Source organism: Leisingera sp. SA32, assembly GCF_056033425.1.
The window spans coordinates 109969-151180 of sequence record NZ_JBVYHB010000002.1; the positions used below are offsets into that span (position 1 = coordinate 109969).

At 63.8% G+C, this 41212-nt stretch carries 34 protein-coding genes (1 of these 34 cut by a window edge); 13 read left to right on the top strand and 21 right to left on the bottom strand.

Annotation, left to right across the window (positions count from 1 at the left end):
• The 9 genes from AC0IPL_RS03175 to AC0IPL_RS03215 form a co-directional block, all read right to left on the bottom strand.
• On the bottom strand, positions 1 to 46 hold the 5' portion of the coding sequence (locus tag AC0IPL_RS03175) for a hypothetical protein (RefSeq protein ID WP_474272159.1). The gene continues 434 nt to the left of window position 1, outside the view; only the first 46 of its 480 coding nucleotides appear in the window; its start codon is at positions 44 to 46; its stop codon lies beyond the left edge, outside the window.
• Positions 47 to 49: 3 nt separating this feature from the next.
• The gene (locus tag AC0IPL_RS03180; RefSeq protein ID WP_474272160.1) at positions 50 to 865 is read right to left on the bottom strand and encodes a DUF3100 domain-containing protein; all 816 of its coding nucleotides are present in this window, start codon (positions 863 to 865) and stop codon (positions 50 to 52) included.
• A 100-nt stretch (positions 866 to 965) separates the two neighbouring features.
• Entirely contained in the window at positions 966 to 2501 is a 1536-nt protein-coding gene (locus tag AC0IPL_RS03185) for an aldehyde dehydrogenase family protein (protein ID WP_474272161.1), read from the bottom strand.
• Complete coding sequence (locus tag AC0IPL_RS03190) at positions 2501 to 3454, bottom strand: NAD(P)-dependent oxidoreductase (RefSeq protein WP_474272578.1); 954 nt, start codon at positions 3452 to 3454, stop codon at positions 2501 to 2503. Before AC0IPL_RS03190 ends, AC0IPL_RS03185 begins: the two co-directional genes overlap by 1 nt.
• 87 nt (positions 3455 to 3541) lie before the next feature.
• Entirely contained in the window at positions 3542 to 4450 is a 909-nt protein-coding gene (locus AC0IPL_RS03195) for a LysR family transcriptional regulator (protein WP_474272162.1), read from the bottom strand.
• Positions 4451 to 4457: 7 nt separating this feature from the next.
• A complete protein-coding gene (locus AC0IPL_RS03200) occupies positions 4458 to 5597 on the bottom strand; it encodes a M20 aminoacylase family protein (protein ID WP_474272164.1) in 1140 nt (379 codons plus the stop codon).
• Between the two features lie 37 nt (positions 5598 to 5634).
• Positions 5635 to 6531, bottom strand: a complete 897-nt coding sequence (locus AC0IPL_RS03205; RefSeq protein ID WP_474272165.1) for a VOC family protein — start codon at positions 6529 to 6531, stop codon at positions 5635 to 5637.
• The gene (locus tag AC0IPL_RS03210) at positions 6528 to 7286 is read right to left on the bottom strand and encodes a serine O-acetyltransferase (protein ID WP_474272167.1); all 759 of its coding nucleotides are present in this window, start codon (positions 7284 to 7286) and stop codon (positions 6528 to 6530) included. Before AC0IPL_RS03210 ends, AC0IPL_RS03205 begins: the two co-directional genes overlap by 4 nt.
• 415 nt (positions 7287 to 7701) lie before the next feature.
• Entirely contained in the window at positions 7702 to 8142 is a 441-nt protein-coding gene (locus AC0IPL_RS03215; protein WP_474272168.1) for an HIT family protein, read from the bottom strand.
• Positions 8143 to 8835: 693 nt separating this feature from the next.
• Between AC0IPL_RS03215 and AC0IPL_RS03220 the strand changes: the two genes are divergently transcribed.
• The 4 genes from AC0IPL_RS03220 to AC0IPL_RS03235 all read left to right on the top strand — a co-directional run bounded on the left by AC0IPL_RS03220 (position 8836) and on the right by AC0IPL_RS03235 (position 17821).
• Positions 8836 to 12543 (top strand): hypothetical protein, encoded by a 3708-nt coding sequence (locus AC0IPL_RS03220; protein WP_474272169.1) that lies wholly within the window; start codon positions 8836 to 8838, stop codon positions 12541 to 12543.
• A 129-nt stretch (positions 12544 to 12672) separates the two neighbouring features.
• Entirely contained in the window at positions 12673 to 14334 is a 1662-nt protein-coding gene (locus tag AC0IPL_RS03225; RefSeq protein ID WP_474272170.1) for an ATP-binding cassette domain-containing protein, read from the top strand.
• On the top strand, positions 14331 to 16469 hold the full coding sequence (locus AC0IPL_RS03230) for a peptidase domain-containing ABC transporter (protein ID WP_474272172.1): 2139 nt from the start codon (positions 14331 to 14333) through the stop codon (positions 16467 to 16469). Before AC0IPL_RS03225 ends, AC0IPL_RS03230 begins: the two co-directional genes overlap by 4 nt.
• Complete coding sequence (locus AC0IPL_RS03235; RefSeq protein WP_474272173.1) at positions 16466 to 17821, top strand: HlyD family type I secretion periplasmic adaptor subunit; 1356 nt, start codon at positions 16466 to 16468, stop codon at positions 17819 to 17821. Before AC0IPL_RS03230 ends, AC0IPL_RS03235 begins: the two co-directional genes overlap by 4 nt.
• A 79-nt stretch (positions 17822 to 17900) precedes the next feature.
• On the opposite strand, the gene AC0IPL_RS03240 is transcribed toward AC0IPL_RS03235, so the two are convergent.
• From AC0IPL_RS03240 to AC0IPL_RS03255, 4 genes are all read right to left on the bottom strand, one after another.
• A complete protein-coding gene (locus AC0IPL_RS03240; RefSeq protein ID WP_474272175.1) occupies positions 17901 to 18614 on the bottom strand; it encodes a FadR/GntR family transcriptional regulator in 714 nt (237 codons plus the stop codon).
• Between the two features lie 250 nt (positions 18615 to 18864).
• Positions 18865 to 20268 (bottom strand): TRAP transporter large permease, encoded by a 1404-nt coding sequence (locus AC0IPL_RS03245; RefSeq protein WP_474272176.1) that lies wholly within the window; start codon positions 20266 to 20268, stop codon positions 18865 to 18867.
• Positions 20269 to 20273: 5 nt separating this feature from the next.
• Positions 20274 to 20936, bottom strand: a complete 663-nt coding sequence (locus tag AC0IPL_RS03250; protein ID WP_474272177.1) for a TRAP transporter small permease subunit — start codon at positions 20934 to 20936, stop codon at positions 20274 to 20276.
• An 85-nt stretch (positions 20937 to 21021) separates the two neighbouring features.
• Complete coding sequence (locus AC0IPL_RS03255) at positions 21022 to 22038, bottom strand: C4-dicarboxylate TRAP transporter substrate-binding protein (protein ID WP_474272178.1); 1017 nt, start codon at positions 22036 to 22038, stop codon at positions 21022 to 21024.
• A gap of 467 nt (positions 22039 to 22505) precedes the next feature.
• On the opposite strand from AC0IPL_RS03255, the gene acs reads away from it, so the two are divergent.
• From acs to AC0IPL_RS03295, 8 genes are all read left to right on the top strand, one after another.
• Positions 22506 to 24467, top strand: a complete 1962-nt coding sequence (gene acs, locus AC0IPL_RS03260; protein WP_474272179.1) for an acetate--CoA ligase — start codon at positions 22506 to 22508, stop codon at positions 24465 to 24467.
• 7 nt (positions 24468 to 24474) lie between these two features.
• Positions 24475 to 25158 carry an adenylate kinase gene (locus tag AC0IPL_RS03265; protein ID WP_474272180.1) on the top strand — a complete coding sequence of 228 codons (684 nt, stop codon included), beginning with the start codon at positions 24475 to 24477 and terminating at the stop codon, positions 25156 to 25158.
• 201 nt (positions 25159 to 25359) lie between these two features.
• Entirely contained in the window at positions 25360 to 25644 is a 285-nt protein-coding gene (locus AC0IPL_RS03270) for a DUF4212 domain-containing protein (protein ID WP_474272181.1), read from the top strand.
• A 1-nt stretch (position 25645) separates the two neighbouring features.
• Complete coding sequence (locus tag AC0IPL_RS03275) at positions 25646 to 27430, top strand: sodium:solute symporter family protein (RefSeq protein ID WP_474272182.1); 1785 nt, start codon at positions 25646 to 25648, stop codon at positions 27428 to 27430.
• 107 nt (positions 27431 to 27537) lie between these two features.
• Complete coding sequence (locus tag AC0IPL_RS03280) at positions 27538 to 29361, top strand: DUF294 nucleotidyltransferase-like domain-containing protein (protein WP_474272183.1); 1824 nt, start codon at positions 27538 to 27540, stop codon at positions 29359 to 29361.
• A gap of 87 nt (positions 29362 to 29448) precedes the next feature.
• Positions 29449 to 29964, top strand: coding sequence for a hypothetical protein (locus tag AC0IPL_RS03285; RefSeq protein ID WP_474272184.1), 516 nt, complete (start codon positions 29449 to 29451; stop codon positions 29962 to 29964).
• 2 nt (positions 29965 to 29966) lie between these two features.
• A complete protein-coding gene (locus tag AC0IPL_RS03290) occupies positions 29967 to 31376 on the top strand; it encodes a 3'-5' exonuclease (protein ID WP_474272185.1) in 1410 nt (469 codons plus the stop codon).
• 60 nt (positions 31377 to 31436) lie between these two features.
• Positions 31437 to 31937 carry a flavin reductase family protein gene (locus tag AC0IPL_RS03295; RefSeq protein WP_474272186.1) on the top strand — a complete coding sequence of 167 codons (501 nt, stop codon included), beginning with the start codon at positions 31437 to 31439 and terminating at the stop codon, positions 31935 to 31937.
• Between the two features lie 30 nt (positions 31938 to 31967).
• Here the strand turns inward: AC0IPL_RS03295 and AC0IPL_RS03300 are convergent, their stop codons facing one another.
• The 8 genes from AC0IPL_RS03300 to AC0IPL_RS03335 form a co-directional block, all read right to left on the bottom strand.
• Entirely contained in the window at positions 31968 to 32699 is a 732-nt protein-coding gene (locus tag AC0IPL_RS03300; protein WP_474272187.1) for a 4Fe-4S dicluster domain-containing protein, read from the bottom strand.
• Positions 32700 to 33063: 364 nt separating this feature from the next.
• A complete protein-coding gene (locus tag AC0IPL_RS03305; protein WP_474272188.1) occupies positions 33064 to 34050 on the bottom strand; it encodes an ABC transporter substrate-binding protein in 987 nt (328 codons plus the stop codon).
• A gap of 61 nt (positions 34051 to 34111) precedes the next feature.
• The gene (locus AC0IPL_RS03310) at positions 34112 to 34957 is read right to left on the bottom strand and encodes an ABC transporter permease (protein WP_474272189.1); all 846 of its coding nucleotides are present in this window, start codon (positions 34955 to 34957) and stop codon (positions 34112 to 34114) included.
• A gap of 85 nt (positions 34958 to 35042) precedes the next feature.
• On the bottom strand, positions 35043 to 35960 hold the full coding sequence (locus tag AC0IPL_RS03315) for an ABC transporter permease (RefSeq protein ID WP_474272190.1): 918 nt from the start codon (positions 35958 to 35960) through the stop codon (positions 35043 to 35045).
• Entirely contained in the window at positions 35957 to 36400 is a 444-nt protein-coding gene (locus AC0IPL_RS03320; protein WP_474272191.1) for an N-acetyltransferase family protein, read from the bottom strand. The genes AC0IPL_RS03315 and AC0IPL_RS03320 overlap by 4 nt, the downstream gene beginning before the upstream one ends.
• Positions 36387 to 37226 (bottom strand): ABC transporter ATP-binding protein, encoded by an 840-nt coding sequence (locus AC0IPL_RS03325; protein ID WP_474272192.1) that lies wholly within the window; start codon positions 37224 to 37226, stop codon positions 36387 to 36389. Before AC0IPL_RS03325 ends, AC0IPL_RS03320 begins: the two co-directional genes overlap by 14 nt.
• A 60-nt stretch (positions 37227 to 37286) precedes the next feature.
• Positions 37287 to 38741: a dihydropyrimidinase gene (gene hydA / locus AC0IPL_RS03330; RefSeq protein WP_474272193.1), complete on the bottom strand. Its 1455-nt coding sequence runs from the start codon at positions 38739 to 38741 to the stop codon at positions 37287 to 37289.
• A 132-nt stretch (positions 38742 to 38873) separates the two neighbouring features.
• The gene (locus tag AC0IPL_RS03335; RefSeq protein WP_474272194.1) at positions 38874 to 40124 is read right to left on the bottom strand and encodes a Zn-dependent hydrolase; all 1251 of its coding nucleotides are present in this window, start codon (positions 40122 to 40124) and stop codon (positions 38874 to 38876) included.
• A gap of 286 nt (positions 40125 to 40410) precedes the next feature.
• Here AC0IPL_RS03335 and AC0IPL_RS03340 point away from each other — a divergent pair, with 286 nt between their 5' ends.
• Positions 40411 to 41025, top strand: coding sequence for a TetR family transcriptional regulator C-terminal domain-containing protein (locus AC0IPL_RS03340; RefSeq protein ID WP_474272579.1), 615 nt, complete (start codon positions 40411 to 40413; stop codon positions 41023 to 41025).
• Positions 41026 to 41212 lie beyond the last annotated feature (187 nt).

Sequence of the window (41212 nt, forward strand, 5' to 3'; positions counted from 1 at the left end):
TGGGGTCTTCAGAGAGGTCGAGGTCTTGGGTTTGAATGTCGCTCATGGATCAGGCTCCGGCTTTGGTGGGCTCTTTGCGGCCCAGCAGGTCATAGAGTTTCTCGGTCACCGGCAGCGCCACGAAGACGCAGAGGTAGAGACCCGTCGCATAGGTCAGCACGTTCGATGCGCCGGCGAGCGCAAGGATCTGCTCCTCCATCTCAGGCACCGCATGCACCAGCGCGCCCGAGCAGGCCGCCATCATGCTGCCCGAACCGATGCCGCAGGCCATGGCCAGCGCCTCGATCGAAAAGGCCCCGGTGGTGGCAAGGATCGACGCGAGGATGGCGAAGATGAAGGTGCCGAAGAGCGTGCCGATCACATAGACGCCCATGACGCCGGCGCCTTCCTGGCTCTTCAGGCCGTATTTGTCGGCGATGACCGCGATATTGGGCTCACGCGCGACGGAAAAGCAGGCACCGATCGCCTCGCGACCCATGCCGAGCACCAGAACCGCAATGGGGAAGGCCAGGACAATGGTGCCGAGATTGCCCAGCTCTTGCAGGATGAGCGCGGGACCGGCATCGATGATCTGCTGCATCGACGGACCGATGATGGTGCCGAACTTGGCGATGAAGGGCATGATCGCGATGACAATCATCGGCGACGCCGCGTTCACCTGGCGGTCGCGGATCAGGGCGCGCGCGCCGGAGATCACGTTGGGGTTGATCAGCAGCCCCATGACAAAAGCATAGAGCAGCGGCAGCAGGAGAATGGAACCGATGCCGATGGGCACGGCGATGACGCCGACCAGCTCGGCGATCACGGTGATGACCAGCATGCTCAGATGGAGCCGCCAGTCGAGGAGGATGTCTTTAATTGGCATGAGGGGACCTCTCTGTTGGCGTCCCCTTCGGGGGACGCATTGGCCGGGACCGGGCCCATACCCGGTCCGCAGCAAATTGTGAAGTGTAATTACTTTTTGCTCAGCCCGGCGCGTAACCAAAGCCCTGCACGGGATTTTCCGCGGTTTCGACCCAGACGGATTTGGTCTGCGTGTAGGCAGCCAGCGCCTCGCGCCCGGACGAGCGGCCATAGCCCGAGCGGCCGAAACCGCCAAAGGGCGACATGACGTTGATCGTCTTGTAGCTGTTGACCCAGAAGGTGCCCGCGCAAACCTGCGCCGCCATGCGGTGGGCCCGAGCGACGTCCTGCGTCCAGACCGCGCCCGCCAGCCCGTAAGGGGTGGCATTGGCCAGTGCGATGGCCTCTTCTTCGGTGTCGAAGGGCAACACCGAAACCACGGGGCCAAAGACCTCCTCGTTGGCGATGGTCATCTGTGGCGTCACCCGATCGACCACCGTGGGGGCAAAGAAGAAGCCGCCACTTAGTGCCAGCGCGGCGGGCTTGGCCCCGCCGCTGGTGATCTCTGCGCCCTGCGCCTGCGCTTCACGCACCATCTGGTCGATCTTCGACCATTGCCGTGCGTTGTTCACCGGTCCGATCTGCGTCGCCGGATCCATCGGCGCGCCGACCGGGATACTGCCCGCCGCGACGCTCAGCTTGTCGACCATCTCGGCATGGATCGAACGATGTACCAAAAGGCGCGAACCGGCCACGCAGCTTTGCCCACAGGACGCAAAGATCGCCGCCTGCGCGCCCACCACGGCCCGGTCGAGATCGGCATCGCCAAAGACGATATTGGCCGATTTTCCGCCCAGCTCCAGCACCGAGGGGACAAGCCGTTTCGCCGCAGCGCCCGCGATCTTCGTACCTGCCTCGGCGGAGCCGACAAAGACAACCAGTGCCGTTACCGGGTGCTCGATCATGGCCTGGCCCGACACCGGACCGTCGCCCGCGATGACGTTGACAAGCCCCTTCGGCACCCCCGCCTTTTCGCACAGGATGCCGACCACGATGGACGACAGCGGCGTCAGCTCCGAAGGTTTTATCATCACGCCGTTGCCAGCGCAGATCGCCGGAGCGACCTGCCAGCAGCAGGTGAACAGCGGGGCGTTCCACGGGGTGATCTGGCTAACCACGCCAAGCGGCTCGTGGCGGGTATAGTTCAGGTGCGAGGAGGGCACCGGGATCACATCGCCAGTGATCTTGTCGCACCAGCCCGCGTAATACTCGAACATCTCGGCCATGCGTGCGGGTTCACCGGTGGTGTCGCGGATCGGACGCCCCGAGGAGAGCGCCTCCAGCTCCGACAGTGCCGCCGCATTCTCGCGCAGCTGGCGACCGATCTCGAACATGATGCGCCCACGCTCGGACGCGGTCTTGGCATACCACTCCTTTTGCGCGCGGCGCGCGGCTTCTGCGGCCTGGGCCACCACGTCGGCCCCGGCGTCCTTGTACCGCGCAAAGACCTCGCCCGTGGCGGGGTCGGTCAGGTCCAGACCCTTGCCGGTGCCCGGCACCAGCGCGCCGCCGACCCAGGACTGGACCTCCGACGACCCGGTCAGGTCCTTCATCAATTCGGCCACGCGCGCTGCGGTATCGACTATGTCCTTGGCCATCACATCTTCTCCTTTTTGCTGAGCCGATCCACCCGAGGGTCGCCCATGTGCATGAAATCGTCGGCGTCCTTCAGACCCGAGTTTTCCTCGGCCCAAAGCTCGGCCACCAGGTCGGCCACCGGCATGGCGCAGCCGGAGCGCTCGGCCAGCTCGCGGGCGAGGCGCACGTCCTTGCGCATCAACCCGGTGCTGAAGCCCGAATCAAAGCTGCGCGGCAGCACCCAGTTGGGGTAGTGGATTTCCGAAATCGCGCTGCGCCCGGTGGCCGCGTTGATAACCCGCAACGCGTCTTCCGCACTGACGCCTGCTGCCTCGGCCAGCCGCAGCGCCTCCAGCGTGGTGACCATATGGCTGGCGACCAGCATATTGTTGACCAGCTTGGCGACATTGCCCGCGCCGCTGGGGCCGACGTGAAGGATCTTCGTCGCCATCGCCTCTAGGGCGGGCATCGCCCGGCTGACCCAGGCCTCATCACCGCCGAGCATTACCGAAAGCTGCCCTGCCGCTGCGCCCGATGGCCCGCCGCTGACCGGCGCATCGAGAAAGCCATGCCCTGCCCCGGCGAGCTCTCCCGCCAGCTTTCGGCTGACCTCAGCCTCCGACGTGGACGTGTCGATGACAACCTTGCGCGCGGCATCGGGCGCAAGCAGCCCCGCGCCTTGCGCCGCCGCAACCGCCGCCTCCACATGCGCCGCTGTAGGCAGCGACAGCACGATGAACTCCGCCCCGGCAAAAACCGCCTCGGGGCTTTCCTTGGGCGCGATCCCCGCTTCTTTTGCGCGCGCCTGTGCTGTCGGTGCGGGGTCAAAGCCCAAAACCTCAAAGCCCGCTCGCGCAAGGCTCGACGCCATGCCCAAGCCCATCGCCCCCAGCCCGATCACCCCGGCCCGCTTGCCCATTTCCTCTGCCATGTGATCTCCTGTCCTTGTCTGTTGCCGACCGTGTTGGATCAGCGTTGCGGCAAGCTAAGCGGACAAAGGGTGTTCACAGATAGGGGGTATAATTCGCACATCGCGTTGCCTGACGAGCAACACCGATGATTAGGTGCGGAAGGCAACCATGCGATTGGACAGGAAGCTCGCGACCAGCTCCACCGATTTCGGCAGACGGCGGCGGGCGCGCACCATCAGATGCGAGCTGACCCGGTGCAGCGCAGGCTCATCCAGGTCAACCACCGAAAGATCGCCGCGATCTGCCTGAATCGACGCGGAAAACCGCGGCAGGAAGGTGACACCCATGCCCGCGCTCACGTAGCGCAGAAGCAGGGCAATGGAGGCCGTCTCCACCTGCACCCGCAGCGCCAGACCGCGTTCGGCGGCGACCTGACCGACAAGGTGGCGAATGGCGTGACGGGTATCAAGCATGGCCACGGGATGGGTGAGAACCTCGGCAAGGCCCACGCTCTGCCGTCCTGACAGTGGTGATCCCGCGGGCACCACCGCGCAGAGCGGCTGCCGCCCCACCGCCAGCGAGCGGGTCGCTTCGGTCACCAGCGGGTTGTAAGCGATTCCGATGTCCGCCTCGCCGTCGATCACCCGGCGTTGTAGCTCATCGGTGCCTGCATGGTCGATGGAGAAGCGCAGGTCGGGCTGCTGGCGGCACAGCTCCGCCAGCCCGTTTTCCATCACATCCACCGTAAACCCCTCGCCAAGCGCGATGCGCACTGTCTGGATGCGACCCGACCGGTATCGGCTGATCTGATCGAGCAGGAAGGTCTGCTCGTCCCGTAGGTGCAGGGCGTGCTCGCGCAGCAACTCGCCAGCGTCGGTCACCGTCACCCCCCGGGAGCTGCGATCAAAAAGCGTGACCCCCAGACGCGCCTCGGCCTCCGTGATCTTGCGAGAGATCGCGGAGGGCACGACATTCAGCCGCTCCGCGGCGCGGCGGATCGAGCCCTCTTGCGCGACTGCGAGGAACTCGCGCAGGAAGCGGCTGTCAAGCGCGTCCATCGCGGCCTCAGCCCTGGGTCGCGCGGCGGGCAAGCCGTACCCAGAACTCCGCCCCGGCTGGCAGCACCGCGTCGTTGAAGTCGAACCTCGGCGAATGCAGCCCAGGATTTTCGTCCTCGCGGGCCGCGCCAATCCAGAGGTAGGCGCCGGGGACCTCGTTCAACATGAAGGCGAAATCTTCCGATGCCATGCTCGGGCCTGTCATTGCTGTATCAAGACCCATGTCCGCCGCGACCTCGCGCGCGAGCGCGGCCTCGGCGGCGGTGTTGATCGTCGCCGGATAGCGGCGCTGGTAGTCGATACTGGCGGTGCAGCCCTGCGCCGCGGCCTCGGCAGTGGCGACACGGTGCAGCCGCTCTTCGATGATGTCCCCCGCCTCGGCGCCAAACCAGCGGCAGGTGCCGCTCAGAACGGCGCGATCGGGGCACACGTTGTAGGCAGAACCGCTGTGGATCTGCGTGACGGAGACGACGCCCGGCTCCAGCGGCGACAGCGCGCGGGCGGGGATTTCCTGCAACGCCGCCGCCGTGCGCCCTGCAGCGGCGATCACCCCGTCGGACTGCTCAGGCATGGCGCCGTGGCCACCATTGCCGCGGATCTCAATGTCGAAAACAGAGAAGGCCGCCATCATCTTGTCGTCGCGCGCCACAAAGCGCCCCGGTGCGAGACCCGGCCAATTGTGGATACCAAAAACCTTGTCGATCGGGAATTGCGTGAACAGCCCCTGCTCAACCATCACCCGCGCGCCGCCTTCGCTTTCCTCGGCGGGTTGGAAAATCAGGGTGACGGTGCCGGCCTTGCCCCCCTCCTCGGCGATCTTGCGCGCTGCGAGCAGCAGCATCGCCGTGTGCCCGTCGTGGCCGCAGGCATGCATCTTGCCGGGGATGGTCGAGGCGTGGTCCAAACCGGTCGCCTCAACGATCGGCAGCGCGTCGATGTCGGCGCGCAGGCCGATCACCGGAGCGCCCTGCCCCATCTGCGCCACCACGCCGGTGCCCGCAAGCCCGCGATGCACCCGCCAGCCCCATCCGGTGAGCAGCCCTGCGATCATCTCCGAGGTCCGATGTTCCTCGAAACCCAACTCAGGGTGACGGTGCAGGTCGTGGCGCCAGTTGATGGCTTCTGCGATATGGTCTTGGTCGAACATGGGGTCTCCTTGGGGCGCGGATGCAGCCCGGGTTGGGTCAGGGCGCCTCTGGCGCCTCCTGAAATGTCAAAAGAATGCCGCCCAGACGGGCGGGTTCGGTGAGGACCAGCGCATCGGCGGTCTCGCGGGTGGCAAAGCCGCCCGCCGCCACGAAGGGGCGGATCTGGTCCAGCGCGCGGCAGGCAATATCGAGTGAGATCACCGAGGGCGCACCATCGGGGGCGAGCTCCTCGGGCAGCGGGCCAAAGACTGTGGATGCGGCGTCGCGGCCCAACACCCGCCAATGCCCCTTGCCGGTGGCAACGGTAAACCCCAGGTCAGTCTCGGTGACGGCCTCGGACCCGTGCAGCGTGGCCAACCAATCCTTCACCGCGGGCTGGTCGGCAGGCTCCGCCAGTATCGTGGCCGAGACGAACCCGTGCGCGCCGTTCGGGTGGTTCATCCAGCTGGGAAATTCGATGAGGTCGCGCCGGTGCTGCTGGCAGGCGAACATCGACAGGCGCGGAAGGCCGGGCCTGGTGAAAATCTTCAGCGTGGTCGCGGTGCGGTCGGGTGTGCCGTCGTCACGGGTCACGTCTCGGCCGAACTCAACGGTGCCCTCGCAGCGCCCGCCGCGGGCGACCACCGCCGCCTCATCTGCCGCCGCATCGGTCGAATTCAATGCAGAGAGCGACACCCCTTCGCGCTGTGCCAGCCAGCGTTGGATGTGGAGACCGAAACAAAAATCCCCCGCCGCATAGCCACTAAGCAGCGCCTCATCACCGATGCCTACCAGCTCCAGCAACTGGTTCTTGAAGATGACCAGCGCAGTCGAGGTCCCCCATGGGTGCATCCCCGGCGGCTTCATCAGAAAGCCGAGCGACAGATAGGTCTCGCGGGTGGCCGCGAGGTTGCGCACGCAGACGAGCGGGTGATCGATACCGAGCGCAGTCACGTCTCGCGCCCCTTCAGTTCCACGAGCGCAGGGAACCCCGCGAACCGGCCCGCACCCCGGTCGGTGGCGCGCGGTCCAGTAACCACGTGACCGGCTGGTACATCCCTGGTGACGATCGCCCCGGCGGCCACGGTCGCTCCTGCCCCCACCTCAACCGGCCCAAGGATTAGCGCCCCCGCCCCGATGACCGCACCGCGGCGCACCCTCGGGTGGCGCCCCGCGCCCATGTCGACGAAATTCGATCCCAGCGTGACACCATGCCAAAGGCTGACATCCTCCTCGATGACAGTGGTCTGACCGATCACCAGTCCCAGCCCGTGGTCGAGCCAGACACCGCGCCCGATCTGCGCTTGCGGCCAGATCTCAACCGAGAGGGCACGGGTGAATTGCGCCTTTATGGCAAGCGCCAGCGTCTCACGTCCCGCCAACCAGAGCGCATGGCTGAGCCGGTAGGACAAAAGCGCGTGGTAACCGTTTGCAAACAGCAGCACCTGCGGCGCTCCACCGGGTTGATCGTCGCGCGCGCTGGTGACCAGCAAATCGTCAAGCGAAGTCTCCAGCAGATCGGCATCGTGGCGAAACAGCTCGACCGCCAACGCGCGCAGCCAGGACCGCGCCGTTCCCTCGGGCAGGCAGGCTGCCAGCGCCGCGCCCAGCAGGTCGGGCAGATCCGCCAGCTCACCCGCGTCGATCCCGAGCAATGCCGACAGCCCCGGCTCCGCGGTGAGCAGGTCACAGGTGTCTGGCAGAAGCATCTGCTTTAGGTGATTGGCGCGCATCGGGCCTCGGCTGGGGTCACAGGTCTGCGCAAATCTGCCCCGAGGACGGTGCTGCACACAAGAGCAGAAATGCCCTCGCCGTGTTGCCTTGAGGAGAACACCAGGACTCGGCGAATGCACGCCCAGCGGGCGGCGCCACATGTCAGCACGGACAGTCGGCCCGAGGCCCCGGTTTACCTTGTGGAAAGCGATGCGGACCGACGCTACGGGACTGAGACCGACCAAGACATTTGCGACTTCGTTCGCAGCAGTCCCGTGGCACAGAACCCCGAACCTCCGATCCTGCCCTTTACCGGACCCGCGTTGCTGACGCTCCCTTGCGGATAGGCTGCTCTACTTGCGACGCTGCCAGTGGTCCGACGGCAGCTAAGCACCGCTAGGTGGCCCACGGTCAGGTAGGTTCTGTCAATCGCATACACAGGCGCTTGGCCGTTTGCGCCAGTGCTGCGTCGCCGGGACACGGGGGCATGGCAAATGCGTCAATCCCCTGTTCGATATAGCGCGCGGACGTGACATCGTGCCGGTGGAACATCGGCACCACGTGCGCGTGCGCATGTTGCACGTGGATGCCGGTAAAAAAGAACGACACGCGTTCGACAGCCCATTCCCGTTTCATAGCGCGCGCCAGCTGCTGCCCCACGGCCATGATCCGCCCGGCGGTTTCCGTCGGCAGGTCTTCGAACCAGGGGTGATGGTGCTTGGGGATCACCAATGCGTGTCCTTCGCGGATCGGGTGCAGATCCAGAAACGCAAGAACGAGATCATCTTCGAACAGCTTGTGGGCGGCAAGCTGACCCTCCGCAATCCGGCAAAAAATACAGTCGTCAGCCACCCATCCCTCCGTCAGCCGGTGTTCTATCCGACAGAGGGTACAACGCCCGGCGCCAACCACAAGCCACTTTGGGACTGGCGCAGGCGGCGGGCACATTCGTCGCATCAGCTCGGCAGGTGCGCGGGTGTCGTTCGGGACCCAAGTACCGAAAAACTGGTGGTTTCTGCCATTTCTTAACCTTTTGCCGTTACCTAGTACTCAGTTGAACTGAAGGAATTTGCCGTGCGGGATCCTAAAAAAGTCGATGCCGAGGGCTCAGCGCTGGGTCCAAACAGTCATCAAGCCGCTGAGGAGCGTCGGGAAACTGATGCCATTGACCAGAGTGACCTTGTCTCTGACACGCCGCTTCTGCCCGCAGACGGGGCGGCACTTTCGGCCTTCTCTCCAAAGCACTCCGCACTTGGCATGTATGCTGAGGACCCCGGAAATTCCGGCTGGCGAATTCTGCCCCCTGCAACGGATCCGTCGCGCGTGGCCCGGCCGGAACACCCCGCGCAATTGTCCGAGGAAAGCGGGGCTTCGGCACAAAGCGCCGCCAAGCCCTCTGCGCACGACAACGACGCTGCGGACACAACGCAGGCGCCACACCACCACAGCACTGCCAACGCTGAGGCAAGCCCCACGCAGATGCGGGTTTCCAATCCGAACCCCGCGCAAGAGGCCGCCCCACGAGAAGAGACGCCGTCGGCTCCCGTGACAGATCCCGCGCGTCCGGAAAGTTCCGGAGATGGCTCGGACGTCCGTCTGAGCGCAGAACCGACCCCCACACGGCACGAGGAACCGCTCAGCGACCCGGCCCCCGAACCGCAACCGGTGGAGGACCCCACCCCAGAGGACGAGCCCGCAACCGACCCGGAGCCCAAACCGCAACCGGTGGAGGACCCCGCACCGGAAGACGAGCCCGCAACGGACCCGGAGCCCGAACCGCAACCGGTGGAGGACCCCGCACCGGAAGACGAGCCCGCAACCGACCCGGAGCCCGAGCCGCAACCGGTGGAGGACCCCGCCCCGGAAGAAGAGCCCGCAACGGACCCGGACCCCGAGCCGCAACCGGTGGAGGACCCCGCACCGGAGGCCGAGCCCGCAACGGACCCGGACCCCGAGCCGCAACCGGTGGAGGTCTCCGCCTCGGAAGACGAGTCCGCAACCGACCCGGAGCCCAAGCCGCAACCGGTGGAGGTCTCCGCCTCGGAAGACGAGCCCGCAACGGACCCGGACCCCGAACCGCAACCGGTGGAGGACCCCGCACCGGAGGACGAGCCTGAAACCGATCCGGAGCCCGATCCGCAACCGGTGGAGGAACCCGCACCGGAAGACGAGCCCGCAACGGACCCGGAGCCCGAACCGCAGCCGGTGGAGGAACCCGCACCGGAAGACGAGCCCGCAACGGACCCGGAGCCCGAACCGCAGCCGGTGGAGGACCCCGCACCGGAAGACGAGCCCGCAACGGACCCGGAGACCGAACCGCAACCGGTGGAGGACCCCGCACCGGAAGACGAGCCCGCAACCGACCCGGAGCCCGAGCCGCAACCGGTGGAGGTCTCCGCCTCGGAAGACGAGCCCGCAACGGACCCGGAGCCCGAACCGCAACCGGTGGAGGAATCCGCACCGGAAGACGAACCCGCAACGGACCCGGCCCCCGAACCGCAACCGGTGGAGGACCCCGCACCGGAAGACGAGCCCGCAACGGACCCGGAGCCCGAGCCGCAACCGGTGGAGGACCCCGTACCGGAAGACAAGCCCGCAACGGACCCGGACCCCGAGCCGCAACCGGTGGAGGACCCCGTACCGGAGGCCGAGCCTGCAACGGACCCGGAGCCCGAACCGCAACCGGTGGAGGAACCCGCACCGGAAGACGAGCCTGTAGCCGATCCGGAGCCAGAACCAGAGGAGGAGCCTGAAGGACTCTTCCTAAGAGGCACGGACGACGAAGATCAGTTGGTTGGCGGCGGGGGAGCCGACACCATCGAAGGCAACCGCGGCGACGACGACCTCTCGGGTGGTGCGGGCGACGACACCTTCCTGGTCTACGGATCCTCCGCGGGCACCGATCAGATCGACGGCGGCGAAGGCCATGACGTGCTGCATGGCAGCCGCTATGGCGATACCTTCCGGGTGACCGACGGACTTGGCAATCTGACCTCCGTCGAGGAAATCCGCGGCGGCGATGGCTATGATGTCATCGCGGGCACCGCCGACGGCGAGACGCTGGACTTCTCCAGCGGCATCCAGCTGACCGAGATCGAGGAGATCGACGCGGGCGACGGTGACGACACCGTGATCGGCACCGATCAGGACGACACCATCGAAGGCAACCGCGGCGACGACGACCTCTCGGGCGGTGCGGGCGACGACACCTTCCTGGTCTACGGATCCTCCGCGGGCACCGATCAGATCGACGGCGGCGAAGGCCATGACGTGCTGCAGGGCAGCCGCTATGGTGACACCTTCCGGGTGACCGACGGACTTGGCAATCTGACCTCCGTCGAGGAAATCCGCGGCGGCGATGGCTATGATGTCATCGCGGGCACCGCCGACAGCGAGACGCTGGACTTCTCCAGCGGCATCCAGCTGACCGAGATCGAGGAGATCGACGCGGGCGACGGTGACGACACCGTAATCGGCACCGATCAGGACGACACCATCGAAGGCAACCGCGGCGACGACGACCTCTCGGGCGGTGCGGGCGACGACACCTTCCTGGTCTACGGCTCCTCCGCGGGCACCGATCAGATCGACGGCGGCGAAGGCCATGACGTGCTGCAGGGCAGCCGCTATGGCGATACCTTCCGGGTGACCGACGGCCTCGGGAATCTGACCTCCGTCGAGGAGATCCGCGGCGGCGACGGCTATGACGTCATCGCGGGCACCGCCGACAGCGAGACGCTGGACTTCTCCAGCGGCATCCAGCTGACCGAGATCGAGGAGATCGACGCGGGCGACGGTGACGACACCGTGATCGGCACCGATCAGGACGACACCATCGAAGGCAACCGCGGCGACGACGACCTCTCGGGCGGTGCGGGCGACGACACCTTCCTGGTCTACGGATCCTCCGCGGGCACCGATCAGATCGACGGCGGCGAAGGCCATGACGTGCTGCAGGGCAGCCGCTATGGTGACACCTTCCGGGTGACCGACGGACTTGGCAATCTCACTTCCGTCGAGGAAATCCGCGGCGGCGATGGCTATGATGTCATCGCGGGCACCGCCGACAGCGAGACGCTGGACTTCTCCAGCGGCATCCAGCTGACCGAGATCGAGGAGATCGACGCGGGCGACGGTGACGACACCGTGATCGGCACCGATCAGGACGACACCATCGAAGGCAACCGCGGCGACGACGACCTCTCGGGCGGTGCGGGCGACGACACCTTCCTGGTCTACGGCTCCTCCGCGGGCACTGACCAGATCGACGGCGGCGAAGGCCATGACGTGCTGCAGGGCAGCCGCTATGGTGACACCTTCCGGGTGACCGACGGACTTGGCAATCTGACCTCCGTCGAGGAAATCCGCGGCGGCGATGGCTATGATGTCATCGCGGGCACCGCCGACAGCGAGACGCTGGACTTCTCCAGCGGCATCCAGCTGACCGAGATCGAGGAGATCGACGCGGGCGACGGTGACGACACCGTGATCGGCACCGATCAGGACGACACCATCGAAGGCAACCGCGGCGACGACGACCTCTCGGGCGGTGCGGGCGACGACACCTTCCTGGTCTACGGCTCCTCCGCGGGCACTGACCAGATCGACGGCGGCGAAGGCCATGACGTGCTGCAGGGCAGCCGCTATGGTGACACCTTCCGGGTGACCGACGGACTTGGCAATCTGATCTCCGTCGAGGAAATCCGCGGCGGCGATGGCTATGATGTCATCGCGGGCACCGCCGACAGCGAGACGCTGGACTTCTCCAGCGGTATCCAGCTGAGCGAGATCGAGGAGATCGACGCAGGTTACGGCGATGACACCGTCATCGGCACCGATCAGGACGACACCATCGATGGCAACCGTGGCGACGACGACCTTTCGGGCGGCGCGGGCGACGATGTGTTGCAGGGGGGAGACGGCGACGACACGCTGCAGGGAGGCAGCGGCGATGACACCCTGAGCGGTGGCGCCGGTGACGACCTGTTCCTCTACGCGGCCGGCGACGGATCCGACGCGATCGACGGCGGCAGCGGCTGGCACGACACGATCCGCCTGGAAACCGGCGAAGGTGCCGCAGTGGCGGAGGGCAACACAGTGGAGGGTAACGGCTGGGTTTTGCAGGTTGAGACCGGATCCGTGGAAAATGTAGGGGACGGAATCGTCAATCTGTCGGAAGGCGCTTCCGGTAGGATCACATTCGACGACGGCGAGGAGATCGACTTCGACGGCATCGAAAACATCAGCTGGTAGTGCTTGGAAACACGCAGACTTTTCCATTTTTCCCAGTCGTTAACCTCCGACCGCTACGTTTGTTGCGGCAACTTCTTGAAAGGCTGAGCCTTGGCCGGAAAGTTTTTAACAGTATTTCGACGGCACCAGGTGCAGACCAGTGCCTCGGCGGAGATGGGAGCCGCGCTGGCAAATACGCTGGGGCTGGTTCTCCCGCTTATCACCATTCAGGTTTTTGACCGGGTGATCCCCAACAAGGCGACCGAAACGCTGATTGTGCTGGCTGTGATCCTTGTGGGAGCGGTTTTGGCTGAGGCCGCGGTCCGGATCGCGCTGGCCGGTCTGCAGTCCGCGTTTGCGATGCGCTACGAACTCGAGACCAAGCTGCGGCTCTTCGAGACGGTCCTGTACCAATCCGCCGACAGCGGACAGCAGGCACCGGCGCAGGCAGGGCAAGAGGCGCTTGAGACCATCGGCAAGGTGCAGCAGATGAATTCCGGCGGTCAACGGCTGTCGCTGGTCGATCTGCCGTTTGCCGGCGTGTTTCTGGCGGTTTTCTGGGTCATCGAGCCATGGCTCGCGGTAGCGATACTGGGCATTCTGGCAGCGGTTCTTATCCTGCGGTCGCAAGGTCGCAAGATGCTGCGCGACCTGAATGAGACCCGCCGCGACATCTCTGCGCGCTCCAGCAGTTTTGTCCTGGAAGTGCTGTCGGGCATTGAGCATCTCAAGGGTCTTGGCGCGGCGGAATTCATGATGCGCCGCCATGAAAGGCTGGTGGCAAGAGGGGCGGAAGTGACCCAGGAGCTGGTTTTTCGTCAAACCTCTGGCCGGGCCTCCGCGGAAGCGATCTCCAAGGCGGCACCGATGCTTATCGCCATGGTCGGCGCGCCCTTCGTGATCAACAGGACGCTGACCCCTGGGGAACTGGCCGCAACCATCCTGCTGTCAGGCCGCGTCATCGCCCCCTTTGTGAAATTGCAGGCGGCGCTCTCCGGAAACCTGGCGATCCGCCCGGCACTGGACCGGCTGGACAGCGCCCTGGCGGCCCCTAACGCTGTGGGAACGCTGCATCCAACAGAGCGGATCGAAAGCCTGGAACTGGTTGATCTGGATGTGCATTCTGCTGCCGGAAACCTCGTGTGTGAAGGGTTGAACCTGTCGCTACAGCAAGGAGAGACGATCGCCATCAGTGGTGCCAGCGGCAGCGGCAAGTCCACGTTGTTGAAAACGATGCTGGGTCAGCACAGCCCGAGTTCGGGCAAGGTTCTGGTCAACGGCGTTGACGTCTCCCGCTATCACCCGGATCACATCGCAAGCCGCTTTGCCTTCATGCAATCGGCGCCGGTGCATTCCTCGGGGAGCGTGATGGATGCGCTTACAGGGATGGGCGGAACAGCCCTTCTGCCCGACGCGCTTGAAATCGCCCGAGAACTGGGACTGGCTGACTACTTCGCCTCGCAGCCTGATGATTTCGTTGACAAATCCCTGAACGCAACCGGCGCGGACATTCCCGTGGCCGTGCAGTCGCAACTGCCGATGGTCGCGGCGCTGGTCAAGTCCCCCCAGGTCATCCTGTTTGACGAAGCCAATGCCCTGTTGGATTTCCGGTCTGACCGGCTACTGCTGGAGGCGCTGAAACGGCGGCGGCAGCACACGATCACAGTCCTTGTGACCCAGCGGCCATCCTTTGCTGCAATCGCCCACCGTCGGTTCCAACTTGAGAACGGCAATCTGACAGTTTCCCGTGATCTGTCCTCCGCATCGCTGCCCCGCACGGCGGCTGCCATCGACGCGGCTGGTGCAGCATGACCGCACAACTCCCGGCCCGTGATGGAAAACACGCCGCGTTCAGTGCCATGGGGCTGGATGCAATTGCGGACAGTATAGATACGAGCAAATGCTGGGGCGTGACATCCGATGACCCGGTGCTTGCTGCGGTGCTGCGAATATTGGCCACTTTCGGCTGGACTGGCTCCCGCGAGAGATTCGTGCGCGCCCTGCCGCATTTGCCGGACCGGCTGACGACCTCGGACCTGCGGTCAATCCTGTCACGGCTGGGCATATCCAGCACGCAAGGTCGCCTTGGCAACCGCCGGGTCGAAGACCTCGCCCCTGGAACGGCGCTGGTCCCTGACGACGGCCGCATTCTCGTGGTGGAGACCGATGCGGACGGCGGCGCCATCTTGCGCGAGGCTGCCACCGGGGAATGCTGCAAGAACGGGGTGACACCCCGGACCCTGACGCTGAGCTTCAGCAAACCCGCGCAAACACCGCCCGGCGGCTTTGTCAGGCAACTGGTAACACGGTTTCGGCAGAACTGGATACAGGCGCTTGCTGCAAAGACCGTCAGCAATGTAGCGGCATTGGTCATCGCCTTCGGCGTGATCGCCGTTTATGACGCGGTCATTCCGGCAGAGGCGCACGACACGCTCGCCTGGCTCGTGCTCGGCCTGGCCATGTTGTTGCTGCTGGACATGGGACTGCGCAATCTCAAGGCCCGCAGCCTTGCCCGCATCGCGGCCCGGATGGAGTTTCTCGTCGCGACCACCGTGCTGCGCAAGATTATCTCGCTGCCGCTTCAGAGCATAATTGCCAGCCCTGTCAGCAGTCAGGAAGCCCGGATCCGGCAGTTCAGCCGCATGGCCAGCCAGCTTGTTGGCAACGCGGCCGACGCCGTTGCCGATCTGCCGTTTTCCCTGCTCACCGTCGCGGCGATCTTTGCGATTGCGGGCCCGCTTGGCTTTGTTCCCGTTGTCCTGATGCTGGGTTTCGGCCTTCTTGCGGCCTTTCTGGTGCCGCGCCTGCGCCGCGCCGAGGCCGCCGCCCGGAGCGCCGCGGAGGAGGAAAACAGGGTCACCAGCGACCTGTTCCAGAACGCCGTTGCCATCCGCTGCGCCGGCGAGCAGCGGGCGTGGCGCGAACGCCTGGAGACCGTCAGCCGACGCAAGGCGATCGCGGGGCAACGCGCAGAGCTGGCGCAAAGCGTTATTGACGCCGTGTGCAAATCGGCGACCCCGGTGTCTGGTGGCCTGACAGCCCTGTTTGGTGCCTATCTAGTGATGGAGGGCAACCTGACCTCCGGCGCTTTGCTCGGCGCGGTAATGCTGACGTGGCGTGCGATCTCCCCGGTTCAATGCGCCTTTCTGCTGGCAACAAAATGGGCTGAGATCGCAGGTGTCGCGACCCAGCTGGACCGGCTTTCTACCCTGCGCGAGGAGCATGACCCCAAACGCGTGCATCATCGATACTCGGTCGACGGAGACATCGTTCTGAACGCCGTGGGCTTTCGCTATGGCAGCAAAAACACCCCCGCCCTGCGCGGTCTGAGCACGCGGATACCGCAAGGGGCCTTGGTTGCCGTCACCGGTCCATCGGCGGCTGGCAAGTCGACCTTTTTGCGGATGGTCGCGGGTCTTTTGCACCCGCAGACCGGCGTTCTGATGATTAACGGGGTCAACGCCAGCCAGATCCCGGTGTCCCAGCTGCGCCAGTTCATCAGCTATGTGCCAGCGCGGCCGGTGCTGGTGTATGGCTCCGTGGCGCAGAACCTGCGCCTCGCCTGCCCCTTTGCCACAGAGCCGCAGATGTTCGAGATCCTTGATGAACTCTCGCTGCGCGCTGCTGTCGAACAGCTGCCGAAGGGCATTCACACGGTGTTGACCGATCAGGTCCAAGCCACGCTGCCCAGCGGTTTCCGACAGTCGCTGGCCGTGGCGCAGGCGCTGCTGCGCGCACCGAAGATCCTGCTGCTGGACGACCCGGCCCAATCGCTCGACCGGGCTCTCGAAACCGCAATGATCGACGCCATCCAACGCCGCAAGGGAGATGTTACCACGCTGATGGTGACGCACCGCCCCAGCCACATCCGCCTTGCAGATCTCGAATTACCCCTGCGCGACGGCATGCCCCAGCCGACCAAGCGAAAGAAGGAAAAAGCCGCATGACAGGTCACAGCAATCCGGCGGCATCGACCGGCATGAAGCCCCCGGTCGGCAACGCTATTCAACGACGCGCGCTCCTGCTGGAGGCCGACCTCTCGGAACCCGCCGACACTAAAGGTTACGCCCGTCTGATCTGGCTCATCGCACTGGCCGCGGCGGGCTTTGTAGCATGGGCTGCGCTGACCCCGGTATACGAAACCGTGACCGGTGAAGGCCGTCTCATGCCCCTGGACGGCGTGCGCACCCTGCAAAGCGAACATGGCGGTCGTGTGACCGCCGTTCATGTGCGGCAAGGGTCGCAGGTGGGGGCTGGGGATCCTCTGGTCACCTTCGACCGTTCGCGCGACCTGCTGCAACTGGAGCAGCTGAAGGTGCGCGAAGCGGCGCTTCGACTGGAACTTGAGCTGCAAACCGCAATATTGAATGACACGGTATTCGCGCCCACAGGCGCCTCGAAGACCCAATTGAGCCAAAGCCAGCAGGTGTCCTTCAGGGCCGAGGCTGCGGCGGTCCGCTCCAGAATTGACCTGATCTCGGCGGATCTGGAGCTTGCCACAGCCCGCAAAGCTGAAGCGTCCGCACGTCTGGTAGAGCTGGAGCGACGGCGGGTTATTCTGGCCGAGCGGCTTGCGTCATTTGAGCGGTCCTTCAACAATGGCGGCTTCATCAGCCGACGCGACAAGGACCAGGCGGAGTTGAGCCTGATCGAAGTCCGAGAGCAAATCGCCGTGGCGAGGGCCGAGAAGCGCACCGCTGAGATCGGCATGCAGAAGGCCCGGCGCGAAAAGACCGAATACCTTGCCGACCGCAAAAGCACCGCCGCCCGGACCGTTGCCGATACAGAAGCAAAACTGGCGGAACTGGGCGAGGAAATCGCCCGGTATCAGCTGCGTGCGGACAGCGGGGTGCTGGTCAGCCCGTTTGACGGCGTGGTGCAGACGGTCGAGGTCGACACCAAAGGGCAGGTCATCAGCCCCGGCGGGGCCGTCGCCGAAGTTGTGCCAGAAGGCGCCGAATTGTTTGCCGAGGTTCTGATACCGGCCAGCCGGATCGGCGGTATCGAGCCGGGGTTTGACGGCGCCCTCAATCTGCTGACTTTCGACACGGCGCGGTTCGGTACCCTCGCTGCCACGGTGGCCTCTGTTTCGCCCAGTTCGGAGATTTTGGACAATGGCGAAGCCGCCTATCTGGTGCGGCTGCGTATCCTGCCGGAAATGGGCGCCAAACAGAAAGACCTGAAGCTGCGGCCAGGTTTGTCGGTCGCTGCGGACATTCGCCTCGGCAGCAAGACGGTGTTCGAGTATTTCCTGAAACCGCTGCGGGCGATCCGCACCGCCGCATTCTCTGAACAGTAACACCCCGCGGCCGCATGCCTGCCGGGCTGTCGGACAGGGATCAAGGTACTTGAGGATGCAGCGCCCCGGCGCGGTCCCCCTAAGGCCGCTGCACCTGCCCGCCCTGCTGACTTGCACCAGGGATCATCGCGGTCTGGATGGTTTCCAGATGCGCGCGCATTGCGGCAGCCGCCTGTGACGGGTCGCGGGCGGCCAGCGCATCCACGACGGCGCTGTGCTGGTCACTGTGAAGGGTCTGAAATTCATCCGGCGCGATGCTGCGATAGGTCCGGTCCCATTCCCGCTGCCAGGCCATACGGCGGCGAGTGCCGGAGAGATAGACCAGAAACCCGATCAGAACCGGATTTCGCGATGTCTCCGCGATTGCGCGGTGGAAGGCATCATCGGCCTGTTCACAGGCGGCCCGGTCCCGTGCGGCACGCCCCTGCGCGACCTTGTCCCGCAGATGGGCCACGTCCGCGGCGTCTACCACCAACGCGGCCTCTGCCGCGACTTGGGGTTCCAGCAGCAAACGGGCCCTGATAATATCCGGCGGCGTGGCTCCTTCGACCAGCAAAGTGTCGCGGATGGGCATATGCACCGGACGACGCCCACGAAATGTCCCCTGCCCGACATGCCGCCAGATTTCGCCCTCGGCCTCTAGCGCAGTATAGCAGGTCCGCAGGGTTTCCCGGCTGCAGTCCAGCATCGTACAGAGCACGCGCTCTGACGGCAGGCGATCGCCACTGACCGGAGCGAGACGGTCAATGACGTGCCGAAGCTGCACCAATACCTTTTCTGCCTTCCTTGCCACCTGGCGTCCTCGTACAGACCAATTTGCAGGCCAATCTAATCGGGGGCACGCAGGATGTCACCCGACAGGCGGACAGTCTGCTGCAACGGCTTCGGGCCTGGTAGCATGAGCGCGCGGTGTGGGCACCTTCTTTGGCGCCAGACGCAATGACGCCCCCTGTCGCCGGACCGGACTGGCCACACCTTGTTATTGCAGCCGAAACAGGCGAGGCCGACGCCGCCATGACAGCGGCGCCGGTCCGTACCAGTCCTTAGCCCGCCAGCGACGGCAGGTATAGGACAATGCCCGGAAAGGCCACCAACAGCGCGATGGTGACCGCATCGGCGATGAAAAACGGCGTCACACCGCGGAACACGTCCTGCACACTTAGATCATCGCGCACCCCGGCCACCACAAAGCAGTTCAGACCGATGGGCGGTGTGATCAGGCAAAATTCGGCCATTTTGACCACCAGGATGCCGAACCAGATCGCACACATCGGCCCGCTCATGCCAAAGGCGCTTTCGGCTGCGGCGACACTCTCGCCCCCGTTCAGCGCCATCACCGCCGGGTAGACCACTGGCAATGTCAGCAGCAGCATGCCGATCGCGTCCATGAACATGCCCAGCACCGCATAGGCCAGCAGGATACAGACCAGGATCAGCATCGGGCTCATCTCCAGCGCGGTGATCCAGTCGGAAAATGCCCCCGGAAGATCGGCGAACCCAAGGAAGCGCACGTAGATCAGCACCCCCCAGATGATGGTAAAGATCATCACCGTCAGCTTGGCCGTTTCCAGCAACGCCGATTTCAGCTCGGCCCATTTCATGCCGCGAAACACCGCCATGCAGAACACCACGAATGCCCCCAGCGCACCGCCCTCGGTCGGGGTGCCCCAGGCGTCGCCGCCAAAGGGGTTGTAGACAAAGCAGATGATGATCACGACGACGAAGATGATCGGCAGCGCGCCGGGCAAGGCGGCAAAACGCTGGCCCCAGGTAAATCCACGCACCGGCGGGCCGACAGATTTGAAGATCAACGCGATGCCGACGATCAGCATGCCGTAGATCAGCGCCGAAAAGGCACCGGGGATGAAGCCGGCGAGCAGCAGCTTGCCCACGTCCTGTTCGACAATGATCGCATAGATCACCAGGATCGCCGAGGGCGGGATCAGCGAGGCCAGCGTGCCACCCGCCGCCACGACCCCGGCCGCGAACTGTTTGTTGTAGCCAATCTTCAGCATCTCAGGGATGGCGATGCGGGCAAAAACGGCGGAGGTCGCCACGCTGGCGCCTGACACCGCCGCAAAGCCAGCGGTGGCAAAGACGGTCGAGACCGCCAAGCCCCCCGGCAGCCAAGCGATCCAGCGCTTGGCTGCCTCGAACAACGCGCGGGTGAGGCCTGCGTAATAGGCGAGATAGCCAATCAGGATAAACGTCGGGATCAGCGACAGCGCCTGGCTGGAGACCTTGGAATGTGGCACCTGGCCTGCGATCTTGACCGACACCGTCAGCGCCTTGCCGAACCGCGCCGGGTCATAGCCGAACTTGGCCCAGAAAATCCACACCAGGCCGATCAGACCGGCAAGACCGGCAGCAAAGGCCACCCGCATCCCCAGCACCACCATCAGCAGCAGAGCGCCCGTTACCCACAGGCCGATTTCAATCGGTTGCATATTATCTACCTCTGCCCGTTGCTGCTGCCGTCGGCCTCGCTGTCATGACCGGCCAGTTGTTCCGCTTCAGCCGCGGCCTGCTCTGCCGCGCTCAGGATCAGCGGCACAGCCACCGGCGTCTCCAGCCCCAGCACCAGAGCCCGGCCATATCCCCACACCTGCAACAGCAACCGCAGTGCCAGTACGCCAAAGGCCACCGGCGCCAACAGTTTCGCGGGCCAGATCGGCAGGCCGATGTCGATGGAGCTGTCCCGGCTCCACAACGGCGCGGCAAAATCAAAGGAGCGCACAAAATGCGCCCAGCTGCCCCAGATCAGCGCCAGGATCAGGAGCAGGATCAAGAGCACCGAGATCAGTTCAAACAGCCACAGCGCGCGACCGCGCAGCGCGCCGATAAGGATGTCCATACGGATATGGCCGCCACCGCGTTGCACGTAGGCGATGCCCATGAAGGCAATCAGCGGCATGATCTGCTCAATCCAGTCGACATAGCCGGGCAAGGGCGCGTTGGCGGCATTGCGCCCGCCCACCGACACCACCGCCAGTATCATCAACGAGAACACCGCCAGACCGCTCAGCAGCGCCAGCAGCCGCTCGATGTTCAACAAGTTTCGGTCCAGCCTGCTGATCAGGCTGCCGTCCTCCAGGACTGCTGCGCCAGCTGCCATCCCCTGTCCCCATCTGTTAGTATATCCATGAGACGAAAAAGGGCCGGAGCGCTGCCGCCCGGCCCTTTTACATGTCGTGTCAGTCTCAGCTGCCCGACCGGACGTCGTTCAGCGTCTTCTGCACCAGGTCGTACAGCTCCTGCGCGGGCAGACCCTGGGCGCTCATGTCCTCGATCCACTGCTCGCGGATCGGATCGGCGGCCACCTTGCGGAACTCGGCCAGGGTCTCGTCGGAGATGGTGACTTTTTCGACGCCCTTTTCTTCCAGCACACTGTCCCATTTGTCCAAGAGCGCACCGTAGTTGTCGAGGTAATGCGCGATGGCCTCATCAACCGAGCTGTCCAGCGCCTCGCGCTCGGCGTCACTGAGCATCTCATACGCGTCGATGTTGACCACCACCGGGCAGTTCACGGTGCCGGGGTTCAGGTTCTCGGTCCACCAGTCGGCGCGGTTGATGGTGCCGAAGGCCAGATGCGCGTGCTGGGCAAAGGACACGGTGTCGACCACCCCCGATTCCATCGCGTTATAGGCCTCTGTTGCAGTCACCGAGGTCGGCACAGCGCCCACCGCCGAGAAGGCCTTGCCGATGCCACCGGTCGCCCGCACGCGCATGTCTTTGAACTCGGACAGCTCGTCGCGCGGCTCGCCGGTGCCGACGATGTTGTACTGCGGCATCGGCGAGGTCATCAGCAGCTTGGCGTTCCAGCGCGCCAGATCCGCCTGCACCGCCGGGTGGGCATAAACCGCATTGGCCACGGCCACCTCTTCTTCCAGCGTGTTCACGCCGAGGAACGGCAGCTCCAGCACGGTGATCGACGGGTTCTTGTCGCGATGATAGCCGGCGCAGAACTGCGCCATCTCGAAGGCTCCGATGGAGATACCGTCGAGGTTCTCCTTGTTCTTGGACAGGCCGCCATAGCTGATGTTCAGGGTGAACTCGCCGTCCGTCTTTTCGGAAACCAGCTCAGCCAGCTTTTCCACGTGTTCCGTGAAGGCGCGGCGTTTGCCCCACAGCGACACGTTCCATTCAGTTGCCGCAGCTTCGCCCGCGAGTGCAACGCCAGCAGTTGCCGCCACAGCGGCGGTCAGAAATTTGTTCATGGTGTAACTCTCCCGAATTGCGCCCTTATTGACCCGGCCACCAGCCGGAGAGGTGCGCTTGGATGCAAGGCTAGCGGCAAGGTTTCGTGCTGCCAAGCCCTAAGACGGCAATCAAGCGCACGGCGGTGTGCCCGGCCATCAGGCACAATATGTCGCAGGCCGGTGGCAGGTGTTTTGCCAATGCGCCGCAACCGGACGCCGGTAATGGGCCTGATTGCAGGAAACCGGAGACGGGACTTATTTACACGCAAAACCCTGCATTTACCGGCCTCGATTGTAAGAATTGGTCGAATTTTTACACACAACACCAGGCATCGGAAATTCATTCACAAGCAAATGCTGGAAATCCAGTTGGTTATTCACAAATTTTCAACCTGCCGTATTATCAGGCATAGGAGGAAACGGTTTGACAGCCACGACACAGCGTTGTCGTTTGTCTTGCCAATATATTTCTGGGAGGAAACCGAATGAACGCGCTGCACGCAGACGCCGTCTATCCGCCATCCGATGACACCGTTGACCGCGCGCATGTTAATGCCGCCAAATACCAGGAGTTGTATGACGCCTCGCTGGCCGACCCCGAAGCCTTCTGGGCGGAACAGGGCAAGCGTATCGACTGGATCAAGCCCTTCACCACGGTGAAGGACGTGAACTTCGACTTCGGCAATGTCACGATCAACTGGTATTCCGACGGCACCCTGAATGTCTCCTCCAATTGCATCGACCGGCACCTGAAGACCCGCGGCGATCAGACCGCGATCATCTGGGAACCGGATGATCCGAATGAACCCGCGCAGCACATCACCTACAAGGAGCTGCACAGCAACACCTGCCGCATGGCAAATGTGCTGAAAGATCTGGGCGTTGCCAAAGGCGACCGGGTGGTGATCTATCTGCCGATGATCCCCGAAGCCGCCTATGCCATGCTGGCCTGCGCACGGATCGGCGCAATTCACTCCATTGTCTTTGCGGGCTTCTCTCCCGACGCTCTGGCGGCCCGTGTGAACGGCTGCGACGCCAAGGTGCTGATCACCGCCGACGAGGCGCCGCGTGGTGGCCGCAAGACGCCGCTCAAATCCAACGCTGACGCAGCGCTGCTGCACGCCAAGGACACGGTGAAATGCCTAGTGGTCAAACGCACCGGCGGCCAGACCAACTGGGTTGAGGGGCGCGACTGCGACTACAACGCGCTGGCAAAAGATGCGGCTGACACCTGCGAACCCGCCGAGATGAACGCAGAAGACCCGCTGTTCATCCTCTACACCTCCGGTTCCACCGGCCAACCCAAGGGCGTCGTGCATACGTCCGGCGGCTATCTGACCTATGCGGCGCTGACCCATGAGGTGACGTTCGATTACCACGACGGCGACATCTATTGGTGTACGGCGGATGTGGGCTGGGTCACCGGCCACAGCTATATCGTCTATGGCCCGCTGGCCAATGGCGCCACAACGCTGATGTTCGAGGGCGTGCCGACCTACCCCGACGCCAGCCGTTTCTGGCAGGTTTGCGAAAAGCACAAGGTGAACCAGTTCTACACCGCCCCCACCGCGATCCGCGCGCTGATGGGGCTGGGCGACAGCTTCGCCGAGGGCTGCGACCTCTCCAGCCTGAAACTGCTCGGCACCGTGGGCGAGCCGATCAACCCCGAAGCCTGGGAATGGTATCACAATGTCATCGGCAAGGGCACCGTGCCGATCGTCGACACCTGGTGGCAAACCGAAACCGGCGGCCATCTGCTGACACCCTTGCCCGGCGCCCACGCACTGAAGCCCGGCTCCGCGATGAAGCCCTTCTTTGGCATTCAGCCTGTGGTTCTGGACCCCACCAGCGGGGTTGAGATCGAAGGCAACGGCGTTGAGGGTGTTCTGTGCATCAAGGACAGCTGGCCGGGCCAGATGCGCACGGTCTGGGGTGACCATGAGCGGTTCGAGAAGACCTACTTCTCCGACTACAAGGGCTATTACTTCACCGGCGACGGCTGCCGCCGCGACGAGGACGGCGACTACTGGATCACCGGTCGCGTTGACGACGTGATCAACGTCTCCGGCCACCGCATGGGCACGGCCGAGGTCGAAAGCGCGCTGGTCGCCCATGACGCCGTGGCCGAGGCCGCCGTGGTGGGCTTTCCGCACGACATCAAGGGCCAGGGCATCTACTGCTACGTGACCCTGATGTCCGGCCGCGAGCCCTCCGAGGAGCTGCGCAAGGAGCTGCGGGCCTGGGTGCGGACCGAGATCGGCCCGATCGCCTCTCCGGACGTGATCCAATGGGCGCCCGGCCTGCCGAAAACCCGCTCGGGCAAGATCATGCGCCGCATCCTGCGCAAGATTGCCGAGAACGACTTTGACAGCCTTGGCGACACCTCGACCCTGGCCGACCCGTCGGTGATGGAAGATCTGATCGCAAACCGGACAGCCAAGGGGTGATGGACAGATGACCATGGCAGTGATGACCCGCCCCGCCGTCCTGATCCTGCTGGGGCCTCCGGGTGCCGGCAAGGGCACCCAGGCGCGGATGCTGGAGGAAAAATTTGGCTACGTGCAGCTGTCCACCGGCGACCTTCTGCGCGCGGCGGTGGCGGCGGGCACGCCTGCGGGCCTTGCCGCGAAGGCGGTGATGGAGGCAGGCCAGCTGGTCAGCGACGAGATCGTGATCAACATCCTGCGCGACCGCATGGCAGAGCCGGACTGCGCCAAGGGCGTGATCCTCGACGGCTTCCCGCGCACCACCGTGCAGGCAGCCGCGCTGGACGATCTCCTTGCGGAAAACGGCCAGAAAATCAACGCCGCCATCAGTCTGGAGGTGGATGACGCCGCCATGGTCGACCGCATTTCGGGCCGTTTCACCTGCGGCACCTGCGGCGAGGGCTATCACGACACCTTCAAGCAGCCCGCCAAGGCAGGCACCTGCGACAAATGTGGCGGCACGGAGATGAAGCGCCGCGCCGATGACACGGCCGAGACCGTCGCCAGCCGATTGGAGGCCTATCACGCGCAGACTGCGCCGCTGATTACCTATTACGGCGGCAAGGGCGTGCTGAAGACGACAAATGCCATGGGCGGCATCGACGACATCGCCCAGGACATGGCGGCCATCGTGACGACGGCCACCAGCTAACGACCAAGAAACGGGGCCGGTGCGAACCGCGCCGGACCCCGTCTTATCCGACATGGAAATACCCGCTGGAACCGGCAGGCCCCGTGCCCGCCGGACCAGAGGTTTCATGCCTGCGCGCCCTGATCTGCGCCGGGCAAACGGAGAGCGTGTGCCTAACCCCAGGGTGGGGCCACACAGGAGAGGAAGAAGGAGGATCCGCTGATGGCGGAACAAACCACACATTCTGCGCAGACCGCCGAGTCCGACAAGGGCTACTGGGCGGCAAACGTGCGCATCATTCTTGTCAGCCTGGTGATCTGGGCTGTCGTGTCATTTGGCTTTGGCATCCTGCTGCGCCCGATGCTGTCCGGCATCAAGGTGGGCGGCAGTGACCTGGGCTTCTGGTTTGCCCAGCAGGGATCCATCCTGGTGTTTCTGGGCCTGATCTTTTTCTACGCGTTCCGGATGAACAAGCTGGACCGCGAATTCGGCGTGGAGGAAGAGTAAGATGGACCAGTTTACCATCAACCTGCTGTTTGTGGGCGCGTCCTTCGCGCTCTACATCGGCATCGCGATCTGGGCCCGGGCGGGCTCCACATCGGAATTCTATGCCGCGGGCCGGGGCGTTCACCCGGTCACCAACGGCATGGCCACCGCGGCGGACTGGATGTCGGCGGCATCCTTTATCTCGATGGCGGGCCTCATTGCCTTTACCGGTTATGACAACTCGACCTTCCTGATGGGCTGGACCGGCGGCTACGTGCTGCTGGCGCTGCTGCTGGCGCCTTATCTGCGCAAGTTCGGCAAGTTCACCGTCTCCGAGTTCATCGGCGACCGGTTCTACTCCCCGACCGCGCGAGTCGTCGCCGTGATCTGCCTGATCGTCGCCTCGACCACTTACGTGATCGGCCAGATGACCGGCGTGGGCGTGGCCTTCGGCCGCTTCCTGGAGGTCTCCAACACCGCGGGCCTTCTGATCGGTGCCTGTGTGGTCTTTGCCTATGCCGTCTTCGGCGGCATGAAGGGCGTGACCTACACGCAGGTGGCGCAATACTGCGTGCTGATCATGGCCTACACCATTCCGGCTATCTTCATCTCGCTGCAGCTGACCGGCAACCCGATCCCGGCTCTGGGCCTGTTCGGAGACCACGCGGCAAGCGGCGAGCCGCTTCTGGCCAAGCTGGACGCAATCGTCACCGAGCTGGGCTTCAACGAGTACACCGCGCATCACTCCGACACCTTCAACATGGTTCTGTTCACCCTGTCGCTGATGATCGGCACCGCGGGCCTGCCCCACGTCATCATGCGCTTCTTCACCGTGCCCAAGGTGGCTGATGCCCGCTGGTCGGCCGGCTGGGCGCTGGTGTTCATCGCGCTGCTGTACCTGACAGCCCCGGCTGTTGGGGCCATGGCGCGTCTGAACATCACCGAGATGATGTGGCCCAACGGCGGCATCGAAGGGGGCGCCGTAACCGTCCAGCAGATTGAAGACGACCCCAAGTACGACTGGATGGCGACCTGGCAGAAAACCGGCCTGCTGGCATGGGAAGACAAGAACGGCGACGGTGCGATCCAGTATTACAACGACCAAAGCGCCGACCTGCAAGCCACCGCTGAGGCCAACGGCTGGGCCGGCAATGAGCTGACCAACTTCAACCGAGACATCCTGGTTCTGGCCAATCCGGAAATAGCCAATCTGCCCAGCTGGGTGATCGGCCTGGTGGCGGCCGGGGGTCTGGCGGCGGCGCTGTCCACGGCGGCAGGCCTGTTGCTGGCGATCTCCTCGGCGGTGTCACACGACCTCATTAAAGGCTCGATCAACCCGCAAATCTCCGAAAAGGGTGAGCTTCTGTCGGCCCGTATTGCCATGGCCGTTGCGATTGCGGTGGCGACCTATCTGGGCCTCAACCCGCCCGGTTTTGCGGCGCAGACCGTGGCGCTGGCCTTTGGTCTGGCAGCGGCTTCGATCTTCCCGGCGCTGATGATGGGCATCTTCACCAAGGTGAACAACAAGGGCGCCGTGGCGGGCATGCTGGCAGGTCTGATCGTGACGCTGGTCTATATCTTCCTGCACAAGGGCTGGCTGTTCATCCCCGGCACCAACTCCTTCACCGATGCGGATCCGCTGCTGGGCACCGTCAAATCGACCTCCTTTGGGGCGATTGGCGCGATGGTCAACTTTGCGGTGGCCTTCGCGGTGTCGAAATCGACGCAGGCCATCCCGGCCGAGATCGAGGAGCTGGTCGAGAGCGTGCGCATCCCGCGTGGTGCAGGCACGGCGCAGGACCACTGATCCCCGACGGGGCGGGCCGTTCTCCCTGCGGCCCGCCTCTCTCCTCATGGTCCCGTCCGGTTCACACGCGGCGGGACCATTTTTCCAGATCGCAAGCAGGTACCACCATGCCCCTTTCCGACGCCGCCCTGCTTCGTTTCCTCACCTCGGTTCACCCTTACGACAGTCTCGATCCGACGATGCTACAGCAGCTGGCACCCCGGTTCCGCTTGATCGAAATTACCGCAGACGCCCCCGTCTACGCGTTCAACGCAGAGCTGGACGGGCTCTACCTGGTCCACAGCGGCGAGGTGGAGGTCAGGGATGAAAACAACATTCCCGTCTCGATCCTCGGGCCTCGAAATTCCTTTGGCGAACGCGGCCTGACCCGCGGCGGCCGCGCTGTCACCTCGGCCCGGGCGACCGTCGACAGCCTGCTGCTGTTGCTGCCAACGAGGGATTTCCACGACCTGATGGCCAGCCAGCCGCAGGTGGCGCGGTTCTTTGACCGGCGCCGCCCCGGGAGCGTCGACGACAGCAGCCTGGCCACCACCCGGGTCGAGGCGATCATGACCCGCGCGCCCGTTACCTGCTCCAGCGGGCTGACCTGTCAAGGCGCGGCGCAATTGATGCGGGATCACCGCATATCCTCAGTCTGCGTCACCGACGGCGACCGGTTACAGGGCATCCTGACCACCCGCGACCTGGCCGCAAGGATCCTGGCTGCGGGCAAGCCCTTTTCGCCCCCTGTCGCCACCGTGATGACCCCGGATCCGCTGACGCTGGATGCGTCGGCCCTTGGGTCGGACGTGCTGCACCTGATGATGGAACACGGCATTGGCCACATCCCGGTGATGCAGCACGGCGTGTTGGCGGGCATTGTCACCCAGACCGATTTGACCCGCTTTCAGGCCATCAGCTCAGCCGAGCTGGTCGGCGCAGTGGCCCGCGCCGCCAGCGCCGAGGACATGGCCAGCGTCACCCGCGAAATCCCCCGTCTGCTGCGGCAACTGGTGGCCGCGGGCAACCGCCATGAAGTCATCACCCGGCTGATAACGGACATTGCCGATGCCGTGACCCGCCGCCTGCTCGCGCTGGCCGAAACGGAGCTGGGCCCGCCGCCGGTGCCCTATCTGTGGCTGGCCTGCGGATCACAGGGGCGGCGCGAACAGACCGGCGTGTCCGATCAGGACAATTGCCTGATCCTGTCCGACGAGGTGGCGTCCGGCGATGAGACCTATTTCGCACGGGTTGCAGATATTGTCTGCTCCGGGCTGAACACCTGTGGCTATGTCTATTGCCCCGGCGACATGATGGCGTCCAATCCCCGATGGCGGCAGCCCTTGCACATCTGGCGCAGCTATTTTCGCAACTGGATCGCCCGCCCCGACCCGGAGGCGCAGATGCTGGCATCGGTGATGTTCGACCTGCGCCCGATTGGCGGAGACGCGCGCCTGTTCGAAAACCTGCACCGCGGCACCCTTGCCGCGGCTGCGGCCAATTCGATCTTCACCGCGCATATGATTGCGAATTCACTGAAGCACACGCCCCCGCTGGGGCTGCTGCGCGGGCTGGCGACCATTCGCACCGGCGAGCACCGCAACCAGATCGACATGAAGCACAACGGCGTGGTGCCGGTGGTGGACCTTGCCCGCATCTACGCATTGCAGGGGCAGCTGGTCGAGGTCAGCACCCGTGCGCGGCTGACGGCAGCGCAAGCGGCGGGCATCCTCAGCCCCTCTGGCGCGCGGGATTTGCTGGATGCCTATGATCTGATTGCACAGACTCGGTTGGAGCACCAAGCGGCCCAAATTCGCGGTGGAAGCCCCCCGGACAACTACCTGTCGCCTGCGGACCTGTCCGATTTTGAGCGAAGTCATCTGCGCGACGCCTTTGTTGTGGTAAAAACGATGCAATCGGCTGTTGGGCATGGCAAAGGGATGCTCAGCTGACGTCAGCCAGGGCGGCTGTGCGGCGCGGCTTTGGCGAGAGTATCTTGGGAAAGATGAAAACGGCCCCGAGCCATTGGAGTGAAAAGCATGTTTCTGGAACTGATCGGCGTTATATTTGCAGGCATCGCCGCCGCCGGAGCAGTGATGCTGCTGGCCAAGCTGCTGCGCGGGCGTCTGCCACGCTGGCTGGCGCCGGTTGCGGCCGGTCTGGCGATGATCGTCGCCACCGTCACCTCCGAATACGGCTGGTATACGCGCACCAAGGCGGCCCTGCCGGACGGCCTGGTGGTCACCCAAACCGTAGAGAACCGCAGTTTCTACAGGCCCTGGACCTATGCGGCCCCCTATGTCGACCGCTTCGCGGCGTTGGATACCGCCACCGTGAAAACCCATGCGGCGCATCCCGGCATCTACCTTGCGGACGTGTATTTCTTTGGCCGCTGGGCCGCGGTGCAGAAACGGCCGGTCTGGCTCGATTGCACCGACCGTCGGCGCGCACTGGCGACGGCGGACAGCCGCTTTGATAGTGGGCTGCCCCAGACGCTGGACTGGATCCGTCCCAGTGGAGAGGATCCCATGCTGTCCACCGCCTGCGGGGTCTGACGATGCGGTCCGGTCTTAGCCTGCGTCTGCGTATTTTCCTGTTCTTCTGCGTGCTGGCGCTGGGCGGCATCGCCGTAACCGCCGCCGCCCTGTGGTTGGGATACAGCCGCGCGGGGCGACCCGAGCTCAAGGACGCCTTCCTGTTCTCAGGGTTGCTTAGCGGTTTTTGCATCCTCGGGCTGTGCGCCGCGATCTGGTTGTTGTTCGACGAAAACGTCGCCAAGCCGATAGAGCGTCTGGCAGCGGGCATGCGGGCCCGCGCCCATGCCGGCGTCAGCCGGGATCTGGACACGCATGGCGCCCGTTACCTGGGTGATCTGGCGCCAGCCGCGCAGGGGCTGGCCGGACAGCTCGGCCACTCGGCCATGACCGCAGCCGAGGCCATTGCCCGGGAAACCGAACACCTGGAACATGAGAAGGACCGCCTTGCCGCCCTGTTGACTGACATCCCTATCGCTACCGTGATGGCCAGCCCCACGCATCAGATCGTTCTGTACGACGGCCAGGCCGCTGCACTTCTGGCACAGGAATCCCCGCCCCGGCTGAACGCACCGCTGTCAGCCTATCTGGATCTGAACGGTTTGCAGGCAGCCTATGGCCGGATGACCCGCAGCGGACGCGAGGTAAAGGCCAAGGTCAAAAGCGCCAGTGGCGCACAGGTCCATGACCTACATTTGAAACCACTGGGCGGCGCGCCCGGTTACATCATCCTGTTCGAAGGCACCGAGGCAGGCGCCGCCCCGTGGGAGGCCCGCCCGCTAGTCTATGATTTTGCTTTATTGGAGGCTGAGCACGCCGATTTGGAGGACCGTGCGCTGGCGAGCCTGACCTATGTGGTGTTTGACACCGAAACCACCGGGCTACTGCCCCACAAAGACGAGATCGTTCAGATTGGCGCGCTGCGCGTGGTGCGCGGCCGGATCGTTGCGGGCGAGACCTTCGAGACGCTGGTTGATCCAGAAAGACCCATTCCGGCCTCCGCAACCCGCGTGCACGGGATTTCCGATGCCATGGTGAAGGACGCGCCGGGCATCGCCGAAGCTGCGCGCGCGTTCCATAAGTTTTCTTCGGATGCGGTGATCGTGGCCCATAATGCGCCGTTCGACATGGCCTTTCTCCACCGTCATGCCAAACGCAGCGGGGTTGTCTGGGACCAGCCTGTAATCGATACCGTCTTGCTGAGCGCAGCGCTGTTCGGCGCCTCGCAGCCCCATACGCTGGACGCGATCTGCGAGCGGCTGGAGGTGGAGCTCCCCGAGAAACTGCGCCACACCGCGATGGGCGACGCCCAGGCCACCGCCGCCGCCTTCTGCAAGATGTTGCCGATGCTGCACGCCCGCGGGTTGACCACCTTTGGGCTGCTACTGGCGGAAACCCGGCGTCACTCGCGCCTGATCGCAGACATGAACTAGGTAGACAATTGTGCCCATGCGTGGCAGGTCACTGGCCGAACCGGACAAGAGGCGCACGACATGGTCGACACCAGCTTCATTCCCGGTCCGGATATGATCCGGGCCTACCGCGATGCGCTTGGCTGCTTTGGCACCGGCGTGACCGTGGTCACGACCATGTCCGCGCAGGGACCGCTGGCGATTACGGTCAACAGCTTCACCTCCGTCTCTCTGGAGCCACCGCTGCTGTTATGGTGCCCCGCCCGCGGTTCGCTGCGCCATGACACCTTTGTCGCTGCCCAAAATTTTGCCATTCACGTCATGACCGAAGACCAGCTGGACATGGCCACACATTTCGCCGCCCATGGCGAGGACTTCAGCCCCTTTGCCTGGCAGCCGAATGCCAGCGGGGCTCCGGCGCTGGAGGGGGTGCTCGCCCGGTTTGACTGCCGCCATTACGCGACCCATGCGGCTGGCGACCACAGCATCATTCTGGGTCAGGTAGAAAACGTGACCACCCGCCCCGGCAAGGGGCTGATGTTCAAACGCGGCCAATATGGCGGTTTTTTGCAGCAAAGCTGACCCCAAGGTCCCCGGCGCGGACGTCGGCAATTACCCTGCGCCGACCGGTCGTCGCTGTGCGATGTCCGGCGTCACATCGTCCGGGTCCGAGGCTGTCAGGCGCAGCGGCAGCACCGCGCCTGCGGACAGATCCATTTGCGGAACAAGACCCAAAGCTCGCTGCGGGCAAATCGACACACACAATCCGCATTGAAAACAGTTCGCTTCGACCAGATTCAGCTCACCGCCGTTTTCCGACAGTCCCAGCGCATCGGTGGGACAGACCCAGACGCAGCTGTTGCAGCTGTTGCACAGGGTTTCATCAAGGACGACCGCGCCATAAGACGCCTGGTCTGGCAACGGGACCAGGGTTTGCTGAACCGGCAGCAGAACCGCCGCGCTGGCGCGCGCCGTGTCGCGACGGGTCCCCACAGCCAGCACGTTGGGATCAGCAGGCTCATGCCATCGCACCGGGTGTGCGAGCCCGTTCAAAAGATCTTGCGAACTGTTGAACAGATGGATCCGCCCGCCGCCGCCCAACTCTTGCGCAAGTTCCACCTCCTGGGTTTGGTGTTGGCTGCCTTCAATCATGCTGACCTGAAGGAAAATCGCGTCAAATCCGCCTGCCAGCGAATGAAGGAAATCCGCGTGTGCGAGTTTTTCCAGGCTGCAAACCGCCACCGGACAGACATCCCCCGGCAGCGGGCCGCTCGCCTGCCGCATCATTGGCTCCACCTCAAACAGCAGCAGGATCTGCGGTCGGCCTGTATCCTGTTTGCGCAAAAACGCCGCCTCGCATTGCGGCATTAGCGGCAGGATGCAACTGTTGCTGGCCAAATCTCGCAGCGAAGGGCGTCCACGCAACGCATGGCGCCTGCAGCAGGCACCTGCCTGCGTAGATCCGCACAGACACACCTGCTGTGGAGGGCTCCCAGCCCATGCCTGCCCCTCTTCGATATAGGCGCGCATTTCTCCCATAGAGTGTATTGTAGCACAATTATCCACAGCCGATACGTGTATATCAAAAATGCTACGGATTTATCGTATCTTTAACTTCCGATCCGGAAAGAAAAAAATCCGCCGGACCGTAAGATCCGGCGGAATCTGTCGATGGCACGCTGGCGGTGCGCAACCGCACTGTCGCGGCTTAGTTCAGGGCAGCATCGGTGATGGCATGGCTCCAGGCGCCTTCGGGTTCCTTGGTAATGACCGGAGCCGAGCCGCCGGTCAGCAACGTATCCACCGTGCGCTGATAATCGGCCGGATCCAGAGCACCGTTGCTGCCGGAGGTCAGCTTGGCGATCTCACGCATCATGCGCTTCTGATGGGTCTCCGTCTGCGCACCGGAGGCATCATTGTCGAGCACGATCTCCGCCGCTTCATCCGGATTTTCCTCGGCGTATTTCCACCCTTTCATGGAGGCGCGCACGAAGCGCTGCATCTTGTCCGCAAACGCGGGATCTGCAAGGTTGTCCTCCAGCACATACAGGCCATCTTCCAACGTGGCGACGCCCTGATCCTCGTACTTGAAGGTAATCAGCTCCTCCTCGGATACGCCTGCATCGATGATCTGCCAGTATTCGTTATAGGTCATGGTCGAGATACAATCGGCCTGACGTTGCAGCAGCGGGTCAACGTTGAACCCCTGTTTCAACACCTCCACGCCCTTCTCGCCCTTGCCGTCCGTCGAGATCCCCAGTTTGCTCATCCAGCTCATGAAGGGGAACTCATTGCCAAAGAACCAGACCCCTAGGGTGCGGTCCGCCAGATCTGCCGGTTCGGCGATGCCGGTGTCCTTCCAGCATGTCAGCATCATGCCGGAAGATTTGAACGGCTGAGCGATATTGACCAGGGGAAGCCCTTTTTCCCGCGCAGCCAGCGCGGCGGGCATCCATTCCACGGTCACATCCGCGCCGCCGCCTGCAATCACCTGGGTCGGCGCGATGTCCGGGCCGCCGGGCAGGATGGTGACATCCAGATCCTCCGCCTCGTAAAATCCCTTGTCCAGCGCCACGTAATAGCCCGCGAACTGCGCCTGGGTCACCCATTTCAGTTGCAGGGTCACGTCATCCGCGGCCAGCGCGGCAGAACCAGACCCCAGCGCGAGAGCCGCCGCTGTGATAATATGCTTCATGTTTATTCTCCCAGTTGGTTATCTTTGTTTTCTTTTTATTTGGTTTTATGGGCTTGCGGGTTCAGCCACGCTGCGAGGGGTGCCAAAATGTCAGCGTTTTCTCGATCAGCGCGACCAGCCCGTAAAACGCCGAGCCCGCCAGCGCCGCCACCACGATCTCTGCCCAAACCATGTCCAGTGCCAGCTGCCCAACGCTGGTGGAAATGCGAAACCCCATGCCCACGGTGGGTGAGCCGAAGAACTCCGCGACGATCGCCCCGATCAGCGCCAGCGTGGTCGAGATTTTCAACCCGTTGAACACAAACGGCAGCGCCGCAGGCAGGCGGAGTTTGAAAAACGCCTGCCAATAGCTTGCCGCATAGGTCTGCATCAGGTCACGCTGCATGGCCGAGGTCTCGCGCAGACCGGCCACCGTGTTCACCAGCATCGGGAAGAACACCATGACAACCACAACCGCCGCCTTGGACTGCCAGTCGAAACCAAACCACATCACCAGGATCGGCGCGGTTCCGACAATGGGCAGCGCGGCCACGAAATTTCCCACCGGCAGCAGCCCGCGGCGCAGAAAATCGCTGCGGTCGACCAGGATCGCGGTCAGAAACGCCGCAGCACAGCCGATCACATACCCGCCAAGCGCGCCCTTCAGGATCGTCTGCACAAAGTCCTGCCACAGGATCGGCAGGCTGGATGCAAAGCGCGCAGCAATCACAGATGGCGCCGGCAGGATCACCATCGACACTGTCAGCCCGCGCACCAGCAACTCCCAGACCAGCAGCACCGTGATGCCAAAGATCGCCGGTACCAAAAGCTGCACGGCGCGGCTCTGCGCTGCCGGGCTGGCCGCCAAACGCGCGTTGAGCCACCAACCGAGGCACCACACCACCACTGCAAGCCCCACCATCACCACGGCGCACCGCCTTTCTTCCTCTGGCCCGGAACATCCCGGGGGAGGCGCCCAGCGGCGCGGACAGCGCCCTTACTCCACAGACCAATCATGCCTGCACCCCCATGCGTTTCAGAACCAAGCGCTCCATCACCCCCAACAAGGCCACCAGCAGCGCCGCCAGGATCGCGGCCGCAAACAGCGCCGACCAGATCTGCACCGTCTGTCCGTAGTAGCTGCCCGCCAAAAGCCGTGCGCCGAGGCCGGAGACCGCGCCGGTTGGCAGCTCCCCCACGATGGCGCCAACCAGAGACGCGGCGATGCCGATCTTGAGCGAGGCAAACAGATAGGGCATCGAGGACGGCAGCCGCAGCTTCCAGAACCCCTGCGCGGTGCTGGCACTGTAGGTCTTCAACAGATCCAACTGCATCGCGTCCGGCGCCCGCAACCCCTTGACCATGCCCACGACCACCGGAAAGAAGCTGAGGTAGGCGGAAATAACCGCCTTGGGGATGATCCCCTGCACCCCGATGGAATAGAGCACCACAATAATCATCGGCGCCAAGGCAATGATCGGAATGGTCTGGCTGACAATTGCCCAGGGCATCACCGACATATCCATGACGCGCGAATGCACAATCCCCACCGCCAGCAGGATTCCCAGCCCGGTGCCAATGGCAAAGCCCAGCAGCGTGGCAGACAACGTAACCTGCGCGTGGTAGATCAGGCTGCGTTTCGAGGTGATCTTTTTTTCCACCGTGGTTTGCCACAGCTCCACCGCCACCTGATGCGGCGCGGGCAGCCGCGGGCGGTCCTGCACCCAGGTTTCCCCAATCGCAAAGCTGTTGCCAGCCACCAAGCCCAACGTTCCTAGATCGCGGCGCGCCTTTGGCGTCGCCGGGGTCACTTCAGCGCCGCCGCGTTCTGCCTGGTCCAGCACGCCCTTAATGTTCATCGGCACACAGGCCGCATACCACAGCGCAAGGATGGCGCTCAGCACGGTCAACACAGCCACCAGCGTTCTCATGCCTGCCACTCCATTCTGTATTGTCCCGGCTCACCCGGCGCATCCGGCGGCAGCTCTGCGGTGATCTCAAATCCCTGTCGCCGATAGAACCGATGCGCCGCCAGATTGGGGATATGGGTCTGAAGCCAAAGGCTGCTGCGCCCCGTCTTGGCCTGGTCCATCAACCTCGTCCCCACGCCCTGCCCCCGCCGGGCAAGGTAAAGCGCGCCGATCTTGGCCGTGGCCGGGTCCACCGACATGTAGCCAACCACGGCGCCACCTGACGCCTCTGTTGCGACATGGATCTCCCGCGCGTCAAAAGCCTGCTCCAGCATGCCTTCCACCTGCGGTATATCCACGGTCGCAGGCATCCACGTGGTGTCCCGCTCCCAGGCGCAGACGATTGCGGCCATCGCAGGGATGTCCGTCCGGCTGGCGGCGCGCAGCTCAATCATCGCCATGCCCTGCCCGCAGCCCCTCGCGCACCCGGTGGGCGATCTCGATGAACTCAGGACTGTCGCGGATGTCCAGGGGGCGTTCCTTGGGTAGGGTGCTGTCGATGACATCGTGGATACGACCCGGCCGCGGCGACATCACCACGATCTTGGTCGACAGATACACCGCCTCCGGGATCGAGTGGGTGACAAAGCCGATGGTCTTGTTGGTGCGGGCCCAAAGTTTCAGAAGCTGCTCGTTCAGGTGGTCGCGCACGATCTCGTCCAGTGCGCCGAACGGCTCATCCATCAGCAGGATGTCGGCGTCGAAGGCGAGCGCGCGCGCAATTGAGGCCCGCTGCTGCATCCCACCCGACAGCTGCCAGGGGAACTTGCCGCCAAATCCTGACAATTCAACGAGTTCCAGAACATCCTTAACGCGCTTTTCCTGCTCTGCCTTGGTGTATCCCATGATCTCCAGTGGCAGTTTGATGTTCTTGGCAATGGTTCGCCACGGATAGAGGCCAGCCGCCTGAAACACATAGCCATAGGCCCGCTTGCGCCGCGCTTCATCCGGGGTCATGCCGTTGACGCTCAGACTGCCGCCCGTGGGCGTTTCCAGCGCCGCGATGCAGCGCAGGAAGGTGGTCTTGCCGCACCCTGACGGCCCGATAAAGGAGACAAATTCGCCGCGGCTGATCGCCAGGCTCACGTCCTTCAACGCATGCACGGAACCGGCACCTGATCCAAAGGTCAAATCCAGATTGCGCGCTTCGATCACGGGCTGGGCAGCGGTTGGATCAGCTGCGGCCCGCGCGGGTCGAAGATCCTGGGGAGGAGTTTCCATATTCATTTCTTCGCCTTGATTTCACACAGGAAAACGGGCCGCCGTTACCGGCAGCCCGCTCCTGTTTCATACGCCTGTCGCCGGGATCCCGCTGCGCTCTACCGGGCGCGGCGCGGTCAACTCTTTCCAGGTCGATAGCGCCTTGTTGACGGTGGTGTTGGCATCGCGCGAGACAAACTTGCCATGGCCCTCCTGGCACTTGATCTCACCATCCTCGACCGCCACCTGGCCACGTGTCAGCGTATAGCGCGGCAAGCCCTTGACCTGCTGCCCCTCAAACACGTTGTAGTCGATCGCGGACTGCTGGCTTGCGGCAGAGATAGTCTTGGACTTCTGCGGATCCCAGACGACCAGATCGGCATCGGCCCCCACCAGAACCGCACCCTTTTTGGGATAGCAGTTCAGGATCTTGGCGATGTTGGTGGAGGTCACGGCCACAAATTCGTTTGGAGTCAGCCGCCCGGTTTCGACACCGTGGGTCCACAGCATCGGCATCCGATCCTCCAGGCCACCGGTGCCATTGGGAATCTTGGTGAAATCGCCCACGCCAGTGCGCTTCTGCTCGGTGGTAAAGGCACAGTGATCGGTCGCCACCACCGACAATGACCCAGACTGCAACCCCGCCCACAGGCTGTCCTGATGCTGTTTGTTGCGGAACGGCGGCGACATCACCCGGCGCGCCGCGTGGTCCCAATCCTTGTTGAAATACTCGCTTTCGTCGAGCGTCAGGTGCTGGATCAACGGCTCGCCCCAGACCCGCTTGCCCTGCATGCGCGCGCGACGGATGGCCTCGTGGCTGTCCTCGCAGGACGTATGCACAACATACAAGGGCACACCGGCCATATCCGCAATCATGATGGCGCGGTTGGTCGCCTCGCCCTCCACCTGCGGCGGGCGGGAATAGGCGTGCGCCTCGGGGCCGGTGTTGCCGGCCGCCAGCAGCTTGGCCGACAGCTCCGCCACCACATCGCCGTTCTCCGCATGCACCATCGCAATGCCGCCCAGCTCCGCCAGCCGCTGGAACGAGGCATAAAGCTCATCATCATTGACCATCAAAGCGCCCTTGTAGGCCATGAAATGCTTGAAGGTGTTGATGCCGCGCTCCTGGATCACGGTCTTGATCTCGTCAAAAACCTGTTCGCCCCACCATGTAACCGCCATGTGAAAGGAGTAGTCGCAGTTGGCGCGGGTGGATTTGTTGTCCCAGCGCTTCAGCGCGTCCAGCAGGCTTTCGCCCGGACTGGGCAGCGCGAAGTCCACCACCATGGTGGTGCCGCCCGCCAGCCCCGCCCGCGTGCCGCTTTCAAAATCATCCGAGCTGTAGGTGCCCATGAACGGCATCTCCAGATGCGTGTGCGGATCGATCCCGCCGGGCATCACGTAGCAGCCGGTGGCATCCAGCTCCTCGTCCCCTTTCAGATCCGGACCGATCTGGGTAATGACGCCATTCTCGATTAGCACATCCGCCTTGTAGGTCAGATCAGCGGTCACGATGGTACCGTTTCGGATGACTTTGCTCATGTTTATAACTCCCTGAATCGGGGCGTATGTCCACGCCTCCCATTATCTCTTCCGCTGTCTGGCGCAGCTGTTTTCATATTTCCGGACATACTCCGGGGGAGCGGCCCCAAAGGGGCCGCGAGGGCAGCGCCCCTACGCGACGATCTCCGCCGTCTCGACCACTGCATGGAACAGCACATTGGCACCGGCCTCGGCCCAGTCCTTGCTGATTTCCTCAGCCTCATTGTGGCTGAGACCATCTACGCAGGGGCACATAACCATGGCCGTTGGCGCCACTCGGTTGATCCAGCAGGCATCATGGCCCGCGCCTGAGATGATATCCAGATGCGTGTAACCCAGCCGCTCTGCCGCGTTGCGCACTGCCGAAACGCAGCCCTCATCAAAGGCTACAGGGTCGAAGCCGCCGACCTTCTCGAATGCGATGTCAACACCCATCGCCTCGGCGATCTCGCCCCCGCGCTCGCGCAGCCGGGTTTCCATCTCGGTGATCACCTCCAGCTCCGGGCTGCGGAAATCGACGGTGAAGACCACTTTGCCGGGGATCACATTGCGCGAGTTCGGGTAGACGTCGATATGACCCGCCGCCCCCACTGCGTGCGGTGCATGGCTCCAGGCAATCTTGTCCACCTCTTCTAGGATCCGCGCCATGGCAAGGCCCGCATTGCGGCGCATCGGCATCGGGGTCGATCCCGTATGGGCATCCTTGCCGGTGATTGTCACTTGGGTCCAGCTGAGGCCTTGGCCGTGGGTTACAACCCCAATATCCTTGCCCTCGGCTTCCAGGATCGGGCCCTGTTCGATGTGCAGCTCAAAAAAGGCGTGCATTTTGCGCGCGCCAACCTCCTCGTCGCCGCGCCAGCCGATGCGCGACAGCTCTTCGCCGAATGTCTTGCCCTCCGCATCGGTTCGGTCATAGGCCCAGTCTTGCGTGTGAATGCCCGCAAATACACCAGAGGACAGCATGGCGGGGGCAAAGCGTGTGCCTTCCTCATTGGTGAAATTGGTCACGACAATGGGGTGTTTCGTCTTGATGTTCATGTCATTGAGCGAACGGATCAGCTCCAATCCGCCAAGCACCCCCAGAACCCCGTCGTATTTGCCGCCCGTCGGCTGGGTATCCAGATGCGAGCCGACATAGACCGGCAGGGCGTCAGGGTCGGTGCCTTCCCGCCGCGCGAACATGTTGCCCATCTGGTCCAGCCCCATGGTACACCCGGCATCCTCGCACCATCTCTGGAATAACGCGCGGCCCTCGCTGTCGGCATCGGTCAGGGTCTGGCGGTTGTTGCCGCCAGCCACGCCAGGACCGATCTCCGCCATCTCCATCAGGCTGTCCCACAGCCTGTCGCCATTGATCTTCAGGTTTTGTCCAAGCGACGTCATCACGAGCTTCCTTCCCTGTGCGCCCGTCGTTGCAGGCTTCCCCCGGCTAGTGGTGCCGGGTTTTCGGTGGCTTCGCGGCACTGGTCATGTAGGCGCCAGCCTATTGCCGGACCGGCGTGTTTTGCCGGACATTGATTTGACCAACTGGTCAAACTCACGCTATCACGGGATCGGTATCAGTCAAGAAATTGACGCCTACCCCCGCAAAAAACCGCGCTGCCCCCATAAAACAGGCAAAAATTCGTGTGTTTGCACACGGGGGCGGCAACAGCAGACAAGGACCACAATGCCCGCAAGCCACGCGCCGACCCGCATCCAGAAAAAGAATCGTTCGGCCATACTGGAGGCGGCACTGGACGTATTCTCGCGCAGCGGCTTTCGCGGCGCGACCGTCGATCAAATTGCCAGGGCGGCGGGGCTGTCCAAACCCAACCTGCTCTACTACTTCGCGTCCAAGGAAGCGATTTTCAACGAGTTGATGGCCGGGCTGCTGGACAGCTGGCTGGACCCGCTGCGCCGTCTTGATGCAGAGGGCGAGCCGCTGGAGGAGATCCTGGCCTACGTCCAACGCAAACTGCAGATGAGTCGGGACTTTCCGCGTGAAAGCCGCTTGTACGCGAATGAAATCGTGCAGGGTGCACCGCGCCTTCACGGCGTCATAGCCGGTGAGCTGAAGGAGCTTGTCGAGGAGAAAACGGACCTGCTGCAAGCCTGGATGGACGCGGGTCGGATCAATCATGCACATCCCAAACACCTTTTGTTTTCAATCTGGTCGCTGACCCAGCATTATGCCGATTTTGACGCTCAGGTGCGGCTCTTGATGGGCGAAGAAGATCCCTTCGACGCCGCCTCTGTCTATCTGGAAACCCTTTATCGGCGTATGCTTACGCCCCAAAGCTGACCCTAGCCTCCTGGCGTCCTGGGCGCGAAGCCGCCGCAGAACCGTCGGGATCACGCAGACGCTCCCGCGCCCGCAGGTGGCATCAGCCTTGCTGATACCACCTTATCGGCCTGGGGCCGGGGGGGGGGGGAGGGGGGGGGGGTAGGGAAAAAGGGGGGGGGGGGTTCTTGAACAAAGAAAAAAAAAA

Excerpts from the sequence above, each read along its gene's own strand:
- AC0IPL_RS03210 (WP_474272167.1), bottom strand. The coding sequence starts at position 7,286 with ATGCTTCTGCCAGACACCTGTGACCTGCTCACCGCGGAGCCGGGGCTG.
- AC0IPL_RS03250 (WP_474272177.1), bottom strand. The coding sequence starts at position 20,936 with ATGGCAGCTGGCGCAGCAGTCCTGGAGGACGGCAGCCTGATCAGCAGG.
- AC0IPL_RS03295 (WP_474272186.1), top strand. The coding sequence starts at position 31,437 with ATGGTCGACACCAGCTTCATTCCCGGTCCGGATATGATCCGGGCCTAC.
- AC0IPL_RS03180 (WP_474272160.1), bottom strand. The coding sequence starts at position 865 with ATGCCAATTAAAGACATCCTCCTCGACTGGCGGCTCCATCTGAGCATG.
- acs (WP_474272179.1), top strand. The coding sequence starts at position 22,506 with ATGAACGCGCTGCACGCAGACGCCGTCTATCCGCCATCCGATGACACC.
- AC0IPL_RS03285 (WP_474272184.1), top strand. The coding sequence starts at position 29,449 with ATGTTTCTGGAACTGATCGGCGTTATATTTGCAGGCATCGCCGCCGCC.
- AC0IPL_RS03305 (WP_474272188.1), bottom strand. The coding sequence starts at position 34,050 with ATGAAGCATATTATCACAGCGGCGGCTCTCGCGCTGGGGTCTGGTTCT.
- hydA (WP_474272193.1), bottom strand. The coding sequence starts at position 38,741 with ATGAGCAAAGTCATCCGAAACGGTACCATCGTGACCGCTGATCTGACC.
- AC0IPL_RS03265 (WP_474272180.1), top strand. The coding sequence starts at position 24,475 with ATGACCATGGCAGTGATGACCCGCCCCGCCGTCCTGATCCTGCTGGGG.
- AC0IPL_RS03335 (WP_474272194.1), bottom strand. The coding sequence starts at position 40,124 with ATGACGTCGCTTGGACAAAACCTGAAGATCAATGGCGACAGGCTGTGG.
- AC0IPL_RS03270 (WP_474272181.1), top strand. The coding sequence starts at position 25,360 with ATGGCGGAACAAACCACACATTCTGCGCAGACCGCCGAGTCCGACAAG.
- AC0IPL_RS03280 (WP_474272183.1), top strand. The coding sequence starts at position 27,538 with ATGCCCCTTTCCGACGCCGCCCTGCTTCGTTTCCTCACCTCGGTTCAC.
- AC0IPL_RS03290 (WP_474272185.1), top strand. The coding sequence starts at position 29,967 with ATGCGGTCCGGTCTTAGCCTGCGTCTGCGTATTTTCCTGTTCTTCTGC.
- AC0IPL_RS03185 (WP_474272161.1), bottom strand. The coding sequence starts at position 2,501 with ATGGCCAAGGACATAGTCGATACCGCAGCGCGCGTGGCCGAATTGATG.
- AC0IPL_RS03245 (WP_474272176.1), bottom strand. The coding sequence starts at position 20,268 with ATGCAACCGATTGAAATCGGCCTGTGGGTAACGGGCGCTCTGCTGCTG.
- AC0IPL_RS03315 (WP_474272190.1), bottom strand. The coding sequence starts at position 35,960 with ATGAGAACGCTGGTGGCTGTGTTGACCGTGCTGAGCGCCATCCTTGCG.
- AC0IPL_RS03320 (WP_474272191.1), bottom strand. The coding sequence starts at position 36,400 with ATGGCGATGATTGAGCTGCGCGCCGCCAGCCGGACGGACATCCCTGCG.
- AC0IPL_RS03340 (WP_474272579.1), top strand. The coding sequence starts at position 40,411 with ATGCCCGCAAGCCACGCGCCGACCCGCATCCAGAAAAAGAATCGTTCG.
- AC0IPL_RS03275 (WP_474272182.1), top strand. The coding sequence starts at position 25,646 with ATGGACCAGTTTACCATCAACCTGCTGTTTGTGGGCGCGTCCTTCGCG.
- AC0IPL_RS03195 (WP_474272162.1), bottom strand. The coding sequence starts at position 4,450 with ATGGACGCGCTTGACAGCCGCTTCCTGCGCGAGTTCCTCGCAGTCGCG.
- AC0IPL_RS03255 (WP_474272178.1), bottom strand. The coding sequence starts at position 22,038 with ATGAACAAATTTCTGACCGCCGCTGTGGCGGCAACTGCTGGCGTTGCA.
- AC0IPL_RS03230 (WP_474272172.1), top strand. The coding sequence starts at position 14,331 with ATGACCGCACAACTCCCGGCCCGTGATGGAAAACACGCCGCGTTCAGT.
- AC0IPL_RS03235 (WP_474272173.1), top strand. The coding sequence starts at position 16,466 with ATGACAGGTCACAGCAATCCGGCGGCATCGACCGGCATGAAGCCCCCG.
- AC0IPL_RS03325 (WP_474272192.1), bottom strand. The coding sequence starts at position 37,226 with ATGAATATGGAAACTCCTCCCCAGGATCTTCGACCCGCGCGGGCCGCA.
- AC0IPL_RS03200 (WP_474272164.1), bottom strand. The coding sequence starts at position 5,597 with ATGTTCGACCAAGACCATATCGCAGAAGCCATCAACTGGCGCCACGAC.